Below are 56,440 nucleotides of genomic sequence, written 5' to 3'. Positions count from 1 at the left end.
TATGGTGATGATGAAAGGTAAATGTGAAATAAATGTTCTATTTGCAACAATAAATTAACTGAGGGGTTTTATCATGATTTCTGCGAGTGCCCTGAACTCAGAACTCATTAATAAAATCGCACAGGATTTTGCACAAGCCACCAGTCTGGCGGTCGTGGTTGTCAATATTCACGGTGATGAAATTTCTGAGTTATTCAATTTCACGCCTTTTTGTCAGCTAATGCGTCAACATCCTCAACACAGTATTCGTTGCCGTATGAGCGATCGCTGCGGGGGGCTGGAAGCGTCAAAATCAGATCAGCCCTGTATTTATCGTTGCCATGCCGGGCTAACCGATTTCTCCATTCCTTTGGTGATTGCCGGTCATCTGGTGGGGTTTGTGTTATGCGGTCAGGTACGTTTGAGCGATGATGTCGGACTGGTTGATATTCTTAATGTCGATGATCGCTGGCAGGCCGATCCTGAACTGTTGAATGAGTTCCGAAACGTCCCCGAAATGGACTACGCGCGGGTGATAGCCTCTGCGGATCTGCTGAAGCTGATTGTGGAAAATTGCCTTAAAAAACAACTTAATTTTGTTGTTATTAAAGACAATCCGCCGCAAGCGGAACCTGCTCGTTCGCAACGTGGGCCCAATCCCCACGACAGCAAAATGAAGAAAGCGTTACGCTACATTGATGCGCATTTATCGGACGATCTTCGCCTTGAGGATGTCGCTTCTCACGTCTACCTCAGCCCGTACTACTTTAGTAAGTTATTCAAGAAATATCAGGGAATCGGTTTTAATGCCTGGGTAAACCAACAGCGCATGGCCAGCGCCAGAGAACTGCTTTGTCACAGTGACTGGAGTATCGCCAGCATTGCACGTAATTTAGGCTTTTCTCAAACCAGTTATTTTTGCAAAGTGTTCCGTCAGACCTACCAGATCACGCCACAGGCTTTCCGTCAGCAAATAAATGATAATTCGTCCGCCGAGTCCGCATAAATAGCAATATTTTGCTATTGCCGATTTTTGATATCGTATTGTATGTCAGTCATTATAAAATGAAAAAAACTATAGCAGAGCAATAAATTGTCATAGCGCAACAAAATAATGTTATCTGAAGGATAAACTGAGCCAGTTTTTATTTTTGTGATGAGATACAGTGTCATTATGAATAGGTTTCATTATTCTTTTGCGCAGTGTTTCATTCAAAACAGGCGTCATTACACCATTGCGTTGGCATAATGGCGCGTAACAGGTAATTAAAATTTAATTGTCGTTATGAGCGAGAAAGTGATGCTCATAACATCAGCCGACAGGTTTGGCACATTTGTGTCAGGGAAGGGGGTGAGAATCCCCCGCAGCCCCCGCTGCTGTGATGCTGACGACCCCGTAAGACCACTGATCGCAAGATTGGGAAGGACGGGCGAGGAGGACGCTAAGCCAGAAGACCTGCCTGTCGGTATTTACCAACAACTTCGGTGGGAAGTGGGTTGCTCAGTAGCGTACAGTCGAAAGACTGGGGTAATACGCAGCTAAACAATACCTCTACCACCCTGAACAGGATCAGGGTATGGCGGCAAAGCTTCACGCATTTATTCTCGCAGGAACCGGAAGCGGCTGTGGTAAAACCACCGTCACGCTTGGTCTGCTGAGTCTGCTGAAAAGACGTGGAATGCGTGTTCAGCCATGCAAAGTCGGCCCTGATTATCTCGATACTGGCTGGCATACGGCAGTATGCGGCAGTGCGTCCCGTAACCTCGACAGCTTTATGCTCCCGGAGCCCGTGCTTAACGCGCTGTTTTGTGAACACATGCAGCAGGCGGACGTCGCAGTGATCGAAGGCGTGATGGGACTCTATGACGGCTATGGCACCGACCCGAACTACTGTAGTACGGCGGCGATGGCGAAACAGCTGGGCTGCCCCGTGATTTTGCTGGTGGACGGTAAAGCCGTTTCTACCTCCATTGCCGCGACGGTAATGGGATTTCAGCACTTTGATCCTGACCTCAATATCGCTGGCGTGATTGTTAATCGCGTTAATAGCGAAACTCACTACCAACTCCTGAAAACGGCGATTGAACGCTATTGTTCGCTACCGGTGCTTGGCTATGTTCCCGGAGTGGAAGGCGTGGCGTTGCCGGAGCGTCATCTGGGGCTGATTACCGCGCGTGAGTCCATCGTTAATCAACAGCTGTGGCAGGATTTTGCCGATACGCTTGAACGAACGCTGGACATTGATGCGCTTCTTTCCCTGAGTCAGCTAACCGCGCTGCCTGCTGGCGAGTGGCCAGCGTTACCCGACCCGCAGGCGGGAAAAGGACTTACCGTTGCTATCGCGGATGACGAAGCGTTTAACTTTTACTATCCCGATAACATCAAACTGCTGGAACGTACCGGCGTAACGATGACGCGTTTCAGTCCACTGCATGACAGCACGCTGCCGGAATGCCAGATGATCTGGCTGGGAGGCGGATACCCCGAGCTACACGCCGCCGCGTTGGCGGCGAACACCCCAATGCTGGTGCAAATGCGCGCCGCCCATCAGCGCGGCGTGGCGATTTACGCAGAGTGCGGCGGGCTGATGTACCTCGGCAGTACCCTGGAGGACGCCAGTGGAGAGATTCATCGGATGGTGGATGTGATTCCGGGGCACAGCAAAATGGGGAAACGGTTGACCCGCTTCGGCTACTGCGAAGCGCAGGCCAGAGAGCAAACGCTGCTGGCGGCAGCAGGCGAAGTGCTGCGTGGACATGAGTTCCACTATTCTGATTTTCTCCCGGAAAACCCGGCGGTGATGGCGTGCCGTAAAGTCCGCGATGGTAAGACATTGCAGGAATGGTCTGGCGGCTGGCAGGTGGGAAATACCTTTGCAAGCTACCTTCACGTTCATTTCGCACAACGTCCTGCAATGCTGAACCACTGGCTGGCGGCAGGAAGGGAGGCGCTATGACCGTGCTTGCGTGGTGTATCGCCTGGCTTCTTGATTTCGTTATTGGCGATCCGCAGAACTGGCCGCATCCGGTACGCTGGATTGGCAATTTAATTTCAGCAACTCAACGTGTTGTGCGGCGTTACTGCCATAGCGACAGATCGCTGCGCATTGGCGGAGCGGTGATGTGGCTGGTGGTGGTCGGCGTGACGTGGGCGGTTTCCTGGGGCGTGCTGGCGCTGGCGAGCGCGATCCATCCCTGGTTTGGCTGGCTGGTAGAGATCTGGATGATTTTTACCGTGCTGGCTGGCCGCTGTCTTGCGAATGCTGCCCGCGATGTTGAACGCCCGCTGCGGGCGGGCGATTTAGCTGAAAGCCGCGAGAAGCTGTCATGGATTGTCGGACGGGATACCTCACAGTTACAGCCTGAACAGGTTAATCGTGCCGTGGTGGAAACGGTCGCTGAGAACACCGTAGACGGCATCATCGCCCCGCTTTTTTTCCTCTTTTTGGGCGGCGCGCCGCTAGCAATGGCGTACAAAGCCGTAAATACCCTCGATTCAATGGTTGGCTATAAACACGAAAAATATCGCGCCATTGGTATGGTCAGCGCCCGTCTGGATGATATTGCGAACGTTATCCCGGCGCGTCTGAGCTGGCTGCTGCTGAGCATTGCCGCGACGTTGTGTCGTTACGACGGCTATCGCGCCCTGCATATCGGCTGGCGGGATCGCTACAACCACAGCAGTCCTAACTGCGCGTGGTCAGAAGCCTCTGTTGCTGGTGCGCTGGGTATTCGTCTTGGCGGCCCGAATGACTACTTTGGCGAGCGTGTTGAAAAACCCTGGATAGGCGACGCGCAGCGCGGCATTTCAGTAGATGACATTTCCCGAACGATTCGATTGATGTGGGTAGCCTCGACCCTGGCACTGGCGCTGTTTATCGCCGTACGGTGCCTGCTGGTTGGCGCAGCCTGAGGATAACAGACGATGCAATATATTCAGCAGCCCCAGGCGATTGAGGCCAAAAGTTTCGACATCATTGGCGAGATCATTCGCGAGACACGCCCGGAGTATCAGTTTGCCAGCCCGCTTCACGAAGCGATCATCAAGCGGGTGATTCACACCACCGCCGACTTTGACTGGCTGGATATTCTCTGGTTTTCCGATGACGCGCTGGAGCGACTCTGCGCGGCGCTGAGTCGCCCATCCATTATCTATACCGATACCACAATGGCGCTTTCCGGCATCAATAAAACATTGCTGGCGACGTTTGGCGGTGAATGCCGTTGCTATATCAGCGATCCGCGAGTTGTGGCGGAAGCAAAAGCGCAGGGGATTACCCGATCAATGGCGGCGGTGGATATCGCCGTGACGGAAGAGAGTGAAAAGGTGTTTGTGTTCGGCAATGCGCCGACGGCGCTGTTCCGGTTGCTTGAGCATGATGTTGCCGTGAGCGGCGTGGTAGGCGTACCGGTCGGGTTCGTCGGGGCGGCGGAGTCTAAAGATGCGCTGACGAAAAGCGCGTTGCCAGCTATCGCAGCGCTGGGGCGCAAAGGAGGAAGCAACGTCGCCGCCGCGATCGTAAACGCCATGCTCTATTACTTGCAGGGGGCGCGATGAGCGATCAATCCTTCGACGCGCCTGTCTGGCACAACGGCAAAGCGTTGCGAAAAGGGTATACCACCGGATCGTGCGCGACCGCTGCGGCAAAGGTCGCCGCGTTGATGGTGTTACGCCAGCATCTGATTCATCAGGTCTCCATCGTTACGCCGTCCGGGGTGACATTGTGCCTGAACGTCGAGTCGCCGCACATTGAAGGGCGGCAGGCGATTGCCGCGATCCGTAAGGACGGCGGCGATGATGTCGATGCCACGCACGGAATGCTGATTTTTGCCCGCGTAACGCTGAACGATAGCGGCGAGATTACGTTGCAGGGCGGAGAAGGCGTGGGAACCGTGACGCGTAAGGGAATTGGACTGCCGGTGGGCAGCGCGGCGATTAATCGTACTCCGCGCCATACCATTGAGTCTGTAGTACGCGAAGCGATAGGCCCGGCGCGGGGAGCGGACATTGAAATTTTTGCCCCGGAGGGGGAAGAACGGGCGCAGAAAACCTATAACGCGCGCCTCGGTATTCTGGGCGGTATTTCGATCATTGGAACCACCGGCATTGTCACTCCGATGTCGGAGGAGAGCTGGAAACGCTCGCTGTCGCTGGAGCTGGAAATCAAACGCGCCGCCGGTCTGGAGCGCGTTGTGCTGGTGCCGGGAAACCACGGCGAGCGTTTTGTGCGTGAACAGATGGGTATCGACACGCAGGTTGTCGTCACCATGAGCAATTTTGTCGGCTACATGATTGAAGAAGCGGTACGTCTGGGATACCGCCATATCGTGTTGATCGGCCATCCCGGTAAGTTGATTAAAATAGCCGCGGGGATTTTCCACACTCACAGCCACATCGCAGATGCCCGCATGGAAACCCTGGTGGCGCATCTGGCGCTGCTTGGCGCGCCGCTTGAGTTACTGACTCGGGTCAGCGACTGCGATATCACCGAAGCGGCAATGGAGCACATTGAAGCATACGGTTTTCAACATATTTACAACCATCTTGCGCAACGCATCTGTATGCGCGTGATGCAGATGCTGCGCTTCACGAAAACGCCACCTACCTGCGACGCCATCATGTTCTCTTTTGATAACCAGATCCTCGGTAGCAATCGCCCGATCGAAGAGATTGTGGAGGAGATGCAATGCTAACGGTGGTGGGCATGGGGCCGGCAGGGCTGCATTTGATGACGCCAGCGGCACGCGAGGCCGTGGCGGATGCCGATGTGCTGGTGGGGGGAAAGCGCCATTTATTGCAGTTTCCTGCGTTCACCGGCGAACAGTTTGTTCTGGGCGCCAATATTGCGGAATTGCTCAACTGGATTGCCGGGCAGCAGGACAAACGCATCGTGGTGCTGGCGTCCGGCGATCCGCTGTTTTACGGCATCGGGACGCGCATGGTGGCCCATTTTGGCATTGAGCGGGTGCGCATTATTCCCGGTATCAGCGCAGTGCAATATCTGTGCGCGCAATCGGGTATCGATATGAACGATATGTGGCTGACCAGCAGCCACGGTCGCAGCGTCTGTTTTGATGAGCTGGCGCGTCATCGCAAGGTCGCGATGGTGACGGATGCCCGCTGCGGGCCGCGAGAAATTGCGACGCAGTTAATGGCGCGCGACAAGGGGCATCGCTGGATGGTGATAGGCGAAAACCTGGCAATGGAAAACGAGCGGATTCACTGGCTGCGCGTCAGTGAAGTCAATGCCGACTATGACATGAACGCAGTGGTGATCCTTGATGAAAGATGAGCTTTTTCTACGTGGCGAGAACGTGCCGATGACCAAAGAAGCGGTTCGCGCGCTCGCGCTCTCAAAACTTGATTTGCACCGTGCCAGCCATCTGATTGACGTAGGCGCCGGGACCGGGAGTGTGTCGATAGAGGCGGCGTTACAGCACCCTTCGCTGCACGTTACGGCGATTGAACGTAACCCGGCAGCGCTGCGGTTGCTGGATGAAAACCGCCAGCATTTTGCCTGCGGCAATATCGACATTCTGCCGGGTGAAGCGCCGATGACGATGACCGAAAAAGCGGATGCGGTGTTTATGGGCGGGAGCGGCGGCCATCTGACGACGCTGATTGACTGGGCTATGCGGCAATTGCATCCCGGCGGCCGTCTGGTGATGACCTTTATCCTTCAGGAAAACCTGAATACTGCGCTGGAATATCTGACACAGATTGGCATCCATGAGGTGGATTGCCTGCAAGTGCAGGTGTCGTCACTCACTCCCCTCGGCAGTGGCCACTATTTCAAACCGAATAATCCTGTTTTTGTTATCGCCTGTCAGAAGGAAGAGAACCATGTCTGAGACATTTGATCCCCGCTGTGTATGGTTTGTCGGCGCAGGTCCGGGCGATCGTGAACTGATCACGCTCAAAGGTTATCGCCTGTTGCAGCAGGCGCAGGTCGTTATTTATGCCGGATCGCTGATTAATACTGAGCTGCTGGACTATTGCCCGCCAGGCGCGGAGTGCCACGACAGCGCCGAACTGCATCTGGAGCAAATTCTGGATCTGATGGAAGCGGGCGTGAAAGCCGGAAAAACGGTCGTACGCCTGCAAACGGGCGATGTGTCGCTGTACGGCTCCGTGCGTGAGCAGGGCGAAGAACTTACCCGGCGCGGCATCGACTGGCAGGTAGTGCCGGGCGTCAGCGCGTTTCTCGGCGCTGCTGCGGAGCTGGGGGTGGAGTATACCGTCCCGGAAGTTTCGCAAAGCCTCATCATTACCCGCCTGGAAGGGCGTACTCCGGTGCCGGAACGTGAACAACTGGAGTCCTTCGCCAGCCACCAGACGTCAATGGCGATTTATCTCTCCGTGCAGCGTATTCACCGGGTTGCCGAGCGGCTGATTGAAGGCGGCTATCCGATCACCACGCCGGTGGCGGTTATCTACAAAGCGACCTGGCCGGAAAGCCAGACCGTGCGCGGCACGCTGGCGGATATCGGCGACAAAGTACGTGAGGCGGGTATCCGTAAAACGGCGCTCATTCTGGTCGGGAATTTCCTGGGGGATGAGTATCACTACTCAAAACTCTATGCGGCGGACTTTAGCCATGAATACCGTAAAGCCTGAATCTATAGCCCTGTTTTGTCTGACGCCCGGCGGCGTACAGCTTGCGAAGCGGCTGGCGGCGATGCTGCCGTTAACCTGCTTTACCAGTGAGAAACTGCTGGAAGACGGGTTTATGCCCTTCGAAGGCGGATTTGCACAATCGGCCCGCGATGCGTTTGCTAACTATTCGGCGCTGATTTTTATCGGTGCGACCGGCATCGCGGTACGCGTGCTGGCGCCGCTGGTAAACGACAAATTCAGCGATCCGGCGGTGGTGGTGATCGACGAGCGAGGCCAGCATGTGATCAGCCTGCTCTCTGGTCATGCGGGGGGCGCCAATGCGCTGACCCGCTATCTGGCGGGCATGCTCGGTGCCGATCCGGTTATCACGACGGCGACTGACGTTAACGATATGGCGGCGCTTGATACGCTGGCATTTCAGCTCAATGCCCGGATGACCGACTTCCGCTCGGCGGTAAAAATCGTCAACCAGATGCTGGTCAGCCACCAGCGCGTCGGGCTGTGGTGGGATGAGGAGCTGGCAGACGATGTCAGTCACTGCGATCGACGCGGGTTCATCACCGTGACCGACCTGCACCAACTTCCTGAGCTTGATGCGCTGATTTGCATCACTTTGCGCAATGAATTGCCAGAAATACCCGTCCGACACTGGAAGCTGGTGCCGCAGCGGGTGGTCGCCGGAATCGGCTGTCGCCGCGACACGCCGTTCCCGCTGCTGGCAGCGCTGCTGGCGCGACAGCTGGAGGCGCAGAAATTTGATCCGCTGGCGTTGAAAGCGATTGGCAGCGTCTCGCTCAAAAAAGATGAGCAGGGATTAATCCAGCTTGCCTCCTGCTGTCGCGTTCCCTTTGAAACCTTTACCGCTGACGCGTTGCGTGAGCATGAACATCGCTTCCCGGCCTCCAGATTTGTGCGGCAAACCGTCGGTGTGGGCAGCGTATCCGGCCCGGCGGCCTGGCTGTTAAGTCACGGAAAACTGTCTGGCGAAACCCTGCGCGAACAGGGCGTCACTATTACTTTGGGAGTTTCACACTGATGTTAAGCGTAATTGGAATTGGCCCTGGCTCGCAGGCAATGATGACGATGGAAGCCGTAGAAGCCTTACAGGCGGCGGAAATTGTCGTTGGCTATAAAACGTACACCCATCTGGTAAAAGCCTTTACCGGCGACAAGCAGGTGATCAAAACCGGAATGTGCAAAGAGATCGAACGCTGTCAGGCGGCGATTGAACTGGCGCAGGCCGGACACAATGTGGCGCTGATCAGCAGCGGCGATGCGGGGATTTATGGCATGGCGGGGCTGGTGCTGGAACTGGTCAGCAAACAGAAGCTGGATGTTGAAGTGCGGCTGATCCCCGGCATGACCGCCAGTATCGCGGCGGCCTCCCTGCTGGGCGCGCCGTTGATGCACGATTTCTGTCATATCAGCCTGAGCGATCTCCTGACGCCGTGGCCGGTCATCGAAAAACGGATTATCGCCGCCGGAGAAGCAGACTTCGTGATCTGTTTCTATAACCCGCGCAGCCGTGGCCGTGAAGGTCATCTGGCGCGTGCTTTTGAACTGCTGTCCGCCAGCAAAAACGCGCAAACGCCGGTTGGCGTGGTGAAGTCGGCCGGGCGTAAAAAGCAGGAAAAATGGCTGACCACGCTCGGCGATATGGATTTTGAGCCTGTCGATATGACCAGCCTGGTGATTGTCGGCAACAAAGCCACTTACGTACAGAGTGGTCTGATGATCACGCCGCGAGGTTACGTACTGTGAGTTACGGCGACGTGCTGGTTATGGGCGGCACCAGCGATGCCCGGATGCTGTGTCAGCAACTGGATGCCGCAAAGGTGGCATACACCCTGTCGGTTGCCACGCCGACAGGAAAGCAGCTGGCTGGCGACATTAAAGGTCAGATCCGCTGCGGGCGTCTGGAGCCAGAGGAGATGGTGGCCTGGCTGAAAGCGCACCGCACGCGTTGGGTCATTGATGCGTCGCACCCGTATGCCGAGGTCGTCAGCCGCAACATTATGCACGCCTGTGAACGCGCGGGGGTGTTGCTGAGCCGCTACCAGCGCCCGGAACAGCTCAGCGAGCTTACGCACCCGCTGTTGCACCATGTCCACACGATTGCTGAGGCCTGCGATGTGGCGCAGCGCTTTGGCGAACGCGTTCTGTTAACGACCGGAAGTAAAGATCTGGCGACCTGGCGAGCCGGGTTGCCGCACAAAAAACTGCTGGCCCGCGTCTTACCTGTTCCTGAGGTCATTCAGCAATGTGCCGACCTGGGATTTGGCGTTGGTGAGATTTTTGCCCTGTGCGGGCCGTTCAGCGCTGAATTTAACGCGGCGTTTTATCGTCAGTGCCAGGCCGATGTCGTGGTGACAAAAGCATCGGGGGCGGAGGGCGGTTATCAGGAAAAAGTTCAACCCTGTCTGGATGCCGGTATCCCCTGCATCGTGATTACCCGCCCGGCAACGCTTGTAACGGGTGATGAGTTACTGGAAAGTCAGGCCGCATTTGCGCAGCGTTTGGCGCGCTGGCTGGCCGCTGCTTAAGGAGTAAGAGATGAAAAAAGCGCTTCTGGTGGTGAGTTTTGGCACCAGCTATCACGACACCTGTGAGAAGAACATTGTGGCCTGCGAACGCGATCTGGCAGCCAGCTGCCCGGATCGCGATCTGTTTCGCGCGTTCACCTCCGGGATGATTATCCGCAAGCTCAAACAGCGTGACGGCATTGAAATCGATACGCCGCTTCAGGCATTGCAGAAGCTTGCTGAACAGGGGTATCAGGATGTGGCGATTCAGTCCCTGCACATTATTAACGGCGACGAATACGAAAAAATTGTGCGTGAAGTTCAGACCCTGCGCCCGTTATTTACCCGTCTTACGCTCGGCGTGCCGCTGTTGAGCAGCCATGCCGATTACGCGCAGCTGATGCAGGCTTTACAGCAGCAGATGCCAACGCTTGGCGCGACGGAGAAAGTGGTGTTTATGGGGCACGGCGCCAGCCACCACGCGTTTGCGGCCTATGCGTGTCTGGACCATATGATGACGGCGCAGCGTTTTCCGGTGCGTGTGGGAGCGGTCGAGAGTTACCCGGAGGTGGATATTCTCATCGGGAGCTTACGTCAGGAAGGCGTAACGGCGGTGCATCTGATGCCGCTGATGCTTGTCGCCGGCGATCATGCCATCAACGATATGGCTTCCGATGAAGAGGACTCCTGGAAAACGCAGTTCAACGCCGCAGGCATCCCGGCGACGCCGTGGCTGAGCGGTCTGGGGGAGAATCCGGCGGTACGCGCCATGTTCGTGGCGCATCTGCAACAGGCGCTGAATACGGCCATGGAGGAAGCGGCATGAGTGGAAAGCTGTATGCGTTAAGCACCGGGCCGGGCGCAGCCGATCTGATCACCGTGCGCGCGGCGCGAATACTTGGCTCGCTCGATATCCTTTACGCTCCGGCAGGGCGCAAAGGCGGCGACAGTCTGGCGCTCTCTATTGTGCGTGAATATCTGGGTGAGCAGACGGAAGTCCGCTGCTGCCACTTTCCAATGAGCGCTGACAGCGCGGAAAAAGAAGCCGTCTGGAATGAGGTAGCCGCAGCGCTGGTTCAGGAAGTGGAGGCGGGTAAACAGGTGGGGTTCATCACCCTCGGCGATGCCATGCTGTTCAGCACCTGGGTCTTTTTACTCCAGCGGATCGGCAACCCGGCGTGGCTGGAAATCGTTCCTGGCGTCACCTCGTTTGCCGCCATTGCCGCCCGCGCAAAAACGCCGCTGGCGATGGAACAACAATCGCTGGCGGTGATCTCCTGCACCGCGGCGGAAGAGACAATTCAGCAGGCGTTAAGGCAGCATGACAGTCTGGTACTGATGAAAGTCTACGGTCGTTTCGCGCGTATTAAAGCATTGCTGCAACAGGAAGGTTTGCTGGAGTGCGCCCTGATGATGGCGGAAGCCACGCTGCCCGGTGAGCAGTGCTGGCGTCACCTGAATGAGGTCAGCGACGAGCAGCCGCTGCCCTATTTTTCGACCATTCTGGTCAACAAACAGTGGGAGTATGCAGAATGAAACTTGAACAACAGCTAAAACAGCTGTCTTTCAGCGGGTTAGCTGCGGCGTTATTGCTGATGGTTGTCCCGGAGCAGGCGTTCGCCATGCATATCATGGAGGGATTCCTGCCGCCGATGTGGGCGTTGGCCTGGTGGGTGCTGTTTTTACCGTGCCTGTGGTACGGACTGGTGCGCCTGCGCCGTATCGTGCAGGAAGATAACAACCAGAAGGTGCTGCTGGCATTGTGCGGGGCGTTTATCTTCGTGCTGTCGGCGCTGAAAATTCCTTCTGTTACAGGCAGTTGCTCGCACCCGACAGGGGTAGGGCTTGCGGTGATTTTATTTGGCCCAGGCGTTGTGGCGATCCTCGGGGCGATTGTGCTGCTGTTTCAGGCGCTGCTGCTGGCGCATGGCGGCCTGACCACGCTGGGTGCGAACGGGATGTCGATGGCGGTTATCGGCCCCGTTGTCGGGTATCTGGTATGGCAAATGGCCTGCCGCGCCGGGCTGCGCCGCGATGTCGGCGTCTTTCTTTGCGCCATGCTGGCGGATCTGGTGACGTACTTCGTGACGTCGGTGCAGCTTGGGGTGGCGTTCCCGGACCCGCAGGCAGGGGCAATGGGTTCAGTGATTAAATTTATGGGGATTTTCTGCCTGACGCAGATCCCCATTGCGATCGCGGAGGGGCTGCTGACCGTCATGATTTACGACCAGTTGACCAAACGCCGGTTGATTACCGCACAAGGACATTAAGATGAAAAAGACGCTGATATTGTTAGCTATGGTGATTGCCCTGGTGATCCTGCCGTTTTTTATCGATCATGGCGGTGAGTTCGGTGGCTCTGACGGCGAAGCGGAAAGCCAGATCCAGGTGGTGGCGCCGCACTATGAACCGTGGTTCCAGCCATTGTATGAACCGGCCAGCGGTGAAATTGAAAGTCTGCTGTTTACGCTGCAAGGTTCGCTTGGCGCGGCGGTGATTTTCTATATTCTCGGTTACAGCAAAGGCAGACAGCGCCGTGATGACCGGGCTTGATCGACTCAGCTACCAGAGCCGCTGGCTTCATGTTACGCCGGTGCGTAAGTTTTTGCTCTGGTTGCTGATGATGATTCTGGCCTTTACCCTGCCTCCTTTGGGGCAGGGTATTGAACTGGCGCTCATCGCCGGGCTGAGCTGCTGGCTGCTGCGGATTTCGTTCTGGCGCTGGTGTCGCTGGATGGCGATACCGTTTGGCTTTTTAAGCGTGGGTGTGGTGACGATTTTATTCAGCGTGAGCCGCGATCCCCACTCGTTACTGGCAAGCGTTCCGGTTGGCGATTACTGGCTGGGGGTGACCTCGTCAGGGCTGAATACCGCCAATGAAACCTTCTGGCGCAGCCTAAGCGCGCTGGCGGCGACGTTCTGGCTGGTGTTGAATCTGCCGTTTCCGCAACTGATTATTTTGCTTAAGCGCGCGCATGTGCCACGGCTGCTGACCGAGCAGATCCTGCTGACATGGCGCTTTATTTTTATCCTGTTAGACGAAGCGCTGGCCATTCATCGCGCGCAAACGCTGCGTTTTGGCTATCGTAGTTTGCCGAAAGGCTATCGTTCTCTGGCAATGCTGGTGGGTTTGCTGTTTACGCGTGTGCTTATCCGCTATCAGCAAATGACCACCGTGCTTGATATCAAACTGTATCAGGGTGATTTTCACCTGTAAGGATTCGTATGCTTGCCACCTCCGGTCTCTGGTTTCGCTATCAGGATGAGCAGGTGCTCAAGGGGCTAACGCTGGATTTCTCCCCCCATGCGGTTACCGGGCTGGTGGGCGCGAACGGCTGCGGAAAATCGACGCTATTTATGAACCTGAGCGGTTTACTGCGCCCGCAAAAAGGCGAGGTTTTGTGGCAGGGAAAAGCGCTGGATTACAGTAAGCGCGGGCTGCTGGCGCTGCGCCAACAGGTGGCAACCGTTTTTCAGGACCCCGATCAACAAATTTTTTATACCGATATCGACAGCGATATCGCTTTTAGTCTGCGAAATCTAGGCGTGGCTGAGGATGAGATTGCCCGCCGCGTGGACGATGCGTTGACCCTGGTTGATGCGCAGCATTTCCGTCATCAGCCGATCCAGTGTTTAAGCCACGGGCAAAAAAAACGCGTGGCGATTGCGGGCGCGATGGTGTTGCAGGCCCGCTACCTGCTGCTGGATGAACCCACTGCCGGGCTTGATCCTGCCGGGCGCACGCAGATGATCGCGATCATCAAGCGGATTGTGGCGCAGGGGAATCATGTGGTTATTTCCAGCCATGATATTGATCTCATTTATGAAGTCAGCGATGCCGTTTACGTGCTGCGCCGTGGCGAGGTACTGGCATACGGTGAGCCGGGGGAGGTGTTTGCACGCACTGAACTGATCGAACAAGCCGGGCTGACGCAACCGTGGCTGGTCAAACTGCATGCGCAACTGGGGTTGCCGCTGTGTAAAACGGAAGAAGAATTTTTTGGGCGTATGCGAGAGAACGCGCTGAAGGAGGCGTCATGACGCAGGCAGTAATGTTGCAGGGAACGGCATCAGATGTAGGTAAAAGTGTGCTGGTGGCGGGGCTGTGCCGCATCTTTTATCAGGATGGCCTGCGCACGGCGCCATTTAAGTCACAGAATATGGCGCTGAATTCCGGCATCACGCCGGACGGCAAAGAGATGGGACGCGCGCAGATTTTCCAGGCGGAAGCGGCGGGGATTGCGCCGGATGTGCGGATGAATCCGGTTCTGCTGAAACCGACCAGCGATCGGAAAGCGCAGGTGGTGTTGATGGGCAAAGTCGCCACCGATATGGACGCGGTTAGCTACCATGAATATAAGCCGCGTCTGCGTGAGCAGATCCTCATGGTTTACAATAGCCTGGCGCAAGAATATGACGTTCTGGTGCTGGAGGGCGCCGGTAGCCCGGCGGAAATAAACCTGCGTGACCGCGACATCGTCAATATGGGGATGGCGGAAATGGCGCAATGCCCGGTCATTCTGGTGGCGGATATCGATCGCGGCGGCGTTTTTGCCTCTATCTACGGTACGCTGGCGCTGCTGCATGATAGTGAACGCGCCAGAGTGAAAGGGGTGATCATCAATAAGTTTCGCGGCGACGTGACGCTGCTCTACTCCGGCATTGAACAAATTGAAGCGCTGACCGGCGTGCCGGTTCTGGGCGTGATGCCCTGGCTGGAGGTCGATCTTGAAGATGAGGATGGCGTGGCGCTGCAAAAAGGCAAATACCTGCGTACCGATAGGCGTGATATCGACATTGCCGTTGTTCAGGTGCCGCACATCTCGAATTTCACCGATTTCAACGCGCTGGCGGCGCAGCCGGATGTTCGCGTGCGCTATGTGCGCCATCCTGAAGAACTGGCGGGCACGGACCTGATAATCCTGCCGGGCAGCAAAAATACGCTTGGCGATCTGGTCTGGCTGCGTGAAAGCGCAATGGCGCATGGCGTGTTGCAGGCGCATCGTCAGGGCGTACCGGTGGCAGGCATCTGTGGCGGCTATCAGATGCTGGGCGACACCATTATTGATGAGGTGGAGTCCGGGCTGGGCACGCTTCCCGGTCTTGGTCTGCTTAATACCGTCACGCATTTCGCGCAGGATAAAACCACCACGCAGGTTGAAGGGCAGATGGCCTCTGCGCTGCCGGGATGGCTGGCGGCGGCGTCTGGCCTGGCGGTGCGCGGGTATGAAATTCATATGGGCGAGACGACACTGAATGCACAATGCCAGCCAGCCATGACGTTACGCAAAGGCGAAAACGCTATCGCTGACGGCGCGGTAACGGACGACGGACTGGTCTTTGGCACCTATCTTCATGGCTTATTCGACAGCGATGCGTTCACGCGGGCGCTGGTCAATGGCCTGCGCGTGCGTAAGGGGCTGACGCCGCTGGATCACGCCTTCCATTACGCGCAATATAAATCGCAGCAGTTTGATCTGCTGGCGGATGCGATGCGACAACACATCGATATTGAGAAAATTTATACCATCATGCAACAGCACCAGGAGCCCGTATGATGATTCTGGTGACCGGCGGCGCGCGCAGCGGGAAAAGCCGCCATGCGGAGGCGTTAATCGCGGATTCGCCGCAGGTGCTGTACATCGCCACGTCGCAGATTTTTGACGAGGAGATGGCGGCGCGGATTCAGCACCATCGGGATGGCAGACCGCCGCACTGGCGGACAGCGGAATGCTGGCGGCATCTTGATGCGCTGATTACGCCAGATAACGCCCCCGAAGAGGCCATTCTGCTGGAGTGTATCACGACCATGGTGACCAATTTATTGTTCGCGATGGGCGGCGATACTGACCCGGATAACTGGGATTACGCGGCGATGGAGCAGGCGATTGAAGATGAAATTCGCACGTTGATCGACGCCTGTCAGCGCTGTCCGGCTCAGGTGGTTCTGGTGACCAATGAGGTGGGCATGGGCATTGTCCCGGAAAATCGTCTGGCGCGACATTTTCGCGACATCGCCGGGCGGGTCAATCAGCGTCTGGCTGCGGCGGCGGATGAGGTCTGGCTGGTGGTATCGGGTATTGGAGTCAAAATTAAATGAGTAAGTTGTTCTGGGCGATGCTCGCTTTTATTTCGCGTTTGCCTGTTCCGACCCGTTGGTCTCAGGGGCTGGATTTTGAGGAGTATTCCCGCGGTATTGTGACATTCCCGCTAATCGGCATGCTGCTGGGCGCGATTGGCGGCCTGGTGTTTGTGGCGCTTCAGTCCTGGTGCGGCATTCCACTGGCGGCCCTGTTTTGCGTTTTGACGCTGGCGCTGCTGACCGGCGGTTTTCACCTCGACGGTCTGGCGGATACCTGTGACGGTATTTTTTCCGCCCGCCGCCGGGAGCGGATGCTGGAAATTATGCGTGACAGCCGCCTGGGCACCCACGGCGGGCTGGCGTTGATTTTTGTCCTGCTGGCGAAAGTGCTGGTGATTAGCGAACTGGCGCTGAGAGGCACGCCGATGCTGGCGGCGCTGGCGATGGCCTGCGCGGCGGGGCGCGGTGTCGCCGTATTGCTGATGTATCGTCATCGCTATGCCCGTGAAGAAGGGCTGGGCAACGTGTTTATCGGCAAAGTTACCGGGCGACAGACCTGCGTCACGCTGGGATTAACCGCTATTCTCGCGGCGATACTCATGCCGGGGATGCGCGGGGTCGCTGCGCTGGTGATCACTCTGGCGGCAATTTTTATTCTTGGGCAATTATTAAAACGCACATTGGGTGGGCAAACCGGCGATACGCTGGGTGCGGCGATTGAACTTGGCGAGTTGATCTTCCTGCTGGCTCTGCTGTGAGCCAGCCAACACGATGAGAACCCTTATGCAGACGTTAATCTCTTTACTCCGTGACATTCCCAAACCGGACAGCGGCGCAATGGCGCGCGCCCGGCAGCACATCGACGGCTTGCTCAAGCCGCCGGGCAGCCTCGGGCGCCTGGAAGCGCTGGCCGTACAGTTAGCGGGGATGCCCGGTCTCAACGGCACTCCGCATGTCGGTAAGAAGGCGATGCTGGTGATGTGCGCCGATCATGGCGTGTGGGATGAAGGGGTTGCGGTCTCGCCGAAAGTTGTCACCGCCATTCAGGCGGCCAACATGACGCAGGGAACAACCGGTGTTTGCGTACTGGCTGCTCAGGCCGGGGCAAAAGTCCATGTGATTGACGTCGGGATTGATGCCGACCCGATCCCCGGCGTGGTGAATATGCGCGTGGCGCGTGGGTGCGGGAATATCGCGACAGGCCCGGCGATGAGCCGCGTTCAGGCCGAAGAACTGCTGCTGGAAGTGATGCGCTACACCCGCGAACTGGCGCAAAGCGGCGTGACGCTGTTTGGCGTTGGCGAACTGGGAATGGCGAATACCACCCCTGCGGCGGCGATTGTGAGTGTACTGACCGGTAGCGATGCCGAAGATGTGGTGGGGATTGGCGCGAATCTTCCGCTCTCCAGAATTGGCAATAAAGTTGAGGTTGTGCGCCGCGCTATTGCGGTGAACCGGCCCGATCCGCGTGATGGCGTTGAGGTGCTGGCGAAGGTGGGCGGTTTTGACCTGGTCGGTATGGCGGGCGTGATGCTGGGCGCCGCGTCATGTGGATTGCCGGTTGTGCTGGATGGTTTTCTCTCCTATTCTGCGGCGCTGGCGGCGTGTCAGGTTGCGCCGGAAATTAAACCGTATCTGATTCCGTCGCATTTCTCGGCAGAGAAGGGCGCGCGGATTGCGCTGGAGCACCTGGAGCTGGAGCCGTATCTGCATATGGGAATGCGTCTCGGCGAAGGCAGCGGCGCAGCGCTGGCAATGCCCATCGTTGAAGCCGCCTGCGCGATGTACCGCAACATGGGGCAACTGGCGGCAAGTAATATTGTCCTGCCGGATGGTAAATAAAGATAAGCCGTATCGTTTCCCTTCGGTGGCGCTTATTCGCTGTTAACGTCGGAAAGGCGATAAAAAAGCTATAATTAACCGACATCTGCTGCGATTTGAGGAAAGGGAAATGATGCCTCGTGTGAAATTGTTTTGTTCTTTTATTCTGCTGTTCGCAAGCCAGAGCGCGCTGGCGGTAAGTTATCCACTACCGCCAGAAGGGAGTCGTCTGGTCGGCAACCCGCTGACGATAACCGTCCCGGACAATAATACTCAACCGCTGGAAGCATTTGCGGCGCAGTACGGACAGGGGCTGAGCAATATGCTCGAAGCGAATCCCGATGTGGACGTCTTTTTGCCGAAGTCCGGTTCGACGCTGGTGGTGCCGCAGCAGCTTATTTTGCCGGATACCGTGCGTGAAGGCATTGTGGTTAACGTGGCGGAAATGCGTCTTTACTACTATCCGAAAGGGGGCGATACCGTTGATGTCCTGCCGATTGGCATTGGCGAGGCGGGGCGAGAAACTCCACGTAACTGGGTGACTGCGGTAGAGCGTAAGCAGGAAGCGCCGAGCTGGACGCCGACGGCGAATACCCGACGTGAATATGCTAAACGAGGCGAAAGTCTGCCCGCGTTTGTCCCCGCCGGGCCGGATAACCCGATGGGGCTGTATGCAATTTATATCGGTAAGCTGTATGCCATTCATGGCACAAATGCGAACTTCGGTATTGGGCTGCGCGTGAGCCAGGGGTGCATCCGGTTGCGTAACGATGACATCAAATACCTGTTTGACAATGTGCCGGTGGGCACTCGCGTGCAGATTATCGATCAACCGCTGAAAACCACCGTCGAAGCGGACGGCAGTCGCTGGATTGAAGTGCATGAGCCGTTATCGCGTAATCGCACTGAATTTGAATCCGACAAAAAAGTACCGCTGCCGATCACGCCGGTGATGCGTACTTTTATGAAGGGCGACGGCGTTGACATTCATCGCGTCAACGAGGCGGTGGAGCGCCGCTCCGGGATGCCGACAAATATCAGCGCGGGTCTGACGGGGTTCTGACGTTTCTCCGCGCAATCTCCAGAAAAGCCTTTACCGCGCCGTTATTGTCGTTCTTTCTGCTGAGCAGCATCAGATTGGCCGATAATTCCGGCGCGTCGAGAGGGCGATAGACCAGGCCGGGAATGGCGATGTGCATCAGCGGTTCAGGCACCAGCGCCAGCCCTTGCCCGGCGGCGGCCAGAGCCAGTACGCTGAGCGTGCTGGAGGTGCAATGGGCGACGTGCGGAACATGACCCATAATCTCTGTGAGCATCATATAAAGCGGCTCATCCGCACGGTGGGTGTCGTAGAAAATGAGGGGCTCTTCAGCCAGCATATCTACCGTCAAATGGGTTTCACAAGCCAGCGGATGATCGTCGGCGATGGCGACCATCCGGCCCCAGAGGCCTATTTTTTCAGCCGCTAACTCTGGCTGGCGTACGTTATGGTGATCGGGTGTGTAACCAATGTCGAGCTGGCCGCTCAAAATGGCATCCGCTTGTAGCAACGGTGCGATTTCGCACACAACCAGTTCCGCATCGGGATAGGCCTGGCGAAAGGCGCGCAGATCTTCTGTCAATTTGCCGCTGAACACCGCGTTGCCAGCAAAGCCAACGCGCACAAGACCCGTTTCTCCGCGCATCGACCGTTGTACTGTCAGACGGGCATGTTCCGCCTGCTCAAGCGTGCGTTGCGCTTCGGTCTGCAACAATTTTCCCGCTTCGGTTAACTCAACTTTCCGGCTGGTACGAATAAACAGCGGGCCGCCTAACTCTTCTTCCAGCGCCTTGATCTGCATGCTCAGCGCGGGAGGAACAATATTGAGTTTTTCGGCGGCGCGGCCAAAGTGTCCTTCTTGTGCAACGGCAAGAAAATAGCGTAAGTGGCGCAGATCCATACGATGGCCTCATCATTCATCTAAACTGAATAATCTGTAAGATTTATCTATTGGATTTTAACGTTAATGGCGAGGAAACTGAATCCACTTAACTGGCTGGAGTAAAAATTATGCACAATCACCTGGCGGATCGTCAGCAAATTACCGATCTTCTCACTGGCTGGATGCATCGCGATCTGGGCGAATGGGAGCAACTTCGCGGGCTGTTTCACCCGGATGGCACCATTGAGATAACCTGGTTTGAAGGGCTGGCGAGCGATTTTGTTGACGGCTCAATGCGTATGGGCGCCTCTGATATCCGCACCAAGCATTTGATTGGCACGCCGGTAGTGACCTTCAATAGCAGCGTCAACCGCGCCATTGTAGAAACCAATGCCATGATCATCGGCGAGAATGTGAAGCTGAATCTGGGGATGGTGACCCATAATCGCTTTTACGATATGGCAGAAAAACGCGATGGCGTGTGGAAGCTCTTCAGACGCCAGAGCATTTATGACATGGGGAGTTTTACCTTCCCGCTGGGCGTGGTCGATATTGATCAAAGCGCGGTAGCAAAATACCCGCGAGAATACGCCGCGCTGGCATACCTGCTGGAAAAAAGCGGATTTCCGGTCACGCGTGTATTCGCAACGCGCGGTAGTGCGCTCGAACAGCAGATGAAAACCGAAGGGCAGCGCTGGCTGTCTGAACCCGTTGTTTAAGCTTCATCAGCGACTGCGATCATCATGATTCTCAAAAGGATAAGAGAAATGCTCACCACTATACCAGGACGAAAATGCATCGCCGTTCTGTTTGCGATGCTAATGTTTCCCGGTGCAGCTTCGGCTGCGCAAACCCTAATCTACAGCGACCATGAACCGCTGGGTGGAATGCGCACTCGTTTTATCAATGACGTATTTTTCCCCGCAATCGAAAAAGAGTCGCGTGGTCGCCTGAAGGTAGAGGCGCACTGGGGAGGTGAGCTAAGTGATGGTTATACGGCTCTGGCTCTGGCGGGAAAGGGGGACAAAGCGGATATGGCCGTTGTTGTACCTGAATATGCGGCTAAGGCATTACCATTGCAGCAAATCTTTAAAAGCTTCCCCGTCGGCCCTGCCGGGGAAAAGCAGGTTGCTTTCTTTCGCCGCGTTTATGCGGATATCCCGGATTTTTCGGCAGAACTCAAGAAAGAAAATGTGGTGAATGTTTTCATTGCGACCGGCTATCCGCTGGCTTTTTTTAGCACTACCGCGCTGAGTAATCCTGAAGGACTTAAGGGGGGAACGTGGCGCTCCGCCAGTTTCTGGCACCAGGGGTTTCTGAAAAATGTCGGCGCTAAAGCTGTGACCATGCCCTGGGGAGATGAAACCTACAAGGCCTTACAAAGCGGAAGTCTCGACGGATTAATGTTGAATGTGGATAGCGGCTATGCGTTAAATGCTCAGCGATTCGCGCCTGATGTGCTGGTTTCGCGGGATCTCTGGCTTGGGCATGTTTACCTGCTGGTGATGAATAAAAATACCTGGGATAACCTTTCCCGCGACGATCGGGCGGCGATTCAACGGGCCGCTGACGTTGCTTATCAATCCCTGGGTTCCGTAATGGATAAAAGTTTCACCACACAAGTCGCCGATCTGGAAAAAAGCGGTGCGACGGTCAGGGTCCTGCACTCTGAAGACGTTGCGCAATGGAAAGCCGCCACCCGATACCAGGAGATTCAGTCTGAGTGGGTGAAGGAACAGGAAAAGAACGGGCTTACCGAAGCGGGAAGGGTGATGAAACAGGTCAGTAGCATTCTGGACGAGATGATGTCTCCGGCCCCTTAAGCGAGAAGGCAAAACGTAACGCTCGGGAACGTATTACTACAATTGCCTGATAAAAGGGCCGAATAACCATTTTCGGCCCTGGCGTGCATCATTTTTTATAATTCTTTGGTGCTGATAGCAGCATTTTTCGCATACGTTCCATGACGGTGTTTAAGTCCACCGCGCGTTTAATCATACTGCGTATTCTGTCTGAATCATTGATGCCCTTTTTGACATACCGGGTAATATATTGCAGAACGTACTTATCCTCATCACTGTGGGTGCGTAATGACAGGTTCTCTACGGTCTGCAATATCTGACCCGCCAGCGACTGACGCTGGCGGGAGTGGGCTCTTATATCCTTAAACGACGGCTGAATCATAAAACATTCTGTAGCGCTGACGTTGTTGAATCCACCTGAGGACGAAAGAAAAGCATAATGACTGTTAAGGACGGCCGCGAATTGGGATTAATTTAGCGGCCGTCATAATCTCCCTATTTAATTGGTGGTTGCAGCATGTTGCTTCGCTTTCTCAATGGCGTGCGCGTCAAATATGTAATGCTCATAACCGGCGGTAACATTCTTTACTCTGTATATTTTCCACTTGCCGCCCTCTCTTTTTAGGTAGACTCCAATTTGATACGTCTGATTGTTTTGTCGACCCAACCAAACATCGACGTATTCACCACCAAAACAGTTTTTAGCTTTTCCAACTTTCAATAAGGGGATCCAATCTGCTGAATAATCTTGCGCATATGTATAGTAATCGGTGTCGATAATCTCCTGCTCATAAATATGAGAGATAATATTTAGTTGGGCTAGCGTATCCTTCGAAATATATTCATCCATCTTTTCAGGCGCAGGCTTTATTTTCCCTTCACTATTTGCAAACACGTTTAGATAGTAAGTGTAGAAATCTGAAACACGCCGTTCTGCGTTATCGCGTCCTGAGCTGCACGCGGTAATTGCAAATATCATGAGAACAACATAAAGGGCTTTCATCAATCCTTCCTGTACATTTGATGCGCTGGCTTTGACGAACGGTATCCAGGACCGCCCCAAAAATCCCGCTGTTTAAAGTCTGAATACCAATCCTGGCCGTCGTAAATAGACATGTGACCGGCGGCGTGTCCTCCCGCGTAAGGCTGAATCACTACCACGTCGCCAGCTCTGGGGGATTGCGTTGAAGATATTTTTCTAAACCCCGCAGACTCCAGCATTGGGCCGTAATCTTTGGCGTTTTGCGTGTTTGTTACGATCACGCCCCCTGCCTTTATGGCCTTGCGCGCATACGATGCACAGTTATTCGTTGGCCCCGGTTCGGCGTGATGTTTTGCCCAGTTTCCGGCGCTTCTTGTGTCCCATCCCATGATTATCATCCATTTCAGTTAGAGAAATTGCTAATAGATACCCAATTAGTTAGGAGGGTTAATCATTTAGTGCCACAGAAAGCGTAACGTGATAAGCGAGGCAAGTGCACTTGACGCTGAGAGCAGGCGGAATCAATAGCGAAGGGATTGCCTAAACGAATTCCGAAAATAAAAGAATGCGGGTATCGGAATATGAGCGGGAAACAGGTCTGTAGCATTCTGGACGAGATGGTGTCTCCGACCCCTTAAGCGAGAAGGCAAAACGTAACGCTCGGGAACGTATTACTACAGTTGCCTGATAAAAGGGCCGAATAACCATTTTCGGCCCTGGTGTGCATCATTTTTTATAATTCTTTGGCGCTGATAACAGCATTTTTCGCATACGTTCCATGACGGTGTTTAAGTCCACCGCGCGTTTAATCATACTGCGTATTCTGTCTGAATCATTGATGCCCTTTTTGACATACCGGGCAATATATTGCAGAACGTACTTATCCTCATCACTGTGGGTGCGTAATGACAGGTTCTCTACGGTCTGCAATATCTGACTCGCCAGCGACTGACGCTGCCTGGTTAACGTGTTGACGTAGCTGGCCTGTAAGCCATCGCGCCGGGCGTTAAAGATATTGTATTTTTCAATAGCATGATGTTTTTTGACGATATTCGTCCGGTTGGCTAACAGATACTGAGCCAGTATTTTGCTATAGCCTGTGAGCATTGCGGCATGAAATATTGTCAGCGGCATATCGCATATTCTGATTTCAATTGTGCCCAGAGCAGGCTGTGGCCTGACGTACCAGTAAATATCTTTGATACTTTTAATGATCCCGACATCGACCATCTCGTTATAAAATACGACGAACTCGTCCCAGTTATAGATGTTTTCAATCAGTTCACTGTTCAGAAAGGCGTTCTGCCCGGTAAAGCGGGAACTTGAAAAAGAGGTATCCACGCCATCCAGCCACGGCGAAGAGGCGCTGAGTGCAACTAAATGGGGCAGGTAGGGAATAAGCGCATGACACAGATAAATGGCGTCATCGCCATCCTGAACGCCAATATGAATATGCTGCCCAAATACGCAGGCCATTTTGGTGATGTAGCCATAGCGTACGGCCAGATTTTGATGACGTTGTAAATCGCTAATCACCTGTTCTCGCCAGTCGCCATCTAAATGGCGGCCGCCGCCGGTAACATCGCAGCCGTGTTTTCTGGCGACTTCCCTGACGTTACAGGCTAATAAAGATAATTCTTCATGCAGTTTAAACACCGAAGAGTGTACTGAGCTGTTCAGTTCAATCATTGACTTGGTTAGCTCATGCTTTATTTGCTGAGTGTGCGCCATATCGGCCAGCACGATATCCGCTTTATCCACCAGCCTGGTATCGTTTCTGTCGATTAACTGGAGTTCCAGCTCGGTGCCCGTCGTAAACCGCAGTGAGCGGGTAAAAGGTAGAGATACCATAATGTCCTCTGCACTGAGTTGTTGTGGTTGGCCTGAAATTCTATTGTTAAAAGTGTAGGTCAGACGGTCATGCCTGCCAGAGGTGAATCGCGGAACCCTGATTACGGTCATAAAACCATTTTATTAGTATGGTTAATTTTTTGCGATATGACGAGAGAGAGTATGCTGTAGTGCGAGGACTGCTCAGGTATTGCCGCAGCAGTGTGGCCTGTTTTTGTGGAACACTTTAACAGGAGTCATCTTATGAGCTTAGCTATCACTAAAGTTGATTATCCGGTCAGTCAGGTTCGCCGGTATTTAGAACCGGGCCCGGTTGTGTTGGTGTCATCCAAATGGAACGGAAAGACCAATATCATGACGCTGGGCTGGCATACCGTTCTGGAATTTTCTCCCTCGCTGGTCGGGCTGATGATTTCGGGCGGCAACCACAGTTTTGAGATGATCCGTCATAGCCGGGAATGCGTGATCAACGTTCCGCTGACGGATTTGGCCGAGACGGTCGTGCGAATCGGCAACACGTCTGGCGCTGACATCGATAAGTTTGCCGAATTTAATCTTACGGCACAGGAAGCCGATGAGGTTGATGCCCCGCTGATCCAGCAATGTTATGCGAATTTTGAGTGCTGTTTGTATGATGATGTGCTGGTGGAACGCTACAATTTTTTCATTTTTGAGGTCGTGAAGGCGCATGTGGCCACATCACCGGAACACCCTGAGACGATTCACTATACAGGGAAGGGGGAGTTTATGGTGTCGGGCAAGACAATGAATCTGAGCGCGCTGTTCAGGCCGGAAATGCTTATCTGAGCGTTTGCGGTGGCGCTCGTCACGGATAAATGGCAGAAAGCCCGCTTTTTAGCGGGCTTTCTGCCAGGGATCGCCTTCGTCAGTATTTTATCGGGAAGTCCGTGAAATCAGGAACAGAAATACCGGAACCCCGAGCATCGCCGTCAGGATGCCGACGGGTAATTCACGGGGCGCAAACAGCGTTCGGGCAAGCGTATCAGCCAGAACGGTAAAAGTCGCGCCGCACAGCATGGATGCCGGCAGCAGCGAACGATGGCGATGACCAATGAATATGCGGGCGATATGAGGCACGGTCAGCCCAATAAAACCTATTGCTCCGCAACATGCCACAATGACCGCAGTCAATAAGGTCAATAAACAATACAGGGCGAGCCTGATTGCGCCAACGTCCACACCAAGCGACGCCGCCGTCACATTGCCAAACGTGAGCACATCCAGCTCTATTGCCCGCCACCAGCAGAGCAGAAATATCGGCAACAGCACCAGTGCGCAAAGCAGTACCTGAAGCCAGGATGCCTGTGCAAAGCTTCCCAGCAGCCAGAACATCACCCCTCGCGTGGTGTCTGCATCCGTTTTCCAGAGCGTGGTTAATGATGTGGCGGCGGAGAGAAGCTGTGTCACGGCGACGCCGGTCAGGATAAAACGGCTGGACTGGCCGGATAGCGATTTCCGCGCCATGAAAAGCACCAGTGCGAAAGCCAGCATCGCGCCGCAGAACGCCCCGGCAGGTACAGCGGCCCAGCCCGCACTGAGACCAAGCGCAATGACCAGTACCGCGCCAAACCCTGCGCCGGATGAGATCCCCAACACCCAGGGGTCGGCAAGAGGATTACGTGTCAACGACTGGAGCACCGTTCCGGCCAGCGCTAATGCGGCACCCGCCAGCGCAGCAAGCAGGGTGCGCGGCATACGCAGAGACCATACGATCCGCTGATGAAGCGTTCCCGCTGTATCGCTATGCCAGTAGCCTGCCAGTATGGCATTTGCCACGTCCTTCATGGAAAAAGTCACCGGGCCATACATAATGGCAATGCAAAACGCCAGCATCAGGGCCGGAAACAGCATGGAAAGGCGAAAAACAGGAGAACGCAGCATGATTATTTCCAGCCAGCGATCACATAATCATCCAGGAATTGCCAGAGAGTACCCGTTTCGCTAAAACCCGCCTGGCGCAGGGCGGCGAGCTGGAATTCGACCGTGGTGGGCAGCGGTGTCGGGCGGTCTTTAAAGATAGCGGTGCGCGCGTCCATCAAATCAGCCAGCTCATGATGACGGGTGGCCGATGCAAACCAGCTATCCCAGTCCTGCACTCCCGCTGTCCAGGCTTTTTTCTGCGTATCTTCGTCATGAAGCTGGGCAATCCGTTTCTGGCATGGATTGCAATTATCAAATCGCTGATGATCGGCGTTCATGAATAAGCCATGTTCATCCAGCAGGTTAAAGATGTTGCGATAAAGCGCGACCTGCTGTTCCGGCAGCAGCCAGTGGATGGCCGTGCTGGAAACAACGGCCTGCGGTTTGTCGGTAATAGCGGCAAAGCAATCCGCTGTTGCAATATCGCCGCTGAAGAACTGAATACGGTCACTGTATTCAGATAAGGCTTCTTTGGCCAGCGTAAGCAGAAGCGGGTCGAGGTCAATAGCCGTTACTCTTATCGCCGGAAAGCGATTCAGAAGACGCATGCTGAATGAGCCTGGACCACAGGCCAGATCCACCACATGGAATTCTTCGCCATATAGCATTGCCAGAACATCCAGCGCGGCGTTATAGCGTTCTTCACGGTGAGCGATGTAGGCGCTTTGTTGTTCGTCCCAGTTTTTCAGTAATTCGCGGGCTGGAAAGGTCATGTTGTTCCTTAGCGTGTATTTGTGTGACTAGTCGGTGAAGGGCCAGAACTGAACGCGCAGATGCGTCCATGTCATAGCCAGGTAAAATGATGTAACGTTTTGCTTTAACCGCCTTCATGCCTGCGGTGAGGGGATTACGTTCAAGAAAATCGATTTTGCTCCGGGCGCTGTCGACATCTCCCCCCCTTTGCAGATCGCCCAGGATCAGGTAGTCAGGGTCCCGTTCGGCAATGACCTCCCAGCTCATGGCGGGCCACAGTTCAGCACTGTTATCAAAGATATTTTTACTGCCGATGGTTTTGGTTAACAGCTCAGAAGCGCCATAACCGCCCGCCACATAAGGTGTTGCCGTACCGGAATACCACCACATGAGCGTTCTGCGTGGCAGTTTTATGCGGCTGTCAGCAGCGACCTGTTGCTTCAGTTCATTGATAAGCGCCTCTGCGCGCGGCTCCACGCCATATATGCGCGCAATATTACGCAACTCGTCGTAGATGCTGTCGAAGGTTACAGGCGCAGGAGGGCCACTTTGCAGGCCATTGCACATCCCTTCAATGAGCCAGCTTCCAATTCCCCATTCAGCCATCCTTTCACGACCGGCGGTCTCCGGGCTGTTAAACCAGTAGTAGCTGCCAGAATAGATAAAATCTGGCCGGGAACTCAGCAAAGCCTCTCCCGACCAGGGCGAACTGTCGAGACGTGCTTTTAGCGGTTTGTACCAGGGGGAGGGCGCGGTATCTTCATCTGGCCGATAACCGACAGCACTGATCACGGAATCTCCCAGACGTAATGCGAGCATGTTTTCCATTGCGGTCGGCATATAGACGATTGCCCGCTGTGGTACATGCTCAAACGTCCAGGATCTTCCGCAATTCTGTAACGTAACGGGATGTGCAAAGCTGGCGAAGGTTGCCAGCAATGCGAGGGAGGCCAGGCGTTTCATCAGAAGCGCATGTTGACATAGGCTTCGTAAGTTCGACCTGGCGCAATCATTTCTTGCCCTGTATAAGTACGCTGCCAGGTGTAGAAGCGATCCGTCAGGTTACGCACGCGGGTGCCTACGGTAACGTCCTTAATCACTTCATAATCGGCGTTCAGGTCGACAGTCGTGTAATCGCCCATTTTGTTTTTGTTGGCATCATCGTTATAGCTACTGCCAACATAGTGGAGCTGCGCGCCCAGCCCCAGTTTGCTAATCGGCATATAACGGCCAGAAAGGTTAGCCGTCCACTCCGGGATATAGCGCGGCTGATTGCCGGAAAGGTCCTGCGTACCTTGTTTGAAATTGTCAAAGCGCGCATGGGTATAAGCCACATTACCCGCCAGCGTGACGCTATCCAGCGGTTTAATCAATCCGCTGAACTCAATGCCGCGCGAAGTCTGCTTGCCAACCGCATTCCATACACCGGCCTGGACAGCCGATTGCTGATAAAGATTTTTTTTCTGGAGATCGTAAACGGCCAGCTTCATTTCGCCGTGGTCGAATGTCCCTTTTACACCGGCTTCATATTGCTGAACTTCTGTAAGTGGCAGGGACGTTTGTTCAGGGCTGATAAAGAAGATATCGCTGCCGGGCTCTTTACCTGTGGAATAGTTGGCATACACCGTCCAGTTTTCGTTAATGGCCCAGCTCGGCCCAATACCAACACTCATAAAGCTATAGCTACGATTGATGGTTTTATTGTCCTGCTGGTAATTCCAGTGCATGTCCAGGTTGGTATAGCGCAACTGGCTTAACAGGGCGACAGCATCAGTGATATTCAGATTGTCTTCCAGCAGCAAGGCATACTGGTTCTGAGTGATGTGACGAACAGGTGAGCGCATCTTGCCACCCGCACCGGTGCGAAAGTCATTGGAGGCGGGGTTGGTCAGCAGAACATCTTCGCCCCCCGGGAAGCCGTTAGAATAGTACTGGAATTCGCGTTTTGAAAAATCGACACCCGCAGTCACGCGGTTGGCGAATGATGCAATCGGGTGATCCCAGGTGACCATAGTACGGTTGCCCGTCAGCTTGTCATCATGAGCAAGATCGCCATAAGAATCACGGGTAACATAGCCCGCTTTGTTTGACGGGTAATAGCGTTCAACGTTCTGCCATTCGCGGAAACCTTTGTAATAGTAGAACTGGTTATCAAAGGTTAAATCAGGCGTCGCATACCAGGACTGGGTTGACTGGAATGAGGTTGCCTGGCTGCGGATATGCGCATCCTGAATGTTGTTGTAGTTTACATGGCGCAAGTCGCGATCAACGTTGCCGTTGATGACAGGCGTCCCGAAATAGGGATTGCGCATATCCGTTAAGCTACGATCGATGTCAAAAGTAACCTGTGTGTTATCGGTCGGCGTCAGCAGGAGCTGTGCGCTGACACGCTTCGGGCGGCTGCGATCTTTATCAACCTGAGTGCCGGTATTTGATGCGCTTACATCCACGCGGCCAGCAGCTATACCCTCAACAAGCGTACCGCCCGCGCCGATGTGGGCGCGATGGCTGTTATAGCTTGACCAGCTATAGTCAGCTTCCACTGGCTGTCGACCAAAGGTTGCTTTACGTGATATCAGGTTGACGCTGCCACCGGCAGAACTCAGACCATTTAAAACGGAGCCTGTGCCATACAGGATGTCCACGTTTTCATAATGAACCGGGTCGGCGATTTGAATGGTGCTACCGGGTACGGCCACGCCGTTTAGCAGCCAGGAAACGCCGGAGAAGCCGCGCAGTGAAACGCTGTTTGAGAGCGTAGGTGAGCTGGTGCCGGACATGCCCGGGGCGGTCTCAACGACTTCGGTGAGCGTGCGTTTGCCCTTAGCCGTAATGGTTCTGGCGCTGATGGTTTCAGTATGGCGTGGCGTTTGCTTATCGGTCAGACCGAGACGTGAGGCTGAGCCGGATGAAAGACGTGCCGAGTCGGATTCGGCGGAATAGTCGGATACGTCACTGCCGGTGACGACGATGGTTTCATCTGCTGCATAGGCCAGAGGCGAAGTATTTACTGCTACTGCGAGAGCTATCAAAGAAGGCTTAAGTTTCATAGGTTGGCATTACATTATAATGGATATGTTATAACATAACATATCTCATAAAGAAAAAAGTAGGCAAATGAGAACAAGTGGGAAGGGGGCAGGAGAGGTCTGTGGGGGTGTCCAAAAACTACAGGCGTCAAAAAAGCCGGCAATCCTTATCAGGACAACCGGTTCAATTTAACTGCTGCTTTTAAAACGCCTCAAGACTCACTGAGATATCTCAAGACTAAAATCTGGCTCCTCTGACTGGACTCGAACCAGTGACATACGGATTAACAGTCCGCCGTTCTACCGACTGAACTACAGAGGAATCGTTGTGGAGGCTTATCTTAGCGGCGAAAAATCTTTTGTCAAACCTCATTTCCCTGGTGGCGGTTCAATTGCTGCTTCTCTCAACAGTTTGTTGCAATTGCAGACATTTTACAGGGAAAAAACTTTGCAGCTTTTTGGATTCTCCCTCATTATTTGAAATGAGGTTTCAACTTTCTTCATTAAGGTCCACTTTGAACGTCTCCGCAGCCTTACGCCAGGTCGTCTCTCGTACGCCCTGGTATGCCAAACGTAAGAGTTATAAGGTTCTTTTCTGGCGTGAAATCACCCCGCTTGCCGTGCCTATCTTTCTGGAAAATACCTGCGTACTGCTAATGGGGGTGCTGAGCACCTTTCTGGTCAGTTGGTTGGGTAAAGAGGCGATGGCCGGGGTGGGGCTTGCCGATAGCTTCAACATGGTCATTATGGCGTTTTTTGCTGCTATCGATCTGGGGACGACCGTGGTTGTGGCGTTTAGCCTGGGAAAACGTGATCGTCGTCGCGCCAGGGCTGCCGCGAGACAGTCACTGGTGATTATGACGCTTTTTGCCATCGTGCTGGCGGCGGTTATTCACTATTTTGGCGAACAGATTATTGATGTCGTGGCCGGGGAGGCGTCTTCCGAGGTGAAGGCTCTGGCGCTGACATACCTGGAACTGACGGTGATCAGCTATCCCGCTGCGGCCATCGCCCTGATTGGCAGCGGCGCATTGCGTGGAGCCGGAAATACCAAAATTCCGCTGTTGATCAATGGCGGTATGAATATTCTTAACATCATGATCAGCAGCGTCCTGATTTATGGCGTTTTTTCCTGGCAGGGGCTGGGTTTTGTCGGGGCGGGACTCGGGCTGACCATCTCTCGCTATATCGGAGCCGTCGCCATTATCTGGGTGTTGATGATTGGTTTTAACCCGGCATTGCGCATTACGTTGAAGAGCTATTTTAAGCCGCTGAACTTCACCATTATCTGGGAAGTGATGGGGATTGGTATCCCTGCGAGTATCGAATCTGTTTTGTTCAACGGTGGGAAATTGTTAACGCAGATGTTCGTGGCGGGGATGGGGACCAGCGTTATTGCCGGTAACTTCATCGCTTTTTCAATTGCCGCGCTGATCAACCTGCCCGGAAACGCGCTGGGTTCTGCATCGACAATCATCACTGGCCGACGACTGGGGAATGGTCAGATTTCCCAGGCAGAGATTCAGCTTCGTCATGTGTTTTGGCTATCGACCATTGGACTGACCGCAATTGCATGGTTAAGCGCGCCGTTTGCGGGACTGATGGCCTCGTTTTATACCCACGATCAGGATGTAAAAGATGTTGTCGTGGTTCTGATTTGGCTGAATGCGGCGTTTATGCCGATTTGGTCTGCGTCCTGGGTGTTGCCCTCAGGGTTTAAAGGGGCGCGGGATGCACGTTTTGCAATGTGGGTTTCGATGTTGGGGATGTGGGGCTGCCGTGTGGTTGCAGGTTACACGTTGGGGATCGTGCTTGGCTGGGGCGTTGTCGGAGTCTGGCTGGGGATGTTCTTTGACTGGGCAGTGCGCGCCGCACTGTTTTACTGGCGTATGGTCAGCGGTCGTTGGCTATGGAAATACCCGCGTCCTGAGCGCATAAAATCGCCTGTTCAGCCTGAATCTCCAACGAAATGAAGAATATTTCGGCAAACGAACGTGTTTGTGCATTCAGGCTTTGACAATGCTCGTGGGCGTCGTTAATATGCGCCCCGTTCACACGATTCCTCTGTAGTTCAGTCGGTAGAACGGCGGACTGTTAATCCGTATGTCACTGGTTCGAGTCCAGTCAGAGGAGCCAGATTTAGAAAAGCCCGCTTTTTAGCGGGCTTTTTGCTTTCCGTCATAGGCATTCAGTTCTTTCAGTGCCCGGCACGCCGGACGCTGATCGACAAACGTTGATTACCACATCAAATCATCAGGCACTTTAAAATCAGCATACGGATCTTCTTCGTCCTGCTCTTCCTGACTAAGCGCACTATTTAAGACGATACTGTTAGCATCTCGCTGTGCAATTTTATCGGCTACGCTTGCGGGGATAATCGCGTATTCACATTCCCCACCGTTATCAACAACCAAACGCGCAATGGCGAGGCGACCATTAATCAACTGGGCTTGCGTCGCCTTATCCACATCTATTTTTTTAATTAAGTTATTATCTGTGAAGTTAAAACCAATATCGCCTTTTGAAATGCTGATTCTATTCATTTCAATAAGTTGCTTCACCTGCGCTTTATATTCTTTAGATAAAGCCGCTTGTTTTTGTTGCTCGCTTAGCTGTTTATCTCGCTCAAGTTGCGCTTTTTTATTTTCTTCCACAGCCTCTCTTGCTTCACGCGCCTGAACTCGTGATTTTTTAGCCGTTCTCTGGACTTTGGCCATTTTTTTACTGGTTACTAATCCCGCTTTTAGCATCTGCTCTTGTAAGGTGAGTTTTGTCATCTTCGTTTCTGAAACCGTTGAATAATGTATGTGATTATACCCGTAATTTTTGCGTCTGTACCTGGCGCACGCGAGCCGGAATTCTGTTTATGAATGGCGCAGGATTCCGGCACGGGATTCAGATGAATTACTTGAGCAGTTTCACCGTGGCCTCTATGTCTATCTCATCTTCCGAGAAGATTAACGTCGTTCCCTGGAAGGTGGTGATTGCCAGTTTTCTCAGCGAGCGCATTTCACCGGGCTTTGCGGCTGATTTGGGTCTGATACTACTCATCAGCACGCCCACAGAGAGCACCGCGTTTTCTTTATCAATTCGAGTATCGGCTGGCACTTCTTCGCTGTAAACCAGATAAGACTTGATCGACGTGAGCTTCAGGCGCTCGCCCGCAATATAGATATATTTGCTTTCCGGGATGACTTTCACAGCATAAGCGGACAAGCCTTTGTTATTGGTGGTGGGTTCAAAAGTCACCGCCGCGTCTTTCTTAATCAGCTCAGGGTTGGCAACCTTAATCACATGAAAATAGCGGTTATCACCGTTTTCATCTTTGATAAATCCAAAACCTTTATCTTTAAACCACGTTGTGATTGTTCCGTTCATCGCCTTACCGCCTGGTTAATCGTTTATCTACTCAGTTTTTACAGCGCGCAGTGTAAAGCACAATGCCCACGCAGACCATGTCTTTGGCTTAAGTTTGGGTGATAAATGTCCATCAGACCAGGGGGGCGTTGGGGGAGGGGAGGTTATCAACTCACTGTCACTTTAACTTCTCCATAGTCTTACTTCAATCATATGGAACGTGTCGCAAGAACTACGTCAACATTGTCTCTGGGGACACAATAACAGTGTATTGTGCCCCAGGGGTTGCTACGAGCGAAAACCGGATATCAGTGATTTTCGCTCACGACAAAAAGGCTCCAGTGACAACTAATCTTCGCGTTTTTCCGCCCATTTCAGCATTGCATCAAGGGCCGGGCACAGTTCTTGCCCCCACTCGGTCAGGCGATATTCCACTTTCGGCGGCACCTGAGGGTACACCGTGCGTGATACGATGCCGTCGGCTTCCAGTTGTCGCAGTTGCTGAGCCAGCATCTTCTGTGAAATACCCGGGATCAGTTTTTCAAAATCAGAATAGCGCTGTACCTTTCCATCGAACAGATGAAAAAGAATAATTAATTTCCAGCGACCTTCCAGCAGTCGCAGCACATGCTCCACGCCGCTTGCGGCAGATTCTGGAGTGTATAACTTACTCATAATTCAGTTGCTCACTTTTTCGTGCGTACTTGTCAATTTCACAGTCTATGTTGAAAATTCCTGTACTGTAAACAACGGGAGTAAAGCGCCATGTCATTAGCCCTACCGCACGCTATTTCTGACTATTTTGCGATCAGCAACGGAGCAGATATTGCCAACGTTAAGCACTGTTTTACCGCCGATGCTGTCGTGACAGACGAAGGTAAAACGCATAAGGGACACGCAGCGATCGAGGCATGGCAACGTGCCGCACAGGCCGCGTTTGACTACAGCGTTGAGCCGGTTCAGTTCCTCACCGAAGGCCACCGGGTGACGGTCACCTCAAACGTCGTCGGTAATTTTCCCGGCAGCCCGGTCGTGCTTAAACATGCTTTCGGCCTGGTCGGCGACAAGATCAACACACTGGAGATTATCTGATGTCGTTAGATCTTGATTTTCAGGACAAACGCATACTGGTTACTGCCGGCACCAAAGGCGTCGGCAAAGCGGTCGTTGGATTATTAAAGCAACTGGGAGCCAGGGTGTTAACCACCGCGCGTCATACGCCCACAGAATGTATCGCCGACGCCTTCGTGGCGGCGGACCTGACCACGGTCAACGGGTGTGCTTCAGTAGCTGAAGCCGTTCAGATGCATCTGGGAGGTGTCGACGTCATCATCCATGTTGCGGGCGGTTCTACCTCACCTGGTGGTGGCTTTGCAGCACTGGGCGAAACGGAGTGGCAGCAGGAACTCAACCTTAATCTGCTGCCAGCGGTACGCTTAGATCGTGCGCTGTTGCCAGGGATGCTGGCACAGGGCAGCGGGGTTATCATTCACGTCACCTCTATCCAGCGTGAACTGCCGTTACCGGAATCGACCACCGGTTATGCGGCGGCAAAAGCTGCGCTGTCGGCGTACAGCAAGAGCCTGTCGAAAGAGGTATCCCCGAAGGGGGTCCGTGTGGTTCGTGTTGCGCCCGGCTGGATCGAAACCGAAGCTTCGGTAGCTATGGCAGAGCGACTGGCGAAGCAGGCGGGAACGGATTACGAAGGCGGTAAGCAAATCATCATGAATGCACTCGGGGGTATTCCTCTTGGTCGTCCGTCAAAGCCCATTGAGGTGGCGAAGCTCATTGCTTTCCTCGCGTCGTCTCATGCTGCCGCCATCACCGGCACCGAATATGTGATAGATGGCGGCACCATCCCGACGGTGTAATCATGTATCTTAATCGGCCCGAATTATGAGCCGATTAAGATCGCCAGAGGCAGAAAATGGTTAATCGTGGCGTCCGTTTTGACGCAACACAGTCTGACGTAAGTGAATAGTCTGCTATAAGCGAGGTGCAGACGTTGATTAAAACACAGGACAGCTACATTCACATGGAGAATAATCAGGTGAGCTTACGGCGATCGCCAGTGAGTGGTCGCCGCTGTTCCCGCGCTATCTTGCAGGGCGATTGACTGTGCGTTAAAAAGTGTTAAACGCTGGCGACAACAGATATAACCATTACTCCTGCTTATTAAAACGCATCTCGTCATACCTTATCCATCGACTGCGAGTGGTTATCTTATAGCCCGTCCATAACACCAAAAATATCGGAATACTGATATAGGTGGACGCCACTCCGTACCAGTCGATTTTGTCATGCAAAAACGCTTGATAGTTCTGGCCTGGTGTTACTACCAGGTAGAGTAAGAAGGCAAAGATAGTCCCCGCAGGGAAAAACGCTGAACGATAAGGCAGGATGTCAACGTTATGGCCCTGCTGTACATATCCACGTCGAAAACGGTAGTGTGGCTGACGGCAATCCCTAACCAGGCAATAAAGCCAGTCATTCCCGTCATGTTCAGTAACCACATATAGACAGATGCGTTATCAAACATCGACGATAAAAAACACAGTGCCGACACCATGGCAGTTGCCAGCAAAGCAAGCAGCGGCACGCCGTTACGTGTCAGATGGGTAAAAATGCAGGAGCCTTTCCTTCACGCGCCAGGTTAAAGAGCATGCGGGTTGAAGCGTATAGCCCAGAGTTACCGGCTGAGACCACGGAGGTGAGGATAATCGCATTCATGATCGCCGCGGCGGATAATAACCCTGCATTCTGGAATACCAGTGTAAACGGACTCATGCTGACGTTATCTACATCGGATTGCAGCAGGTGCGGATCGGTATAAGGCACAATCAGGCTGATCACCAGAATCGCAAAAACGTAGAACAGCAAAATTCGCCAGAAAACCTGGCGCATGGCGCGCGGAATGGCTTTCTCTGGCTCTTGAGCCTCACCTGCGGCAATACCTATCAGTTCAGTCCCCTGGAAAGAAACACCAACAACCATCGCCACGCCGATCATACTGAAGATATTGCCTGCAAATGGCCCTGAACCTGTTTGCCAGTTATGCAACCCGGCGTCAGGTGCCCCACGCAGGATACCGGTAATCATCAGTAATCCCAGCACAATGAAAATTACTACCGTAGCGACCTTATAGAACCACCAATAGCGATCATCGAAAGATGGCGTGTATGCAGGGTACGCTTAAGGGTCTGCGGAGCAGTTTGAGTATTTTGCATAAAAAAATCAGGTGAGGAGGCGCTGACAACCACAGCAAACTGTCAGCGCAAACCGGAGATGAACAGAAAAAGAGTCGTGTCTGGATCGTTAAATCAGAGTGTCATCATCATTTCATGCCAGGCCATTCCACCGTGGTCTGATTCTGACGGTTTTATATACTGGTAACCAAAATGGGCATACAGATCGACGTGGCGATCTTTACACAACAGGTGAATGGTTTTTTTGTTCATTGCTTTCATATGCGCTACGAATTCACGCATCAGCAACGACGAGTATCCTTTGCCCTGGTAATCCGGGTGAACCACGACAGACATAATCACGGCATTGGGTGCATCCGGATCGTGTCCAACCAGTTCTTTAAACTCTTCATCAGACATCACGACTTCCCATGCGCAGCCTGCATTGATGAAACCAATAACGTCGCCGTTCAGCTCCATACACAGGAAACCTTCCGGATAGCGGTTAATACGGGTGGCAATTTTCTCGCGCGTTGCGGCTTCATCCCCTTCGTAGGATGTGATTTCAATATCATAGCAACGATCGACATCGGCGGCAGTGGCCTGACGGAATACAGGGGTAGACATAGTTTTGCCTCTTCAGAATCATTTTGTTGGAAATATACTATCTTTTTTTAATCATGCTTTCGCTGCATTTTATGCAACAATAAAATGTATAATATTCATTAATCGCTGTTTTCAAATTTGCCCCGGAAAAAAGAACCATGATGTCGACGTTGCGCAAGACCGATCTGAATTTATTGCTTATCTTCGATTCTCTTTATCGGCATGGGAGCGTAACGGAAGCAGCTAACGAAATGGCGCTAAGTCCATCGGCGCTGAGCCATGCGCTCAATCGTTTACGTGCCTCACTGGATGATCCCTTATTTGTGCGCACCGGCGGACGCATGGTGCCAACGTCAAAAGCAGAGAGCATTGCCGCCAACGTTTCCGCCGCTCTGAGCAGTCTCTCGACTTGCCTGCATGAGCCTGAACACTTTGAGCCGGAAAAAAGCCGGGAGACGTTTACTTTTGCCGCCACGGACTACACTGCCGCTGTGATTCTGCCTGGCCTGATCGCGAGAGTTAACAGCCTCGCGCCGGGCATTACCATTAAGCTTATCTACTCACGCGATTTTAACGCCGATGAAGATCTGCTTTCGGGTAAAGTCGATTTTGCCCTTGGTTTTGAAGAAGAGCAGAAAAACCCCCGACGAGGTATTGAGTCCATTACCTGCTTTACTGATGATTACGTGGTTGCTGTGCGACGCGGTCATCCTGAAATTCATGATTCCCTTACCCATGAGCGCTATCTTAGCGCCGGACACGTGGTAGTACGCCCATGGCTGGAATCCCGTGGTGCTATCGACCGTTATCTGGAAAGTCAGCAGGTACGCCGCCGAATTGTTGTTGAATTGCCAAGTCTGATGATTGCCCCGCTCATTGTTTCAAATACTGATCTGGTCATCACGCTTCCCAAGCGGGGCATCTCATCTGTTTTTGATATGAAAAATCTTGTGGTGTTTGCTCCTCCATTCCCGACACCCCAGTATATTCTGAAGGCTTATTACAGCCCACAGCTCAGTAACTCACCTGGACATTTATGGATGAAAGAGCAAATTTTGCAGGTTTGCGAGCCGCAAAAACCGATTACGTCAATGAATGCAGCCGATTAAGCCCCTGACGCAGATCGATGATCAGGTCATCCGGATCTTCCAGGCCAATCTGGAGCCGAAGGGTTTCTCCCTTCTTGTTCCAGGTTGTCGCAGTTCGATATTCCCGGCAGTCGAAAGGAATAATCAGGCTTTCAAAACCGCCCCAGGAATACCCCATTCCGAACAGCTGCATGTCATTCAGCATGCGTGTTACCGCCTGTTTGCTGAATACGGGATCAAGCACCACAGAGAACAGCCCTGACGATCCCGTAAAGTCTCGCTTCCATATTTCATGTCCCGGACAATCCGGCATTGCGGGGTGGAGTACAGTTTTGACTTCAGGTTGTTCTGCAAGCCAGTGAGCAATTGCCAGTGCCCGTGCTTCCGCTTCTTTCAGGCGAATATGCAACGTTCTCAAACCACGTAAGGCAAGGAAACAGTCTTCTGCACCCGGTAACATGGCCATACTGTCATAGGTGGCACGTAGCGCAGGCCAGGTCTCGGCATTAGCGCTCACCATCCCCATCAGCAAGTCAGAATGTCCACTAAGGTATTTGGTCCCGGCTTCCACAGAGATATCGCAGCCGTGTTGATGTGCCTGGAAGAACAGCGGCGTTGCCCAGGTGTTATCGATGATAGTCTTAATATTCCGGCTACGTGCAATGCGGGTAAGCAGCGGGACGTCCTGAATCTCAAAGGTTTGCGAACCGGGAGACTCCAGAAATAGCGTGCTGGTTTCAGGGCGGATCAGTGCGCAGATATCTTCTCCCACCATCGGGTCGTAATAAGTGGTTGTGACGCCAAATTTTTGCAGAGTGAGATCGCAAAAATTACGCGTTGGGCGGTATACGGAGTCCGGCATCAGGAGATGATCTCCTGCCTTGAGTGTCGTCATTAGCGCCAGGGCCACGGCGCCCAGTCCAGAAGGTGACATCACTGTGCCAGCAGCCCCTGCAAGCTCCGTCCATGCATCTTCCAGATTTTTAATAGTTGGCGTGCCCAGAGTACCGTAAGCAAAGGCCGCTCGATTGTTTTCGAGATCTTCAACAGTTTCAAATACAACGGTTGAACCGCGATACACCGGGCTGTTCACAAAACCGTGCTGCTCGCGAGTATTCCGCCCCATTTGTGTTAAGCGGGTTGATAATTTCAGGGGGTGACTGTTCATATTTTTCATATACACATCCATAATTTACGACCAGGTTTGTTGGTCAATTTTATTCAACAAATTTTAAAAAGGGCAAGATGCAAAGAAGAACGCCATAAAATGCAACATAATAATTTTTACCGGCTCGCAGGTTGTCCAGCGCCGAGACTCTTTTCACCAGATAGAATGGTATTAAACAGGCTACCAGTCCAAATACTGGGCCAGAAATTTGCATGAGCAGCATCACTGAAAAATCAAAACTGACCCAAACCCAGAGAAATACGACAATCGCTACGGCAATAATGATTGAAAGCAACCTGCGGTTAATGTTTTCGCTGCCTGAGATGCGGGATATCATATTAACCGTTAGTCCCATAATGGCTTCTTTGAACCCCAGATAAATACTGAAGAATGCCGTTAATATTGCAAAGATATTCAGTGTTACTGAAAGTATGCTCACTAAATTTCCCGGCATGATTTGTGATGCCAGCGCCAGAGCAGAGATATTTTGTTCAAGGGCTGACGCTGCCTCCTCTTTGGTAATAGAGAAACTAAAGGAGAAGGCGAAGAACAGCACGCTGACGACAAGTACGATGTAGGCAATGCGCGTAGCACGGATCGCTCGTAGTGAAGCAATAACCGGGTCGGACTCCAGTTTGCGATACGCGATGTTCATTGGGTTGAGGATCTGAACAAACAAAATTGAAAACAACGTAAATGGCAGCGTTAGCAAAACATCCCGTAGAAAGCTCATGACAGGAGGAAAAGCAGAGATATTGCTGATACTCCAGTACGGGGTCATTACCGCGCCAAGAAAGACAATCACGGCAAGTTTAAAGAAAATCATCGGTCCGGAGATACGAAACAACCATCTTTCACCCTGGTTAGCAATCAACACCATCACACCTAATAAAATCAGGGGATACCATGCTGTTTTGGATAAAAAATCGTCGGTAATGTGGTAGCTATGCAAATACGCAGCGCTGTCGTTTACCAGACTCATGGCATAATTCAAAATACCCATTAGCAACATTAAAAAGTAAGCGACGCCTAATAATCCTCCCCAGTTTTTACCAAGATACTGGGTTATAATTTCTGCATAGCTGTCACAGGCTGGGGTCTGGGTTAAGGTTTTAAGGTACAAGTCCTGAAGCCAGTAGATTGCTGGATAGCTTAATGAAATAGAGGCAACAAATACCCATATTCCCTTTACACCAGCCTGAATCGGCATGTAGATAATACCTGCGCCTATCGCCATGCCGATGCACAATACTACCCATCCGAGATCGTAGGTGGTGAATGGGATTCTATGTTTAATCACTGCATCTTCACTGTTTACCATCATTTTCAACCTCTTAAAAGAGACTTATATTTTCTGGCTTTCTGTCGAACCATAAATATGTGTGTAGGGTTTTAGTCATTACAGAATCTATTTCTGTAAGATCATCTTTTAACGAAGATGTTGGTAAAACAATATTGTCCCGATGACAGCATCGCTGAATTGTGATTCGCAGTGATATATAACAATAACTGTGAATGTTATTCACAGATAGTGTCGTCAATGATCAACGCGCCATCACATTTTTTCCCGTAATGCAGTCTTCAGAAAGTCCAGGAAATGAATAATAGTTTTGTCCTCCTGTACTGAAGGCGAGACAATGGCCTGCAAACGATGTGTGACGCCAGGATCGTGAGCTGGCAACACACGTATTAACTTCCCGGAATCCAGATAATGGCTCACCAGATAATCCGGCAGACAGGCAACCCCACCATGGGCTAACGCTCTTTGCAGCAATAGCAGGCTGGAATTACACGAAAAATAGGGCATTACTTTTACCGTTTCACTCTTGACTCCGTGGTGAAATGTCCATCGTCCCTCGCTGGTCATTTGCGGGTAGACCAGACACTGATGAAAACGTAAATCGGCGGGGGTGTAAATCGGCGGATGACACTTCAGGTATTCCGGAGAGGCACAGTAGAACCAGCTGATATCCATCAGGCACGTATCATCGTCTTCATATTGTGCCGCTTCCGAAGAGATCCTTAAGGCGATATCAAACTCATCGCGCGCCAGATTAATCAGACGGTCGTCAAGTGTGACGTTAATGCACACACCAGGGTGTAACTGCTGAAAGGCATTTGAAATATGCGGAATGTGGGTGCAACCAAACGCCACTGAACAGTTGATACGCAGTGTTTCAGTTTCTACGCTGGCAGCCAGTCCTTCAATGTCAGCAATCACCCGTCGTGCCACCTGAAGTATTCGTCTCCCGCTTGCCGTTAACTGAATTGGACGCGACTCGCGAGAAATCAGCGCATTGCCAACAACCTCCTCAAGTTGGGTAAGGCTCTTGCTGACAGCTGAAGGGGTCAACCCCAGTTCTCTAGCCGCCCTTGATTGATTACCTGTTTCTGCCACTTTGATAAGCACCTGAAACTGGTTGAGATAGCTTGAAAGTTTGGGAGTATTCATCTCTTTTCCAGCTTCCAGTCTATAGATTTAAGCAATGGCCATGACGCCAGTTCCAGTATCGAAAATAAACAAAAGGAAAACGCGCCCATGACTAACGCTGAACTCAGGAGATGAAACAAAAATATCGAGCAGAGAAAAGGAGGGTTATCGTGAATAGTTTTCACTACTACAAGTGCAGTAAACAAAAAGACAAAGATATTTAACAAACGCATGGTAAGTCCTGAGATCAGGCCGATGACTGGTATGTGTTCAGTTTACTTGCACTATCATTTGCCTGCGCTGCATTTAATTCATTATTAAAGTGTACAATTTTCATTTCTTATCTTAGTTTTCAGAGCAACGGAGGCAGGTAGGGAGAACACGTTGATGTAACGATGAAGTTCGCAGAGTTGCTAAGGAACTGAAAACGAGATACTAAAAATACCAACGTCCCCTCCTGGCACAAACCCGACCCTCTACCCAAAAAGCCCACTTTTAGCGGGCTTTTGGTTTTCAGCATACAGGGTTAATTTGCGCGCACCCGTATGGGAGCAGTGGCGGCGAACAGCCACGGGCGGGCGTTGCTTTCTACGCGAGGGGATAATGTTTCTCTTACCTGCTGATGGTACTCATCAATCCACAGTTTTTCTGCCTCGCTAAGCAGATGCAATTCCACGAGACTTAAGTCGATCGGCACCAGCGTCAGTGTGGCGAATTTGCAGAAACTAGGGCGGCTTTCGACAATTTCGACCTGATTTTCAATGCGGATACCGTATTGTCCGGCGAGGTAATAGCCCGGCTCTATCGTAATGATGTTGCCTGCCACCAGCGGCCAGGGGTTCACTTTTTTGGCGATACGGTGCGGCTGCTCATGAATCAGTAGCTGATGGCCTACGCCGTGTCCCGCTCCGTGATCGTAATCCAGACCAAGATCCCAAAGCGCCCGGCGGGTAAAGGCGTCAAGCTGGTGTCCCTGAGTTCCGCTGGGGAATTGCAGGGTAATCAGCGACAAAAAGCCCTTCAACACAGCGGTGTAGTGTAACCGACGCTGCGGCTCCTGCGGCCCAAATGCGAGGGTACGGGTCGTGTCTGTCGTACCGTTCTGATATTGACCGCCCGAATCGTTCAGGTACATCTCCTGGGCTGTGACTGGCGCGTTTGTTTTCTCGCTTGAATGATAGTGGCACATGGCGGCATTGCCTGCCGATGCAGAAATGGTGTTAAAGCTCTGCTCAAGAAATCCCGGTTGTTGCTGGCGATAAGCCAGCTGTTTTTCCTGGGCTTCCAGCTCCGTTATCGGATTGCCTGCGGCTTCACGCAGCGGCACTTCGTGCGCCAGCCAGGCGAGGAAATTAACCCAGGCGGCGCCGTCCTGCTCATGGCATTCGCGGTATCCTGCCAGCTCGGTTTCGTTCTTGTGCGCTTTCATTAGCGTAATCGGATCTGCTGACCAGATGACGTCACCGCCATGCTGCTCAATGGCGAAGCGCAGGGCGACCGGGGCGAAATCTTTATCAACCAGGAAACGCTTTCCGGCCGCGCGTTGCTGACAGCGTGCAAGGAACTCACCCGGCGGGGAAATGGTCAGCGTGCTGAGCAAACTTTCAGGTAACTGCTGAGTTTTCTTTTCATCAACGAACCATTCCAGTTCGCCCGTGCGGTGCAATAACGCAAACGAGAAAGGAACAGGCACCATGTTGAGGTCGCTGCCGCGCACGTTCAGCGTCCAGGCGATATTATCCGGCAGGGTGATCGGCAGGTAATCCGCCTGCTGTTTTGCCAGTTCGTCGAGAATGCGCGCGCGTTTCTGCGCGCTGCTTTCACCGCTGATTTCAACGGGCATTTCCCGGATGATGCCGCAGGGGGCGGCGGGGCGGTTTTGCCATACAACGTCGAACGGATCGCTGTCTAACGCCACCAGTTCGCAGTGGGTGGCTGAGAGTGTCTCAAACTGGCTATTGACCATCAGCAGAGGTTCGAAGGCAATACGTGCGCCGGAGGCAACCTGTTCCTGCAAATACTCCGCAAGCGGCTCGTTATGCAGGTGATGAATTTCAAAATCATTACGATCGACTTCGGCGCGGGCCTGAACCTGGTAGCGGCCATCCACAAACAGCAATGCGCGGTCGCGAAGCACTAACGCCAGTCCGGCAGAACCGCTAAAGCCCGTTAACCAGGCCAGTTTATTATCGTGTGGCGTACAGTCCTCGCTTTGATGAGCATCGGCGCGAGGAACGATCATGCCATCCAGCCCCTGCGCAATCAGGAGATTACGCAGGGCGGAAAGGGGAGTTGGGTTGCTCATAGACACCTTCATGCCTTAACGGAACGGCGGTTCGTTGAATGTGCGCAGTTTACGTGAGTGCAGGCGATCGCCTTCTGCGCGTAACAGATCAATGGCGCGGATGCCGATTTGCAGGTGCTCCGAAATTGCACCTTCATAAAAACGGTTAGCCTGGCCGGGAAGTTTAATCTCACCGTGCAACGGTTTGTCGGAGACGCACAATAGCGTGCCGTAAGGTACACGGAAGCGATAGCCCTGGGCGGCAATTGTGGCGCTTTCCATATCAATGGCGACGGCGCGGCTCAGGTTGAAACGCAATGCGGAGGCGGAGTAGCGCAACTCCCAGTTACGATCATCGGTGGTGACGACCGTACCGGTACGCAGCCGCTGCTTAACCTCTTCGCCAGGCATACCGCTCACCATTTTTGTGGCGTCATACAGTGCGCGCTGAACTTCTGCGATGCTGGGGATGGGAATATCGGGCGGCAGTACGGCATCGAGCACATGATCGTCACGTAAGTAGGCGTGCGCCAGCACATAGTCGCCAATCGCCTGGCTTTCACGCAGGCCGCCGCAGTGACCAATCATCAGCCAGACGTCCGGGCGCAGTACCGCCAGGTGATCGCAAATAGTTTTGGCGTTTGACGGCCCGACGCCAATATTCACCAGCGTAATCCCCTGGCCATCAGCCGTAATCAGGTGCCAGGCTGGCATCTGGTGTTTTTTCCATGCCAGATCGGAGGTGGCTTCTTCAGGAGCCTCGGTTTCTGCGGTGATCCAGATCCCGCCAGCACAGGAAAGTGCGATATAGGGACTGTCCGGGTCCAGAATCTGGCTGCATCCCCAGCGCACAAATTCGTCTACATAGCGGGTGTAGTTGGTAAACAGAACAAAGGGCTGAAAATGTTCAACCGGCGTCCCCGTGTAGTGGCGCAGTCGCGCCAGCGAGAAATCGACACGGCGCGCGTCGAAGTGAGAGAGCGGATAAAACTCACCGGGGTGGAACAAACCGTCTGCGGTCTCGTCGCCAATCTGCGCCAGTTCAGTGGTGGGGAAAAAGCGCGTCAATCCGGCGCTCATGGAGCGGTCAAGCGACAGCTCGGAACCGTCAATGACATAAGGATACGGAATTTCATGATGGGACGGTTCAACCGCGATATGCGCGTCATAATCCTGATACAGCAGCGTTAATTGCTCTTCAAGGTAAGGGCGAAACAGCGCAGGACGGGTGATGGTTGTGGTGTAGCAGCCAGCATGGGTAAAGCGGCCATAGGCGCGGGTCTTGGGGGGATTCGTCGCATTGCCGCTCCAGGAAACGGAAAGCGATGGGTAAACAAAAAGGCCATTATTTCGGGCTGTAATGTCTGGAAGTTCCCCGTTTTTAACATACTTGCCAATTGCGTTACGCAGAGCCTGAACCGATTGCTCGTAGAGTTCGTCCAGTTTATCCAGCGCCTGAGACGGGGTCAGGCCGGCGCCCTTATTATTCATGTCTGTCTCCTTGTTCCACAGGTGTACTGCTCTCCCGATAGTATGTCACAGGAATGTGAAACAAAAGTCAGACGTTGCGTAAGAACAGACGGAGGCCAGACGGCCCCCGTACAGGGATTAGACGTGTGGTTTATTTTTCATCAACAGCGCCGTAACGGCAGAGATCAGGCAGCCTGCCAGCAGGTAAATGGCAACGCTGTGCCAGTTCCCATCGGAGAAGGTGACCAGTGCGGCGGCGATAAAGGGAGTGAACCCGCCGCCCACGACGCTGGCGACCTGATAACCGACTCCGGCACCGCTGTAGCGATAACCTGCACCGAACATGCCGGTAAACATCGGCTGCTGTACGCAGACCACCATATCATGAGCAATATTGGCCAGCATGATGGAGAAGAACACAATCCAGAAGATTGACTGGGCTTCAAGCGCCATAAAAAACGGGAATGCGCTGAGCGTACCGATTAAGGCACCTGTAATATAGACACGCCGACGACCGAAGCAGCGGTCCGCAAGCCAGGCAAAGCAGGGAATCGTCAGGCAGCTTAGTCCCCCCACCAGCAGACCGATATTCAGAAAAAGCTCACGCGGAAGGCCCAGATTTTGGGTGGAGTAGTTCAGGGCGAACGCGGTGACGATATACATCGTCAGCAGCTCGCACAGGCGCAGGCCGATGATTTTCAGAAATGCGCCAGGGTGGCGGCTCAACGCCTCCATAACCGGCAAGCGTTTTTTCGCCGGTGGTGTTTCCTGTTTTTGCTGTTCAAATTCGGCGGACTCTTCCATGCCATTGCGCACCCATAAGGCACCAAGCACCAGAATAATGCTGAACAAGAATGGGATGCGCCAGCCCCAACTCAGAAACTGTTCATCGGTCGTCAGCGTGCTGATCAGCGAGACCAGACCGGTCGAGAGCAGCAGCCCTACGCCATAACCCACCTGAACGCCGCTGCTGTAAAACGCTTTTTTGTTCTCCGGCGCGCTTTCAACCGACAGCAATGCCGCGCCACCCCATTCGCCACCGACGGCAAAACCCTGAACAGCCCGTAATATCACCAGTAGTACCGGCGCCCACCAGCCTATAGTGGCGAAAGAAGGGAGGATGCCAATCAGTGCGGTAGCGATACCCATCATCCATACGGTCAGCATCAGCATACGCTTACGGCCCAGACGATCGCCGAAGTGGCCGAAGATCACACCCCCCAGCGGGCGAAACAGAAAGCCAACGCCGAAGGTGGCAAACGCCGCGAGTGTACCCATCGCCGGGCTGATTTGCGGGAAGAATTCACGATTAAACACCAGGGCAGCGGTGATGCCATAGAGCAGAAAATCGTACCAGTCGACGACTGCGCCAGCGAAGCTTCCTAATGCGGCGCGGCGCGCGCGATTAAGCGAAGGCGTCTCATCCTGGGGACGCGTGGAGGTGAGGGTGGAATCCATAGTTATCCTGTCTGTGCTGTTTTTTTAGTTATTAGTATGGAGAAATGATGACTCATATTGCTGCCGACATATTAACGGCTTTTATGAGACTACCGCGACAGACGGAAAGAGAAAATGATTTTATCCGTCACGCGCAGACAAGATGAAAAATAGTACGGAGCCCCGGTTGAAATCGCCTTGTATCTCAGGGTTGTTAACGTTAATTGTTATGATATAACATATCTATTTAATGGTTCGATCATGGAAGAGGTTAAGTATTGTGCAATTCGTCGCATCCAGTGATCACCCGGCGAGTGCTCTAAGCGTCAATATTGCGTCGCTACAGCGGCCCGGAGGCGGAGAACTGCTTTGTGCAATTCGCTTTGAGGTTGAGGAAGGGAAATGCCTGGCCGTTATTGGGCCTAACGGCAGCGGTAAAACGTCTTTACTGAGGGCGATAAGTCAGGAACTCCCCCTTCAGAAGGGCAATATTCAGCTACTGGGCCAGTCTGTTTCGGCGCTGTCGCGGCAGCAGCGGGCAAAGCAGATCGCCGTTCTGGCGCAAAATGATACGCCCGATCTGAGGCTGGCTCTTGAGGATTATGTGGCGCTGGGGCGTATCCCGCACGCCCGGGATGCACCACGCGACAGGCATGATGCCATCGTGACGAAGGCCATTAAAGAGACGGGATTACTGGCGTTGCGAAAGCGGTCGCTGTCTGCGCTTTCTGGCGGAGAAAGGCAGCGGGCGGCGCTGGCGCGGGTGTTAGCTCAGATGCCGAGCCTGGTGCTGCTTGATGAGCCAACCAACCATCTGGATCCCTCCGGTCGGGTGGAACTGCTTTCGTTGGTGAAAAACAAGGGGATAACGGTGGTGGCGGTATTGCACGATCTGTCGCTGATTGAATCTTTTGCTGACCGCGTTCTTCTTCTGTCGCAGGGAAGAATGGTGCTCTGCGACACACCGGAGCGTGTGCTGGTGTCTGAAAACCTTTATCCCGTTTTTGGGTTGACCTGCTTTACCGTACCACACCCTGATACGGGGAAAGCGCTGCGTATTTTTGAAGTTCCTGGCTATGCATAATAAATATCTGAGGATTGTGATGAAAAAATTGCTTGCAGGCATGGTTGCTATTTTGTCGGTATCGGCAGTAGAGGCTGCGGATTTTCCTGTCACCATAGAAAGTTGTGGAACACCCGTGACGTTCACGGAACCGCCAAAGCGAGCGATTATTAATGACCTTAATATGTCTGAAATGGCGTTCGCTCTGAATTTACAGGATCGTATCGTCGGTCTGACCGGCATCAGCGGGTGGTACAAAATGACGCCGGAATTTAAAAAAGCAATGGGGTCGATCCCTGAACTGGCACCGAAATATCCCTCTCTGGAAACATTGCTGGCGGTTAATCCAGATTTCTTTTTCGCAGGCTGGAATTATGGCATGAAAGTAGGGGGTGAAGTGACGCCTTCTTCACTTAATAAATATGGCATCAAGACTTTTGTTCTGAGCGAAAGTTGCGTCTTTACTGCCGCGCATAAGCGTAAAGCCAGTATGGATCTACTTTATAATGACGTACTGACGCTGGGGAAGATTTTTGGTAAGCAAGATGACGCTCGGGCGCTGGTTAATCGCTGGAAAAAGACGCTGGAGGCGCTGCCCAAACCGCCGAAAGGAGCCCGGCCATTAAACGTGTTTGTTTATGATTCGGGAGAGGATAAACCTTTTACCAGCGGGAAATATGCGATGCCTGACGCCATTATCGAAGCGGCTGGTGGTAAAAATGCGATGGAGGCGCTGGATATCAGTTGGGGCACAACTTCCTGGGAAAGTGTGGCTGCCACTGAGCCGGACTTTATCATTCTGCTGGATTATCAAACGGGAAGTGGGGCTGATGAGCTTCGTCACTTCCTGGAAAATCACCCGTTGATGAAACTCACGCCAGCGGTGAAACACCAACGTTATCTGAAGCTGCAATATGCTGAACTGACGCCAGGCCCTGCGAATGTCAAAGCAGTAGAAAAACTGGCTCGGGCCATGTATCAGACGGCTGCACAATGAGTTTCACTTCGTACCGTTACTACTGGGCGATGTGGAGCGCGGTGGTGGTACTGGCAGGATTAATGTTACTCAGTATTGCCAAAGGCGCTGTTTCGTTATCGCTGTTGCAGGTGCTGGGGGCGATAGGGATTGCAGATGTGCCGGTATCGGATATGGTCAGCAGAATTGTGATTGATTTACGCGTGCCGAGGACGCTCCTCTCTGTACTTACAGGGGCAGGACTGGCGATAGTGGGCGCGTTGTTGCAGACCACCACACGTAATGATCTTGCCGATCCATTTTTATTTGGGCTGTCATCGGGCGCATCGGCGGGCGCGGTACTGGTCATTACCCGATTCGGCAATCAGCTTGGCACGCTGACGCTCCCCGTATCGGCATTTGTTGGTGGGATCTGCTCCGCTATGGCGGTGATATTACTGTTCCACTTCAAAAAGCAACGTGGGGCTGAGCAGTTAATTATCAGTGGGCTTGCTATCTCCTTTCTGTTTGGCGCGTTAACCAGCTATTTCATTTTTTCTGGCGATCAACGTGCCGCCAGTTCCGTGCTGTTCTGGTCACTGGGCGGCCTGGGATTAGCCAGTTGGGGCAATCTGCCTTTCGCCTTACTGAGCCTGATATTACTGAGCGCTTTTATTCTGCTGCGATGGCGTGCGCTGGATGGCATGCTGGCCGGTGAGCAGACGGCGTTATCGCTGGGGATTAACGTCAGCCGCCTGCGGATGGAAATTTTCCTGTGCTGCGCGCTGGCGACCTCTTTCTTAGTGGCACTGACGGGAGTGATCGGCTTTGTTGGGCTGATGGTGCCACATCTGTGTCGGTACTTTTCTGGCGTTAAGCATCTGCTTTTACTGCCTCTTTGTGGTGTCTGGGGGGCTGTGCTGTTGTGCGGCGGCGATATTGTCAGCCGAACGTTGCTGACCTCGCAGGAACTGCCTGTCGGCATTATTACGGCGGGTATTGGCGGTTTGTTTATTATTGTGTTGCTCGCCAGAACGTCGTCAATATGACGGCCAGAAACGGTAAGCGGCTGGAACGTATACCTGATTGTGGTTGTTCGGAGTACAGAAAAGCAAAAAGCCCGCTAAAAAGCGAGCTTTTCTAAATTTGGCTCCTCTGACTGGGATCGCCTTTGCCAATAACTGGCTAATAAGTAAGCTAAACCTGAATTCCTTTTCTGTCAAGACCACCAGAATGACCCCCTCTAAGAAATGTATGCACTTGTAAGAAGAAGCAATGCCCATTGGGGGGATAAGGTACAATCGGTACTCTGCCGGTGCATTATGTTTTAGTGATCTGTGACCGTCCTGCATTGCCACAGACAGCTAGCTGATGAAGATATCCACTGCTTGTCTAGAGAAAACTCCAATGCATTCCATCAGATATACGCAAATTTTTAATCAGGCTGCGAAAAGTGAAATTGATATCCTGAAGGATTTCGGAGAAATCCGAATCAGGGTATAGTAATCTCTGAGCATTAATTAGTAATTGTGTTATGTGGCTTTAACTCATTGATAATAGTGAATAATATTTTTTTTCAGTATGTTGATAAAAATGCAACTTGATTGAAATTTTTCATAAGGATTCGCTTATGGTCAGGGGATTGTTACTAGTTGGAATTATTTTAATAGCAATTATTTTAATGGGGTGCTTCTCTTTTTTACCGGCCTCACAATGGTGGTTTATAAAAAATATCATATCAAATTTTGATTTTGTAAAATCGCTCCTTTCAATTCTTATATTATCATTGATTACTATATTTTTGTTTTTCGGTATTTTAGAGAGAAAATATTCATTAAAGTTAGAAAAATTAACTTTCGGTGGGTTAAATATTTTATTTGATAGTTCTGACTTGCTATATAAAAGATCTGTTCGCAATTTTCTTGATACTAAAAGAAGTGTGTTCAAAATTGATCCACATTCTGACTCATTTGAGGAGGTTTTTAACTCTTTATATGATATCTATAATTTCATTCGTGTTGAAATAAGAGTGCTGGATGTTAAGCGGAAAAGAGATATGGAGTTGTATCGTATATCTAATAAAATGCTAAAAAAACTGAATCAATTGCTTACCAAACATCAGAATAATTACAGGCGTTGGCATAAGTACATCTCAACAAACGATATTGTATTGACGAGGGATAAGGATTCTAACGGTGAAAATGTTTCTTTAACTTATCATTTAACACCAATTGGAATAATCCAGACTCATTACTATCATTTCAGCCAATTGATGGCTGATTTTGAATGCATTAATAAATTTTTCTGTGAGGAAGTTAGTGGTATTTTTAACATCGATATTGCTAAGTGGGAGGAGTAATGCATAAAACTTTTCTGAGTTATCATCATGCAAACGAACAAGATTTGAAGGACGGAATCATTGAAGCATTTGGTGGTGCGTCATTTATTGACAAGTCCGTAAGTGACGGGGATATCAGCAGTAATGTCAGTGAAAATTACATTATGCGGAAAATTCGGGAGGACTATCTTGGTGACTCTACCGTAACAGTAGTACTCATAGGTACAGAAACTGCCAACAGACCTTTCATTAACTCAGAAATTCAAGCATCTTTATGGGGGGCGAATCCTGCTGGATTAATCGGTGTAATTAGAGATGAAATATATTCGAGCGTATTTAGCTCTGGTGTATGTAGTGATGTTTTTTGCAATTGCGGCATTGGAATTAGAACCATTGATTGGGGTTATGAACATTATCTCCCTTGGTTAATTAAAAAAAATCATAACTTTTCAAAAGTCGTCCCTCAGTATGAGGATATGGATGTTTATTGCTCACTAGTTAAGTATTCAGATTTTATAGGGAATAGTGAATTTTATATTAACCAGGCATTTGATGAAAGAAATGTTATGGAACCAGCAGCAAAGAAAAATCCCGCGGATGTTCCTGCTATAAGAACTAATTTACTATGGTGATTAGATTGTTTTTACGCTAAGATAAATTTAAGGGGTCAGATATGTATAATAGCGGAATAATTAAAAGAAAGGTTTTTTTAAGTTACCACCATGATGGTGACCAATATTACTATAATGAATTCTCAAAAAAATTTCATGACGAATATGAGGCTGTAACGGATAATTCCCTTGATCGTCGAGTTGATAGTGAGGATATTGACTATGTCATGCGACGTATTCGTGAGTGTTATATCACAGGGACTTCATGTTCTATTGTCTTGGTCGGTAATGAATCATGGGGGAGGAAATATATTGACTGGGAAATTAAAGCGACGCTTGATAAACAACATGGACTTATTGGTGTCCAGTTACCAACATTGTTATCAAATTCTTCTGGACGAGTGAATGTGCCCGCTCGACTCAGTGATAATATTGATTCTGGATATGCACTGTGGGTAAGTTGGGCTAATTTTACAGCTAACATTTCGTCGTGTAGGGGATATATCGAACAAGCCAATTGCCGTAGTAATACTCTGATAAGAAATACTCGTGAACGCCGCTTAAGGAATGCATAATATGCTTGAGACGAATTTAGCAAAACCATTTCTTGTTGTTTATATCATTTGGCACCCGGATTTCGCCGCTGGTGCTGGACTGGCTGAAATATTGCGGGGACACTTTCGTCGGGAACTCTATCAGAACGTTGCTGGAGGAACCGGTTTAAGTGTTATTTTTCGTTCTGAGCCTCTACCTGAAACGGGGAAGCCGTTGCCGATCAATTTTTCAGAATCAGAGACCACCGCAGTCCTTATACTTGCAGAATCATGTATGGCAAATGATCCTGAATGGGGGACTTACCTTCGGGAGCTATCCGCGCAGTCGGAAATAGCTGGACTGGGTACACATCTTTTCCCCATTGCTATTGAAGTAGAAGGATTAAATCTTGGACTGGAAGAGCAGGCATTGCGCTGGGACCAATGGATACAGGATGGGAGTAACAATACTGCAAATCTTCATATACGATTGATTAGTGAGCTTACATACGAATTTTGCAGGATGCTGCGCCATTACCTGGAACATCTGAAACAACCAGAAAAAGATGAAGATGATTTGCTTAATTATCTCAAGAAAGTTCAGATATTTCTTAGCCATTCTAAACATGATGAAGATGGAGAGAGGATTGCTCGTTTGATACGTGAGCAATTACATAGTGGACATGGGTTAAGTTCATTCTTTGATGTCCATGATATCCCTGCTGGGCTTCGGTTTCATCAGGTGCTATTGAAACAGCTGGCGCAAAGCGCAGTTGTTGCCATACATACCGACTCTTATTCCTCGCGTGAGTGGTGTCGCAGAGAGATTATAGAAGCTAAACGTAATAGTGTACCTTTAGTTGTTGCCAACTGTATTAGCGAATTGGATGAAAGGGGATTTCCTTATATGGGAAATGTCCCCATAGTGAGAATGGATCCCCAGCAGGCTGAACGAATTAATATCATTATTGCACGCCTGCTTGATGAGGTTCTGAAAGATTTTCTGTGGCGTTGTCGTATACAATTGGTTAATACTAAACAAAGTGCAGTGCAGTTTGTTCCACGTGCGCCGGAGTTAATTTCACTTGCTGGTTTAAAGTTCCCCGGTATTGGGCAACCTACAATTGTATATCCTGACCCACCCTTAAGTTCGGAAGAAGAGCGATTATTTGAAGAAGTTAAACCCGGTATCAGGCTTAGAAGTTTTACCGAATGGCTGGCAGAGGGAACATCATGACTTATCGTGAAATGCTTAGTCAGCATATTATTGCAATATCTACATCAGATAGCCCAGATATGCCTGTATTGGGGTTAAGTAAACAGCATTTATATGACGCGATGACAGAAATTGCGCGTCATTTATTAGCCTTGGGAGCCAGGATTGTTTATGGCGGAGATCTACGTGCTAATGGTTTTACTGAACTGTTATTTGAGTTAGTAGCACGCCATAGAAGAGATGCCGATGAGGGGGATGAACGTTCCAGTATATTGAACTATCTTGCATGGCCGGTGCATATGCAAAAAGATGCCAGTGACTTGGAAAGGCTCAGTGCGGACCTGAAAGGAATGGCAAGACTTGTTTTGTTCAATCGCGATGGCGAGCCGTTACCAATGGCAGAACGAGCCCATTACATAGCAACTATTCCTTCTGATGAAGATTGGGCAATAGGTTTGACAGCAATGCGACATGCTATGTTACAAGACACACATGCCCGTATTATTCTTGGCGGGCAGGTTGATAAGTATAAGGGGGCAATGCCCGGTATAGCAGAAGAGGCTGTATTATCACTTCGTGCTAAACAACCCCTTTTTATTATGGGAGGCTTTGGTGGATGTGCAAAAGATATCACGGAGTCTCTGAATATTGTGGCATCTGACGGAATGCAGCAACGCAACTGGAGAGGGCGGGAAGAATTTGCCGGTTTTTCTTACAAGGATCTGAACAATGGACTTACTGAGTTGGAAAATGTTGTGCTAGCACAGACTCCTCATGTAGATCAGGCTATCGCTATGATTTTGAGAGGGCTTTTTCGATTAGTAAAACGTGGCTGAAAAAAATCTATCGTCCATTTTATGTATCAGCTTAGACTTAATTTGGAACTCTAATGGCGCAGAGCTAAATCTAATCTTACAGACAGTTCTGTGCCGAGAGCGGACGTGTCTATCAGAACGGCTTGCACTATTGTTCGGATATATCAAACCCTCAATTAATCTTCCGACTTTTTCTGTAGTCTTCTGCCATTTTTTTTTGTGCAATCAAGATTTTCCTTTCCTTTTCAGGAAAGAAACTATAATCTAAAAAGTTATCAATTCTTTCTTTAGTGCAAATTCTAATGATGTCAGGTGTGTAATATTCATATATAGGATCGAAATCTCCGTTGACCTTCATCATTATTTCAGCATCTAGTATTCTACGATCTAACTCATTCAAACTTAAATTCAACCAATGCATTAACTCATGAAAACTGTTAATTGGATCTATTTGTTTCCCTGTGTAGTGAGAAACATCAAATGGATAGGTAATCTCTTCATCGATAATTAAGTCGGTAACAATAATGAGAATTACAGCGCATGAAAGGATTTCTCTATCATCAAACATTTCATATCTAAGTTCATATTTTATCCTTGTTTTCTTTGTATGCCCCCAGTATCTAGTGCTAGTTAAAATAGCACGATTCAAAAAAGATTTTAATATATTAGATTGCACAAGATGGTTTGTTTTTTTCTTAAATTCGTCAAGTGTATACAAACTTATATTTGTATGCTTCGTGGCTTCTATTGCACCTGATTGAAAACCTTTTTTTGAAATGATGAAACCTCTATCGGCACCGGTATTTTGAAGCACTGTAAAAAAAGCATGAACAATTTCTTTTGTGACATTACTATTCCAATACTTAGCCTCTACGAACCATTTGAAATCAGTCCCAAGATATTTGGATTCCACTACCACATCTATATTCGAAATTCCTCTTACACCTTCTACTGTAACATTCGTCTTAGCGTTGGCACCTAAATTTTTAAAATGTTCACAAATCTCTTCTTGGAAATTATACCAATCTGTATCGATATTTTTCTTATGGTTGCTCATTTAAACTTCCTCTTAATGTCTGGTGCATAGTGGGCATGATAGAAGAATGATATCTGTCGAATATTCTGGCGATGTCATACAAGGAATCATCATGCTTATATCTGTCCCAGATAATCGCTTTCTGTTCTGGCTTGTAGTTAATAGACGTTCTTCGTTTCATGGTAACACCCCCCTTGATTAAGGATGGCATTGCATCGATACGTTGAACTCACAGCTCAAAACTGACGATCAGATTTGATTGTACGCTGCCAGAGAAAAGAGTCAGTTCAATTTTGAGCTAATAAATTTTATATGTAACAATTTGTTAAATCAGGCAGGTGTCACTTACATAAATAAACCGTTTATCTTACTGATTATACACCACACTCAATCGAATGTCTTTTTACTGGGCATAACGGTGGAAGCTTTGGGCTTTATTTTTTTTAGAATATTTAATGATGTCTGAGGTACTATTTAACGCCTATCTAAAGAATATAACAGCAAGCTATTTCATGAGTTTTTGTCTAGGGAAGGTGCGAATAAGCAGGTCATTTCTTCCCAAGCTGACTCGCTGATTAAAATTTCGCGGATCTGGGCCGATTTTT

At 51.5% G+C, this 56,440-nt stretch carries 58 protein-coding genes, 2 tRNA genes, 2 pseudogenes and 1 riboswitch; of the genes and pseudogenes, 39 read left to right on the top strand and 23 right to left on the bottom strand.

All coding sequences use genetic code 11. From position 1 onward, the window contains the following. The first annotated feature begins 73 nt into the window (after positions 1–73). From pocR to ldtA, 22 genes are all read left to right on the top strand, one after another. The gene (gene pocR, locus OGV50_RS01985; protein WP_012131773.1) at positions 74–985 is read left to right on the top strand and encodes a transcriptional regulator PocR; all 912 of its coding nucleotides are present in this window, start codon (positions 74–76) and stop codon (positions 983–985) included. 298 nt (positions 986–1,283) lie between these two features. Beyond that, a riboswitch (cobalamin riboswitch) is annotated at positions 1,284–1,457 on the top strand. Between the two features lie 99 nt (positions 1,458–1,556). Further along, positions 1,557–2,936, top strand: coding sequence for a cobyrinic acid a,c-diamide synthase CobB (locus OGV50_RS01980; protein ID WP_200075652.1), 1,380 nt, complete (start codon positions 1,557–1,559; stop codon positions 2,934–2,936). Continuing rightward, positions 2,933–3,892: an adenosylcobinamide-phosphate synthase CbiB gene (gene cbiB, locus OGV50_RS01975; protein WP_047462732.1), complete on the top strand. Its 960-nt coding sequence runs from the start codon at positions 2,933–2,935 to the stop codon at positions 3,890–3,892. The genes OGV50_RS01980 and cbiB overlap by 4 nt, the downstream gene beginning before the upstream one ends. A gap of 12 nt (positions 3,893–3,904) precedes the next feature. Next, positions 3,905–4,537 carry a cobalt-precorrin-8 methylmutase gene (locus tag OGV50_RS01970; RefSeq protein WP_012131778.1) on the top strand — a complete coding sequence of 211 codons (633 nt, stop codon included), beginning with the start codon at positions 3,905–3,907 and terminating at the stop codon, positions 4,535–4,537. Then, complete coding sequence (gene cbiD, locus OGV50_RS01965; protein ID WP_286488263.1) at positions 4,534–5,673, top strand: cobalt-precorrin-5B (C(1))-methyltransferase CbiD; 1,140 nt, start codon at positions 4,534–4,536, stop codon at positions 5,671–5,673. Before OGV50_RS01970 ends, cbiD begins: the two co-directional genes overlap by 4 nt. Beyond that, positions 5,667–6,272 (top strand): cobalt-precorrin-7 (C(5))-methyltransferase, encoded by a 606-nt coding sequence (locus OGV50_RS01960; RefSeq protein ID WP_047462737.1) that lies wholly within the window; start codon positions 5,667–5,669, stop codon positions 6,270–6,272. Before cbiD ends, OGV50_RS01960 begins: the two co-directional genes overlap by 7 nt. Further along, on the top strand, positions 6,262–6,831 hold the full coding sequence (locus OGV50_RS01955; RefSeq protein ID WP_012131781.1) for a decarboxylating cobalt-precorrin-6B (C(15))-methyltransferase: 570 nt from the start codon (positions 6,262–6,264) through the stop codon (positions 6,829–6,831). The genes OGV50_RS01960 and OGV50_RS01955 overlap by 11 nt, the downstream gene beginning before the upstream one ends. Further along, positions 6,824–7,597, top strand: coding sequence for a cobalt-precorrin-4 methyltransferase (locus OGV50_RS01950; protein WP_104868490.1), 774 nt, complete (start codon positions 6,824–6,826; stop codon positions 7,595–7,597). Before OGV50_RS01955 ends, OGV50_RS01950 begins: the two co-directional genes overlap by 8 nt. Further along, on the top strand, positions 7,578–8,633 hold the full coding sequence (gene cbiG, locus OGV50_RS01945; protein WP_047462746.1) for a cobalt-precorrin 5A hydrolase: 1,056 nt from the start codon (positions 7,578–7,580) through the stop codon (positions 8,631–8,633). Before OGV50_RS01950 ends, cbiG begins: the two co-directional genes overlap by 20 nt. Further along, positions 8,633–9,358, top strand: coding sequence for a precorrin-3B C(17)-methyltransferase (locus tag OGV50_RS01940; RefSeq protein WP_198447541.1), 726 nt, complete (start codon positions 8,633–8,635; stop codon positions 9,356–9,358). Before cbiG ends, OGV50_RS01940 begins: the two co-directional genes overlap by 1 nt. Beyond that, positions 9,355–10,140, top strand: coding sequence for a cobalt-precorrin-6A reductase (locus OGV50_RS01935; RefSeq protein WP_012131785.1), 786 nt, complete (start codon positions 9,355–9,357; stop codon positions 10,138–10,140). The genes OGV50_RS01940 and OGV50_RS01935 overlap by 4 nt, the downstream gene beginning before the upstream one ends. A 10-nt stretch (positions 10,141–10,150) precedes the next feature. Further along, positions 10,151–10,945, top strand: a complete 795-nt coding sequence (gene cbiK, locus OGV50_RS01930; RefSeq protein ID WP_286488262.1) for a sirohydrochlorin cobaltochelatase — start codon at positions 10,151–10,153, stop codon at positions 10,943–10,945. After that, a complete protein-coding gene (locus OGV50_RS01925) occupies positions 10,942–11,655 on the top strand; it encodes a cobalt-factor II C(20)-methyltransferase (protein WP_012131787.1) in 714 nt (237 codons plus the stop codon). The genes cbiK and OGV50_RS01925 overlap by 4 nt, the downstream gene beginning before the upstream one ends. After that, positions 11,652–12,389: a cobalt ECF transporter S component CbiM gene (gene cbiM, locus OGV50_RS01920; RefSeq protein ID WP_012131788.1), complete on the top strand. Its 738-nt coding sequence runs from the start codon at positions 11,652–11,654 to the stop codon at positions 12,387–12,389. The genes OGV50_RS01925 and cbiM overlap by 4 nt, the downstream gene beginning before the upstream one ends. A gap of 1 nt (position 12,390) precedes the next feature. Continuing rightward, positions 12,391–12,672, top strand: a complete 282-nt coding sequence (locus tag OGV50_RS01915) for an energy-coupling factor ABC transporter substrate-binding protein (protein WP_012131789.1) — start codon at positions 12,391–12,393, stop codon at positions 12,670–12,672. After that, positions 12,659–13,336 (top strand): energy-coupling factor ABC transporter transmembrane protein, encoded by a 678-nt coding sequence (locus tag OGV50_RS01910; RefSeq protein WP_047462753.1) that lies wholly within the window; start codon positions 12,659–12,661, stop codon positions 13,334–13,336. The genes OGV50_RS01915 and OGV50_RS01910 overlap by 14 nt, the downstream gene beginning before the upstream one ends. Positions 13,337–13,344: 8 nt before the next feature. After that, positions 13,345–14,160 carry an energy-coupling factor ABC transporter ATP-binding protein gene (locus OGV50_RS01905; protein ID WP_012131791.1) on the top strand — a complete coding sequence of 272 codons (816 nt, stop codon included), beginning with the start codon at positions 13,345–13,347 and terminating at the stop codon, positions 14,158–14,160. Beyond that, entirely contained in the window at positions 14,157–15,677 is a 1,521-nt protein-coding gene (locus OGV50_RS01900; protein ID WP_200090789.1) for a cobyric acid synthase, read from the top strand. The genes OGV50_RS01905 and OGV50_RS01900 overlap by 4 nt, the downstream gene beginning before the upstream one ends. Next, a complete protein-coding gene (cobU, locus tag OGV50_RS01895) occupies positions 15,674–16,219 on the top strand; it encodes a bifunctional adenosylcobinamide kinase/adenosylcobinamide-phosphate guanylyltransferase (protein ID WP_012131793.1) in 546 nt (181 codons plus the stop codon). Before OGV50_RS01900 ends, cobU begins: the two co-directional genes overlap by 4 nt. Next, on the top strand, positions 16,216–16,959 hold the full coding sequence (gene cobS, locus OGV50_RS01890; protein ID WP_114848172.1) for an adenosylcobinamide-GDP ribazoletransferase: 744 nt from the start codon (positions 16,216–16,218) through the stop codon (positions 16,957–16,959). Before cobU ends, cobS begins: the two co-directional genes overlap by 4 nt. Positions 16,960–16,984: 25 nt before the next feature. Further along, entirely contained in the window at positions 16,985–18,043 is a 1,059-nt protein-coding gene (cobT, locus tag OGV50_RS01885) for a nicotinate-nucleotide--dimethylbenzimidazole phosphoribosyltransferase (protein ID WP_200090787.1), read from the top strand. Between the two features lie 112 nt (positions 18,044–18,155). Next, positions 18,156–19,085, top strand: a complete 930-nt coding sequence (gene ldtA / locus OGV50_RS01880; RefSeq protein ID WP_286488265.1) for a L,D-transpeptidase — start codon at positions 18,156–18,158, stop codon at positions 19,083–19,085. On the opposite strand, the gene OGV50_RS01875 is transcribed toward ldtA, so the two are convergent. Continuing rightward, positions 19,060–19,962, bottom strand: a complete 903-nt coding sequence (locus tag OGV50_RS01875) for a LysR substrate-binding domain-containing protein (RefSeq protein WP_071258852.1) — start codon at positions 19,960–19,962, stop codon at positions 19,060–19,062. The genes ldtA and OGV50_RS01875 overlap by 26 nt on opposite strands. A 110-nt stretch (positions 19,963–20,072) precedes the next feature. Between OGV50_RS01875 and OGV50_RS01870 the strand changes: the two genes are divergently transcribed. Both OGV50_RS01870 and dctP read left to right on the top strand, forming a co-directional pair. Continuing rightward, positions 20,073–20,663, top strand: a complete 591-nt coding sequence (locus OGV50_RS01870; RefSeq protein WP_012131798.1) for a nuclear transport factor 2 family protein — start codon at positions 20,073–20,075, stop codon at positions 20,661–20,663. A 48-nt stretch (positions 20,664–20,711) separates the two neighbouring features. Next, entirely contained in the window at positions 20,712–21,767 is a 1,056-nt protein-coding gene (gene dctP, locus OGV50_RS01865; RefSeq protein WP_181821202.1) for a TRAP transporter substrate-binding protein DctP, read from the top strand. An 88-nt stretch (positions 21,768–21,855) separates the two neighbouring features. On the opposite strand, the gene OGV50_RS01860 is transcribed toward dctP, so the two are convergent. The 4 genes from OGV50_RS01860 to OGV50_RS01845 all read right to left on the bottom strand — a co-directional run bounded on the left by OGV50_RS01860 (position 21,856) and on the right by OGV50_RS01845 (position 24,579). Continuing rightward, complete coding sequence (locus OGV50_RS01860; RefSeq protein ID WP_200003428.1) at positions 21,856–22,128, bottom strand: hypothetical protein; 273 nt, start codon at positions 22,126–22,128, stop codon at positions 21,856–21,858. A 117-nt stretch (positions 22,129–22,245) separates the two neighbouring features. Further along, positions 22,246–22,749, bottom strand: coding sequence for a YqhG/Tai3 family protein (locus tag OGV50_RS01855; protein ID WP_115614741.1), 504 nt, complete (start codon positions 22,747–22,749; stop codon positions 22,246–22,248). Next, positions 22,749–23,117 carry an NlpC/P60 family protein gene (locus OGV50_RS01850; protein WP_200090786.1) on the bottom strand — a complete coding sequence of 123 codons (369 nt, stop codon included), beginning with the start codon at positions 23,115–23,117 and terminating at the stop codon, positions 22,749–22,751. Before OGV50_RS01850 ends, OGV50_RS01855 begins: the two co-directional genes overlap by 1 nt. Before the next feature lie 337 nt (positions 23,118–23,454). Next, positions 23,455–24,579 carry a YbdK family carboxylate-amine ligase gene (locus OGV50_RS01845; RefSeq protein ID WP_047462784.1) on the bottom strand — a complete coding sequence of 375 codons (1,125 nt, stop codon included), beginning with the start codon at positions 24,577–24,579 and terminating at the stop codon, positions 23,455–23,457. Between the two features lie 243 nt (positions 24,580–24,822). Here OGV50_RS01845 and OGV50_RS01840 point away from each other — a divergent pair, with 243 nt between their 5' ends. Beyond that, positions 24,823–25,386, top strand: coding sequence for a flavin reductase family protein (locus OGV50_RS01840; protein WP_012131804.1), 564 nt, complete (start codon positions 24,823–24,825; stop codon positions 25,384–25,386). A gap of 87 nt (positions 25,387–25,473) precedes the next feature. On the opposite strand, the gene OGV50_RS01835 is transcribed toward OGV50_RS01840, so the two are convergent. The 5 genes from OGV50_RS01835 to OGV50_RS01815 all read right to left on the bottom strand — a co-directional run bounded on the left by OGV50_RS01835 (position 25,474) and on the right by OGV50_RS01815 (position 30,564). After that, on the bottom strand, positions 25,474–26,451 hold the full coding sequence (locus OGV50_RS01835) for a FecCD family ABC transporter permease (RefSeq protein ID WP_172958466.1): 978 nt from the start codon (positions 26,449–26,451) through the stop codon (positions 25,474–25,476). A 32-nt stretch (positions 26,452–26,483) separates the two neighbouring features. Continuing rightward, complete coding sequence (locus OGV50_RS01830; RefSeq protein WP_199971575.1) at positions 26,484–27,233, bottom strand: class I SAM-dependent methyltransferase; 750 nt, start codon at positions 27,231–27,233, stop codon at positions 26,484–26,486. Further along, positions 27,163–28,176 (bottom strand): ABC transporter substrate-binding protein, encoded by a 1,014-nt coding sequence (locus tag OGV50_RS01825; protein WP_286488261.1) that lies wholly within the window; start codon positions 28,174–28,176, stop codon positions 27,163–27,165. The genes OGV50_RS01830 and OGV50_RS01825 overlap by 71 nt, the downstream gene beginning before the upstream one ends. Continuing rightward, positions 28,176–30,263, bottom strand: coding sequence for a TonB-dependent siderophore receptor (locus OGV50_RS01820; protein ID WP_058669336.1), 2,088 nt, complete (start codon positions 30,261–30,263; stop codon positions 28,176–28,178). Before OGV50_RS01820 ends, OGV50_RS01825 begins: the two co-directional genes overlap by 1 nt. Positions 30,264–30,488: 225 nt before the next feature. Then, positions 30,489–30,564, bottom strand: a tRNA-Asn gene (locus tag OGV50_RS01815). Positions 30,565–30,570: 6 nt separating this feature from the next. Here OGV50_RS01815 and OGV50_RS01810 point away from each other — a divergent pair. From OGV50_RS01810 to OGV50_RS01800, 3 genes are all read left to right on the top strand, one after another. Next, positions 30,571–30,723: a DUF5951 family protein gene (locus tag OGV50_RS01810; RefSeq protein ID WP_153257545.1), complete on the top strand. Its 153-nt coding sequence runs from the start codon at positions 30,571–30,573 to the stop codon at positions 30,721–30,723. Between the two features lies 1 nt (position 30,724). Beyond that, the gene (locus tag OGV50_RS01805) at positions 30,725–32,215 is read left to right on the top strand and encodes an EmmdR/YeeO family multidrug/toxin efflux MATE transporter (RefSeq protein ID WP_233594289.1); all 1,491 of its coding nucleotides are present in this window, start codon (positions 30,725–30,727) and stop codon (positions 32,213–32,215) included. An 87-nt stretch (positions 32,216–32,302) separates the two neighbouring features. Beyond that, positions 32,303–32,378, top strand: a tRNA-Asn gene (locus tag OGV50_RS01800). Between the two features lie 101 nt (positions 32,379–32,479). Here OGV50_RS01800 and OGV50_RS01795 read toward each other — a convergent pair. The 3 genes from OGV50_RS01795 to OGV50_RS01785 all read right to left on the bottom strand — a co-directional run bounded on the left by OGV50_RS01795 (position 32,480) and on the right by OGV50_RS01785 (position 34,274). Beyond that, positions 32,480–33,019 (bottom strand): DUF2058 domain-containing protein, encoded by a 540-nt coding sequence (locus OGV50_RS01795; protein WP_012131810.1) that lies wholly within the window; start codon positions 33,017–33,019, stop codon positions 32,480–32,482. A gap of 127 nt (positions 33,020–33,146) precedes the next feature. Then, positions 33,147–33,620 carry a cold-shock protein gene (locus OGV50_RS01790; protein ID WP_012131811.1) on the bottom strand — a complete coding sequence of 158 codons (474 nt, stop codon included), beginning with the start codon at positions 33,618–33,620 and terminating at the stop codon, positions 33,147–33,149. Positions 33,621–33,947: 327 nt separating this feature from the next. Next, entirely contained in the window at positions 33,948–34,274 is a 327-nt protein-coding gene (locus OGV50_RS01785) for a winged helix-turn-helix transcriptional regulator (protein WP_012131813.1), read from the bottom strand. A gap of 90 nt (positions 34,275–34,364) precedes the next feature. Here OGV50_RS01785 and OGV50_RS01780 point away from each other — a divergent pair, with 90 nt between their 5' ends. After that, complete coding sequence (locus OGV50_RS01780; protein WP_115181496.1) at positions 34,365–34,691, top strand: nuclear transport factor 2 family protein; 327 nt, start codon at positions 34,365–34,367, stop codon at positions 34,689–34,691. Further along, a complete protein-coding gene (locus tag OGV50_RS01775) occupies positions 34,691–35,470 on the top strand; it encodes an SDR family oxidoreductase (RefSeq protein ID WP_115181497.1) in 780 nt (259 codons plus the stop codon). Before OGV50_RS01780 ends, OGV50_RS01775 begins: the two co-directional genes overlap by 1 nt. A gap of 291 nt (positions 35,471–35,761) precedes the next feature. On the opposite strand, the pseudogene OGV50_RS01770 reads toward OGV50_RS01775, so the two are convergent. Beyond that, positions 35,762–36,767: pseudogene (locus OGV50_RS01770) on the bottom strand (amino acid permease); the annotation flags it as partial. 152 nt (positions 36,768–36,919) lie between these two features. Next, entirely contained in the window at positions 36,920–37,411 is a 492-nt protein-coding gene (locus tag OGV50_RS01765; protein ID WP_130029136.1) for a GNAT family N-acetyltransferase, read from the bottom strand. 137 nt (positions 37,412–37,548) lie between these two features. Here OGV50_RS01765 and OGV50_RS01760 point away from each other — a divergent pair, with 137 nt between their 5' ends. Next, complete coding sequence (locus OGV50_RS01760) at positions 37,549–38,499, top strand: LysR family transcriptional regulator (RefSeq protein WP_200090764.1); 951 nt, start codon at positions 37,549–37,551, stop codon at positions 38,497–38,499. Here OGV50_RS01760 and metC read toward each other — a convergent pair. The 6 genes from metC to shiA form a co-directional block, all read right to left on the bottom strand. Continuing rightward, on the bottom strand, positions 38,474–39,655 hold the full coding sequence (gene metC, locus OGV50_RS01755; RefSeq protein ID WP_200090763.1) for a cystathionine beta-lyase: 1,182 nt from the start codon (positions 39,653–39,655) through the stop codon (positions 38,474–38,476). The genes OGV50_RS01760 and metC overlap by 26 nt on opposite strands. 40 nt (positions 39,656–39,695) lie before the next feature. Continuing rightward, on the bottom strand, positions 39,696–40,883 hold the full coding sequence (locus OGV50_RS01750; protein ID WP_286488264.1) for an amino acid permease: 1,188 nt from the start codon (positions 40,881–40,883) through the stop codon (positions 39,696–39,698). A 318-nt stretch (positions 40,884–41,201) separates the two neighbouring features. Beyond that, positions 41,202–42,098 carry a LysR family transcriptional regulator gene (locus OGV50_RS01745; protein WP_286488260.1) on the bottom strand — a complete coding sequence of 299 codons (897 nt, stop codon included), beginning with the start codon at positions 42,096–42,098 and terminating at the stop codon, positions 41,202–41,204. A 505-nt stretch (positions 42,099–42,603) separates the two neighbouring features. After that, positions 42,604–44,382, bottom strand: a complete 1,779-nt coding sequence (locus OGV50_RS01740; RefSeq protein WP_286488259.1) for an aminopeptidase P family protein — start codon at positions 44,380–44,382, stop codon at positions 42,604–42,606. 15 nt (positions 44,383–44,397) lie between these two features. Continuing rightward, positions 44,398–45,852, bottom strand: a complete 1,455-nt coding sequence (locus OGV50_RS01735) for an AMP nucleosidase (protein ID WP_286488258.1) — start codon at positions 45,850–45,852, stop codon at positions 44,398–44,400. A gap of 117 nt (positions 45,853–45,969) precedes the next feature. Continuing rightward, complete coding sequence (gene shiA / locus OGV50_RS01730) at positions 45,970–47,289, bottom strand: shikimate transporter (protein ID WP_286488257.1); 1,320 nt, start codon at positions 47,287–47,289, stop codon at positions 45,970–45,972. A gap of 229 nt (positions 47,290–47,518) precedes the next feature. Here shiA and OGV50_RS01725 point away from each other — a divergent pair, with 229 nt between their 5' ends. The 8 genes from OGV50_RS01725 (at position 47,519) to OGV50_RS01690 (ending at position 54,820) form a co-directional block, all read left to right on the top strand. Continuing rightward, positions 47,519–48,352, top strand: coding sequence for an ABC transporter ATP-binding protein (locus tag OGV50_RS01725; protein WP_286488256.1), 834 nt, complete (start codon positions 47,519–47,521; stop codon positions 48,350–48,352). A 19-nt stretch (positions 48,353–48,371) separates the two neighbouring features. Next, complete coding sequence (locus tag OGV50_RS01720) at positions 48,372–49,328, top strand: ABC transporter substrate-binding protein (RefSeq protein WP_110494096.1); 957 nt, start codon at positions 48,372–48,374, stop codon at positions 49,326–49,328. Next, positions 49,325–50,335 carry a FecCD family ABC transporter permease gene (locus OGV50_RS01715; RefSeq protein ID WP_012131823.1) on the top strand — a complete coding sequence of 337 codons (1,011 nt, stop codon included), beginning with the start codon at positions 49,325–49,327 and terminating at the stop codon, positions 50,333–50,335. The genes OGV50_RS01720 and OGV50_RS01715 overlap by 4 nt, the downstream gene beginning before the upstream one ends. A gap of 581 nt (positions 50,336–50,916) precedes the next feature. Further along, positions 50,917–51,645 carry a hypothetical protein gene (locus OGV50_RS01710; RefSeq protein WP_032454839.1) on the top strand — a complete coding sequence of 243 codons (729 nt, stop codon included), beginning with the start codon at positions 50,917–50,919 and terminating at the stop codon, positions 51,643–51,645. After that, a complete protein-coding gene (locus OGV50_RS01705; RefSeq protein ID WP_081178148.1) occupies positions 51,645–52,256 on the top strand; it encodes a TIR domain-containing protein in 612 nt (203 codons plus the stop codon). Before OGV50_RS01710 ends, OGV50_RS01705 begins: the two co-directional genes overlap by 1 nt. Positions 52,257–52,297: 41 nt before the next feature. Beyond that, complete coding sequence (locus OGV50_RS01700) at positions 52,298–52,810, top strand: TIR domain-containing protein (RefSeq protein ID WP_081178146.1); 513 nt, start codon at positions 52,298–52,300, stop codon at positions 52,808–52,810. 1 nt (position 52,811) lies between these two features. Beyond that, positions 52,812–54,005 (top strand): toll/interleukin-1 receptor domain-containing protein, encoded by a 1,194-nt coding sequence (locus tag OGV50_RS01695; protein ID WP_094948193.1) that lies wholly within the window; start codon positions 52,812–52,814, stop codon positions 54,003–54,005. Beyond that, the gene (locus OGV50_RS01690) at positions 54,002–54,820 is read left to right on the top strand and encodes a hypothetical protein (protein ID WP_032454852.1); all 819 of its coding nucleotides are present in this window, start codon (positions 54,002–54,004) and stop codon (positions 54,818–54,820) included. Before OGV50_RS01695 ends, OGV50_RS01690 begins: the two co-directional genes overlap by 4 nt. 151 nt (positions 54,821–54,971) lie before the next feature. Here OGV50_RS01690 and OGV50_RS01685 read toward each other — a convergent pair whose 3' ends face one another. Beyond that, positions 54,972–55,856 (bottom strand): restriction endonuclease, encoded by an 885-nt coding sequence (locus OGV50_RS01685; RefSeq protein ID WP_022065025.1) that lies wholly within the window; start codon positions 55,854–55,856, stop codon positions 54,972–54,974. A 16-nt stretch (positions 55,857–55,872) separates the two neighbouring features. Continuing rightward, a pseudogene (locus OGV50_RS01680) lies at positions 55,873–56,016 on the bottom strand (IS30 family transposase); the annotation flags it as partial. Positions 56,017–56,440: the final 424 nt, after the last annotated feature.

Source organism: Citrobacter sp. CK180 (assembly GCF_030333655.1).
GTDB classification, from domain to species: Bacteria; Pseudomonadota; Gammaproteobacteria; order Enterobacterales; family Enterobacteriaceae; genus Citrobacter_B; species Citrobacter_B koseri.
The sequence above is the reverse complement of the archived record's forward strand: the minus strand, read 5'-3'. Positions and strand labels throughout refer to the sequence as shown.

Coding starts and splice junctions, on each gene's coding strand:
- OGV50_RS01710 (WP_032454839.1), top strand. CDS start 50,917: ATGGTCAGGGGATTGTTACTAGTTGGAATTATTTTAATAGCAATTATT.
- OGV50_RS01870 (WP_012131798.1), top strand. CDS start 20,073: ATGCACAATCACCTGGCGGATCGTCAGCAAATTACCGATCTTCTCACT.
- OGV50_RS01795 (WP_012131810.1), bottom strand. CDS start 33,019: ATGACAAAACTCACCTTACAAGAGCAGATGCTAAAAGCGGGATTAGTA.
- cbiK (WP_286488262.1), top strand. CDS start 10,151: ATGAAAAAAGCGCTTCTGGTGGTGAGTTTTGGCACCAGCTATCACGAC.
- OGV50_RS01745 (WP_286488260.1), bottom strand. CDS start 42,098: ATGAATACTCCCAAACTTTCAAGCTATCTCAACCAGTTTCAGGTGCTT.
- OGV50_RS01725 (WP_286488256.1), top strand. CDS start 47,519: ATGGTTCGATCATGGAAGAGGTTAAGTATTGTGCAATTCGTCGCATCC.
- OGV50_RS01875 (WP_071258852.1), bottom strand. CDS start 19,962: ATGGATCTGCGCCACTTACGCTATTTTCTTGCCGTTGCACAAGAAGGA.
- OGV50_RS01845 (WP_047462784.1), bottom strand. CDS start 24,579: ATGGTATCTCTACCTTTTACCCGCTCACTGCGGTTTACGACGGGCACC.
- cbiM (WP_012131788.1), top strand. CDS start 11,652: ATGAAACTTGAACAACAGCTAAAACAGCTGTCTTTCAGCGGGTTAGCT.
- OGV50_RS01950 (WP_104868490.1), top strand. CDS start 6,824: ATGTCTGAGACATTTGATCCCCGCTGTGTATGGTTTGTCGGCGCAGGT.
- metC (WP_200090763.1), bottom strand. CDS start 39,655: ATGAAAAATATGAACAGTCACCCCCTGAAATTATCAACCCGCTTAACA.
- OGV50_RS01735 (WP_286488258.1), bottom strand. CDS start 45,852: ATGAATAATAAGGGCGCCGGCCTGACCCCGTCTCAGGCGCTGGATAAA.
- OGV50_RS01905 (WP_012131791.1), top strand. CDS start 13,345: ATGCTTGCCACCTCCGGTCTCTGGTTTCGCTATCAGGATGAGCAGGTG.
- OGV50_RS01955 (WP_012131781.1), top strand. CDS start 6,262: ATGAAAGATGAGCTTTTTCTACGTGGCGAGAACGTGCCGATGACCAAA.
- cbiB (WP_047462732.1), top strand. CDS start 2,933: ATGACCGTGCTTGCGTGGTGTATCGCCTGGCTTCTTGATTTCGTTATT.
- OGV50_RS01700 (WP_081178146.1), top strand. CDS start 52,298: ATGTATAATAGCGGAATAATTAAAAGAAAGGTTTTTTTAAGTTACCAC.
- shiA (WP_286488257.1), bottom strand. CDS start 47,289: ATGGATTCCACCCTCACCTCCACGCGTCCCCAGGATGAGACGCCTTCG.
- OGV50_RS01960 (WP_047462737.1), top strand. CDS start 5,667: ATGCTAACGGTGGTGGGCATGGGGCCGGCAGGGCTGCATTTGATGACG.
- OGV50_RS01765 (WP_130029136.1), bottom strand. CDS start 37,411: ATGTCTACCCCTGTATTCCGTCAGGCCACTGCCGCCGATGTCGATCGT.
- OGV50_RS01820 (WP_058669336.1), bottom strand. CDS start 30,263: ATGAAACTTAAGCCTTCTTTGATAGCTCTCGCAGTAGCAGTAAATACT.
- OGV50_RS01980 (WP_200075652.1), top strand. CDS start 1,557: ATGGCGGCAAAGCTTCACGCATTTATTCTCGCAGGAACCGGAAGCGGC.
- OGV50_RS01685 (WP_022065025.1), bottom strand. CDS start 55,856: ATGAGCAACCATAAGAAAAATATCGATACAGATTGGTATAATTTCCAA.
- OGV50_RS01940 (WP_198447541.1), top strand. CDS start 8,633: ATGTTAAGCGTAATTGGAATTGGCCCTGGCTCGCAGGCAATGATGACG.
- pocR (WP_012131773.1), top strand. CDS start 74: ATGATTTCTGCGAGTGCCCTGAACTCAGAACTCATTAATAAAATCGCA.
- OGV50_RS01850 (WP_200090786.1), bottom strand. CDS start 23,117: ATGGGATGGGACACAAGAAGCGCCGGAAACTGGGCAAAACATCACGCC.
- OGV50_RS01835 (WP_172958466.1), bottom strand. CDS start 26,451: ATGCTGTTTCCGGCCCTGATGCTGGCGTTTTGCATTGCCATTATGTAT.
- dctP (WP_181821202.1), top strand. CDS start 20,712: ATGCTCACCACTATACCAGGACGAAAATGCATCGCCGTTCTGTTTGCG.
- OGV50_RS01695 (WP_094948193.1), top strand. CDS start 52,812: ATGCTTGAGACGAATTTAGCAAAACCATTTCTTGTTGTTTATATCATT.
- OGV50_RS01690 (WP_032454852.1), top strand. CDS start 54,002: ATGACTTATCGTGAAATGCTTAGTCAGCATATTATTGCAATATCTACA.
- OGV50_RS01790 (WP_012131811.1), bottom strand. CDS start 33,620: ATGAACGGAACAATCACAACGTGGTTTAAAGATAAAGGTTTTGGATTT.
- OGV50_RS01915 (WP_012131789.1), top strand. CDS start 12,391: ATGAAAAAGACGCTGATATTGTTAGCTATGGTGATTGCCCTGGTGATC.
- OGV50_RS01760 (WP_200090764.1), top strand. CDS start 37,549: ATGATGTCGACGTTGCGCAAGACCGATCTGAATTTATTGCTTATCTTC.
- OGV50_RS01840 (WP_012131804.1), top strand. CDS start 24,823: ATGAGCTTAGCTATCACTAAAGTTGATTATCCGGTCAGTCAGGTTCGC.
- OGV50_RS01715 (WP_012131823.1), top strand. CDS start 49,325: ATGAGTTTCACTTCGTACCGTTACTACTGGGCGATGTGGAGCGCGGTG.
- OGV50_RS01720 (WP_110494096.1), top strand. CDS start 48,372: ATGAAAAAATTGCTTGCAGGCATGGTTGCTATTTTGTCGGTATCGGCA.
- OGV50_RS01910 (WP_047462753.1), top strand. CDS start 12,659: ATGACCGGGCTTGATCGACTCAGCTACCAGAGCCGCTGGCTTCATGTT.
- OGV50_RS01860 (WP_200003428.1), bottom strand. CDS start 22,128: ATGATTCAGCCGTCGTTTAAGGATATAAGAGCCCACTCCCGCCAGCGT.
- OGV50_RS01750 (WP_286488264.1), bottom strand. CDS start 40,883: ATGGCGATAGGCGCAGGTATTATCTACATGCCGATTCAGGCTGGTGTA.
- cobS (WP_114848172.1), top strand. CDS start 16,216: ATGAGTAAGTTGTTCTGGGCGATGCTCGCTTTTATTTCGCGTTTGCCT.
- OGV50_RS01805 (WP_233594289.1), top strand. CDS start 30,725: ATGAGGTTTCAACTTTCTTCATTAAGGTCCACTTTGAACGTCTCCGCA.
- OGV50_RS01775 (WP_115181497.1), top strand. CDS start 34,691: ATGTCGTTAGATCTTGATTTTCAGGACAAACGCATACTGGTTACTGCC.
- OGV50_RS01830 (WP_199971575.1), bottom strand. CDS start 27,233: ATGACCTTTCCAGCCCGCGAATTACTGAAAAACTGGGACGAACAACAA.
- OGV50_RS01900 (WP_200090789.1), top strand. CDS start 14,157: ATGACGCAGGCAGTAATGTTGCAGGGAACGGCATCAGATGTAGGTAAA.
- cobT (WP_200090787.1), top strand. CDS start 16,985: ATGCAGACGTTAATCTCTTTACTCCGTGACATTCCCAAACCGGACAGC.
- OGV50_RS01780 (WP_115181496.1), top strand. CDS start 34,365: ATGTCATTAGCCCTACCGCACGCTATTTCTGACTATTTTGCGATCAGC.
- cbiD (WP_286488263.1), top strand. CDS start 4,534: ATGAGCGATCAATCCTTCGACGCGCCTGTCTGGCACAACGGCAAAGCG.
- OGV50_RS01825 (WP_286488261.1), bottom strand. CDS start 28,176: ATGAAACGCCTGGCCTCCCTCGCATTGCTGGCAACCTTCGCCAGCTTT.
- OGV50_RS01925 (WP_012131787.1), top strand. CDS start 10,942: ATGAGTGGAAAGCTGTATGCGTTAAGCACCGGGCCGGGCGCAGCCGAT.
- OGV50_RS01855 (WP_115614741.1), bottom strand. CDS start 22,749: ATGAAAGCCCTTTATGTTGTTCTCATGATATTTGCAATTACCGCGTGC.
- OGV50_RS01785 (WP_012131813.1), bottom strand. CDS start 34,274: ATGAGTAAGTTATACACTCCAGAATCTGCCGCAAGCGGCGTGGAGCAT.
- cobU (WP_012131793.1), top strand. CDS start 15,674: ATGATGATTCTGGTGACCGGCGGCGCGCGCAGCGGGAAAAGCCGCCAT.
- OGV50_RS01970 (WP_012131778.1), top strand. CDS start 3,905: ATGCAATATATTCAGCAGCCCCAGGCGATTGAGGCCAAAAGTTTCGAC.
- OGV50_RS01705 (WP_081178148.1), top strand. CDS start 51,645: ATGCATAAAACTTTTCTGAGTTATCATCATGCAAACGAACAAGATTTG.
- OGV50_RS01740 (WP_286488259.1), bottom strand. CDS start 44,382: ATGAGCAACCCAACTCCCCTTTCCGCCCTGCGTAATCTCCTGATTGCG.
- cbiG (WP_047462746.1), top strand. CDS start 7,578: ATGAATACCGTAAAGCCTGAATCTATAGCCCTGTTTTGTCTGACGCCC.
- ldtA (WP_286488265.1), top strand. CDS start 18,156: ATGCCTCGTGTGAAATTGTTTTGTTCTTTTATTCTGCTGTTCGCAAGC.